This is a genomic window from Propionigenium maris DSM 9537 (assembly GCF_027925155.1).
Classification (GTDB): domain Bacteria; phylum Fusobacteriota; class Fusobacteriia; order Fusobacteriales; family Fusobacteriaceae; genus Propionigenium; species Propionigenium maris.
In genome coordinates, this window is sequence record NZ_BSDY01000009.1 from 1 (window position 1) to 57,671 (window position 57,671).

General features: G+C 39.6%; 54 protein-coding genes and 3 riboswitches (1 of these 57 running past the window's edge). Of the genes, 19 read left to right on the forward strand and 35 right to left on the reverse strand.

Features of this window, described 5'->3' with window-relative positions; translation table 11 throughout:
* Positions 1-440: 440 nt before the first annotated feature.
* From QMG11_RS10375 to thpR, 11 genes are all read right to left on the reverse strand, one after another.
* Positions 441-1,307: a VIT1/CCC1 transporter family protein gene (locus tag QMG11_RS10375; protein WP_281835762.1), complete on the reverse strand. Its 867-nt coding sequence runs from the start codon at positions 1,305-1,307 to the stop codon at positions 441-443.
* A gap of 237 nt (positions 1,308-1,544) precedes the next feature.
* Positions 1,545-5,435 carry a fimbria/pilus outer membrane usher protein gene (locus tag QMG11_RS10380; RefSeq protein WP_281835764.1) on the reverse strand — a complete coding sequence of 1,297 codons (3,891 nt, stop codon included), beginning with the start codon at positions 5,433-5,435 and terminating at the stop codon, positions 1,545-1,547.
* Between the two features lie 11 nt (positions 5,436-5,446).
* Positions 5,447-5,851 carry a hypothetical protein gene (locus QMG11_RS10385; protein ID WP_281835766.1) on the reverse strand — a complete coding sequence of 135 codons (405 nt, stop codon included), beginning with the start codon at positions 5,849-5,851 and terminating at the stop codon, positions 5,447-5,449.
* Between the two features lie 107 nt (positions 5,852-5,958).
* Entirely contained in the window at positions 5,959-6,609 is a 651-nt protein-coding gene (locus QMG11_RS10390; RefSeq protein ID WP_281835767.1) for a zinc-binding metallopeptidase family protein, read from the reverse strand.
* A 57-nt stretch (positions 6,610-6,666) separates the two neighbouring features.
* Entirely contained in the window at positions 6,667-7,437 is a 771-nt protein-coding gene (locus QMG11_RS10395; RefSeq protein ID WP_281835768.1) for a hypothetical protein, read from the reverse strand.
* 378 nt (positions 7,438-7,815) lie between these two features.
* Positions 7,816-8,808: a BMP family lipoprotein gene (locus QMG11_RS10400; protein ID WP_281835770.1), complete on the reverse strand. Its 993-nt coding sequence runs from the start codon at positions 8,806-8,808 to the stop codon at positions 7,816-7,818.
* Positions 8,809-8,892: 84 nt separating this feature from the next.
* Positions 8,893-8,989: riboswitch (purine riboswitch) on the reverse strand.
* Positions 8,990-9,154: 165 nt separating this feature from the next.
* The gene (locus QMG11_RS10405; protein ID WP_281835772.1) at positions 9,155-10,147 is read right to left on the reverse strand and encodes a BMP family lipoprotein; all 993 of its coding nucleotides are present in this window, start codon (positions 10,145-10,147) and stop codon (positions 9,155-9,157) included.
* Positions 10,148-10,510: 363 nt separating this feature from the next.
* Complete coding sequence (locus QMG11_RS10410) at positions 10,511-10,969, reverse strand: putative periplasmic lipoprotein (protein WP_281835773.1); 459 nt, start codon at positions 10,967-10,969, stop codon at positions 10,511-10,513.
* Positions 10,970-11,126: 157 nt separating this feature from the next.
* The gene (gene glgX / locus QMG11_RS10415) at positions 11,127-13,199 is read right to left on the reverse strand and encodes a glycogen debranching protein GlgX (RefSeq protein ID WP_281835775.1); all 2,073 of its coding nucleotides are present in this window, start codon (positions 13,197-13,199) and stop codon (positions 11,127-11,129) included.
* 117 nt (positions 13,200-13,316) lie between these two features.
* Positions 13,317-13,808 carry a nitroreductase family protein gene (locus tag QMG11_RS10420; RefSeq protein WP_281835777.1) on the reverse strand — a complete coding sequence of 164 codons (492 nt, stop codon included), beginning with the start codon at positions 13,806-13,808 and terminating at the stop codon, positions 13,317-13,319.
* A gap of 60 nt (positions 13,809-13,868) precedes the next feature.
* The gene (gene thpR / locus QMG11_RS10425) at positions 13,869-14,429 is read right to left on the reverse strand and encodes an RNA 2',3'-cyclic phosphodiesterase (protein ID WP_281835779.1); all 561 of its coding nucleotides are present in this window, start codon (positions 14,427-14,429) and stop codon (positions 13,869-13,871) included.
* Between the two features lie 187 nt (positions 14,430-14,616).
* Here thpR and gltB point away from each other — a divergent pair, with 187 nt between their 5' ends.
* A complete protein-coding gene (gene gltB, locus QMG11_RS10430; RefSeq protein ID WP_281835781.1) occupies positions 14,617-18,897 on the forward strand; it encodes a glutamate synthase large subunit in 4,281 nt (1,426 codons plus the stop codon).
* A gap of 46 nt (positions 18,898-18,943) precedes the next feature.
* Here the strand turns inward: gltB and nfo are convergent, their stop codons facing one another.
* The 5 genes from nfo to QMG11_RS10455 form a co-directional block, all read right to left on the reverse strand.
* A complete protein-coding gene (nfo, locus tag QMG11_RS10435) occupies positions 18,944-19,792 on the reverse strand; it encodes a deoxyribonuclease IV (RefSeq protein ID WP_281835784.1) in 849 nt (282 codons plus the stop codon).
* Between the two features lie 155 nt (positions 19,793-19,947).
* The gene (locus QMG11_RS10440) at positions 19,948-20,346 is read right to left on the reverse strand and encodes a GNAT family N-acetyltransferase (protein ID WP_281835785.1); all 399 of its coding nucleotides are present in this window, start codon (positions 20,344-20,346) and stop codon (positions 19,948-19,950) included.
* Between the two features lie 519 nt (positions 20,347-20,865).
* On the reverse strand, positions 20,866-21,165 hold the full coding sequence (locus QMG11_RS10445) for an alpha/beta hydrolase (RefSeq protein WP_281835786.1): 300 nt from the start codon (positions 21,163-21,165) through the stop codon (positions 20,866-20,868).
* Complete coding sequence (locus QMG11_RS10450; protein ID WP_281835788.1) at positions 21,159-21,419, reverse strand: hypothetical protein; 261 nt, start codon at positions 21,417-21,419, stop codon at positions 21,159-21,161. Before QMG11_RS10450 ends, QMG11_RS10445 begins: the two co-directional genes overlap by 7 nt.
* A 248-nt stretch (positions 21,420-21,667) precedes the next feature.
* Positions 21,668-21,844, reverse strand: a complete 177-nt coding sequence (locus QMG11_RS10455; protein ID WP_281835790.1) for a hypothetical protein — start codon at positions 21,842-21,844, stop codon at positions 21,668-21,670.
* 364 nt (positions 21,845-22,208) lie between these two features.
* On the opposite strand from QMG11_RS10455, the gene QMG11_RS10460 reads away from it, so the two are divergent.
* Positions 22,209-22,421, forward strand: coding sequence for a hypothetical protein (locus QMG11_RS10460; protein WP_281835792.1), 213 nt, complete (start codon positions 22,209-22,211; stop codon positions 22,419-22,421).
* Between the two features lie 413 nt (positions 22,422-22,834).
* Here QMG11_RS10460 and QMG11_RS10465 read toward each other — a convergent pair whose 3' ends face one another.
* Positions 22,835-23,506 (reverse strand): Crp/Fnr family transcriptional regulator, encoded by a 672-nt coding sequence (locus QMG11_RS10465; RefSeq protein WP_281835793.1) that lies wholly within the window; start codon positions 23,504-23,506, stop codon positions 22,835-22,837.
* A 262-nt stretch (positions 23,507-23,768) separates the two neighbouring features.
* Between QMG11_RS10465 and QMG11_RS10470 the strand changes: the two genes are divergently transcribed.
* On the forward strand, positions 23,769-23,918 hold the full coding sequence (locus tag QMG11_RS10470; RefSeq protein ID WP_281835795.1) for a hypothetical protein: 150 nt from the start codon (positions 23,769-23,771) through the stop codon (positions 23,916-23,918).
* A 101-nt stretch (positions 23,919-24,019) separates the two neighbouring features.
* On the forward strand, positions 24,020-25,105 hold the full coding sequence (locus QMG11_RS10475) for a hypothetical protein (RefSeq protein ID WP_281835797.1): 1,086 nt from the start codon (positions 24,020-24,022) through the stop codon (positions 25,103-25,105).
* A gap of 210 nt (positions 25,106-25,315) precedes the next feature.
* Here QMG11_RS10475 and QMG11_RS10480 read toward each other — a convergent pair whose 3' ends face one another.
* The 6 genes from QMG11_RS10480 to QMG11_RS10505 form a co-directional block, all read right to left on the reverse strand.
* A complete protein-coding gene (locus tag QMG11_RS10480; RefSeq protein WP_281835799.1) occupies positions 25,316-25,714 on the reverse strand; it encodes a hypothetical protein in 399 nt (132 codons plus the stop codon).
* 308 nt (positions 25,715-26,022) lie between these two features.
* A complete protein-coding gene (locus tag QMG11_RS10485) occupies positions 26,023-26,292 on the reverse strand; it encodes an HU family DNA-binding protein (protein ID WP_281835801.1) in 270 nt (89 codons plus the stop codon).
* Between the two features lies 1 nt (position 26,293).
* Positions 26,294-26,674: a helix-turn-helix domain-containing protein gene (locus QMG11_RS10490; RefSeq protein WP_281835802.1), complete on the reverse strand. Its 381-nt coding sequence runs from the start codon at positions 26,672-26,674 to the stop codon at positions 26,294-26,296.
* 88 nt (positions 26,675-26,762) lie between these two features.
* A complete protein-coding gene (locus QMG11_RS10495) occupies positions 26,763-28,100 on the reverse strand; it encodes a Wzz/FepE/Etk N-terminal domain-containing protein (RefSeq protein WP_281835803.1) in 1,338 nt (445 codons plus the stop codon).
* 107 nt (positions 28,101-28,207) lie between these two features.
* Positions 28,208-28,293: riboswitch (cyclic di-GMP riboswitch) on the reverse strand.
* Positions 28,294-28,344: 51 nt separating this feature from the next.
* A complete protein-coding gene (locus QMG11_RS10500) occupies positions 28,345-28,545 on the reverse strand; it encodes a hypothetical protein (RefSeq protein WP_281835804.1) in 201 nt (66 codons plus the stop codon).
* 78 nt (positions 28,546-28,623) lie between these two features.
* Positions 28,624-28,902: a hypothetical protein gene (locus QMG11_RS10505; protein WP_281835806.1), complete on the reverse strand. Its 279-nt coding sequence runs from the start codon at positions 28,900-28,902 to the stop codon at positions 28,624-28,626.
* A gap of 66 nt (positions 28,903-28,968) precedes the next feature.
* Positions 28,969-29,054, reverse strand: a riboswitch (cyclic di-GMP riboswitch).
* A 539-nt stretch (positions 29,055-29,593) separates the two neighbouring features.
* On the opposite strand from QMG11_RS10505, the gene QMG11_RS10510 reads away from it, so the two are divergent.
* A complete protein-coding gene (locus tag QMG11_RS10510; RefSeq protein WP_281835808.1) occupies positions 29,594-30,049 on the forward strand; it encodes a hypothetical protein in 456 nt (151 codons plus the stop codon).
* Between the two features lie 44 nt (positions 30,050-30,093).
* Here the strand turns inward: QMG11_RS10510 and orr are convergent, their stop codons facing one another.
* On the reverse strand, positions 30,094-31,155 hold the full coding sequence (orr, locus tag QMG11_RS10515; RefSeq protein ID WP_281835821.1) for an ornithine racemase Orr: 1,062 nt from the start codon (positions 31,153-31,155) through the stop codon (positions 30,094-30,096).
* 400 nt (positions 31,156-31,555) lie between these two features.
* Positions 31,556-31,894, reverse strand: a complete 339-nt coding sequence (locus QMG11_RS10520) for an Mth938-like domain-containing protein (protein ID WP_281835822.1) — start codon at positions 31,892-31,894, stop codon at positions 31,556-31,558.
* A 259-nt stretch (positions 31,895-32,153) separates the two neighbouring features.
* Between QMG11_RS10520 and QMG11_RS10525 the strand changes: the two genes are divergently transcribed.
* Complete coding sequence (locus QMG11_RS10525; protein ID WP_281835823.1) at positions 32,154-34,613, forward strand: transglycosylase domain-containing protein; 2,460 nt, start codon at positions 32,154-32,156, stop codon at positions 34,611-34,613.
* Between the two features lie 58 nt (positions 34,614-34,671).
* Here the strand turns inward: QMG11_RS10525 and QMG11_RS10530 are convergent, their stop codons facing one another.
* Together QMG11_RS10530 and QMG11_RS10535 are read right to left on the reverse strand one after the other, a co-directional pair.
* Positions 34,672-35,421 carry a metallophosphoesterase family protein gene (locus QMG11_RS10530; protein ID WP_281835824.1) on the reverse strand — a complete coding sequence of 250 codons (750 nt, stop codon included), beginning with the start codon at positions 35,419-35,421 and terminating at the stop codon, positions 34,672-34,674.
* 322 nt (positions 35,422-35,743) lie between these two features.
* The gene (locus QMG11_RS10535) at positions 35,744-36,388 is read right to left on the reverse strand and encodes a YiaD family glycine zipper/OmpA-like lipoprotein (RefSeq protein ID WP_281835825.1); all 645 of its coding nucleotides are present in this window, start codon (positions 36,386-36,388) and stop codon (positions 35,744-35,746) included.
* A gap of 528 nt (positions 36,389-36,916) precedes the next feature.
* Between QMG11_RS10535 and QMG11_RS10540 the strand changes: the two genes are divergently transcribed.
* The 12 genes from QMG11_RS10540 to QMG11_RS10595 all read left to right on the forward strand — a co-directional run bounded on the left by QMG11_RS10540 (position 36,917) and on the right by QMG11_RS10595 (position 48,923).
* Positions 36,917-37,306, forward strand: coding sequence for a hypothetical protein (locus QMG11_RS10540; protein WP_281835827.1), 390 nt, complete (start codon positions 36,917-36,919; stop codon positions 37,304-37,306).
* 84 nt (positions 37,307-37,390) lie between these two features.
* Entirely contained in the window at positions 37,391-37,747 is a 357-nt protein-coding gene (locus QMG11_RS10545) for a cation efflux transmembrane domain-containing protein (RefSeq protein WP_281835828.1), read from the forward strand.
* 30 nt (positions 37,748-37,777) lie between these two features.
* Positions 37,778-37,999: a hypothetical protein gene (locus tag QMG11_RS10550; protein WP_281835830.1), complete on the forward strand. Its 222-nt coding sequence runs from the start codon at positions 37,778-37,780 to the stop codon at positions 37,997-37,999.
* Positions 38,000-38,240: 241 nt separating this feature from the next.
* Complete coding sequence (locus tag QMG11_RS10555; protein WP_281835832.1) at positions 38,241-38,717, forward strand: hypothetical protein; 477 nt, start codon at positions 38,241-38,243, stop codon at positions 38,715-38,717.
* A gap of 105 nt (positions 38,718-38,822) precedes the next feature.
* On the forward strand, positions 38,823-39,293 hold the full coding sequence (locus tag QMG11_RS10560; RefSeq protein WP_281835834.1) for a hypothetical protein: 471 nt from the start codon (positions 38,823-38,825) through the stop codon (positions 39,291-39,293).
* Between the two features lie 130 nt (positions 39,294-39,423).
* Complete coding sequence (locus tag QMG11_RS10565) at positions 39,424-40,344, forward strand: mechanosensitive ion channel family protein (RefSeq protein WP_281835836.1); 921 nt, start codon at positions 39,424-39,426, stop codon at positions 40,342-40,344.
* 609 nt (positions 40,345-40,953) lie between these two features.
* On the forward strand, positions 40,954-41,217 hold the full coding sequence (locus QMG11_RS10570) for a hypothetical protein (protein ID WP_281835837.1): 264 nt from the start codon (positions 40,954-40,956) through the stop codon (positions 41,215-41,217).
* 211 nt (positions 41,218-41,428) lie between these two features.
* Positions 41,429-42,877: an autotransporter outer membrane beta-barrel domain-containing protein gene (locus QMG11_RS10575; protein ID WP_281835838.1), complete on the forward strand. Its 1,449-nt coding sequence runs from the start codon at positions 41,429-41,431 to the stop codon at positions 42,875-42,877.
* Between the two features lie 334 nt (positions 42,878-43,211).
* The gene (locus tag QMG11_RS10580) at positions 43,212-44,942 is read left to right on the forward strand and encodes a pectate lyase-fold domain-containing protein (RefSeq protein ID WP_281835840.1); all 1,731 of its coding nucleotides are present in this window, start codon (positions 43,212-43,214) and stop codon (positions 44,940-44,942) included.
* A 566-nt stretch (positions 44,943-45,508) separates the two neighbouring features.
* Positions 45,509-46,870 carry a pectate lyase-fold domain-containing protein gene (locus QMG11_RS10585; RefSeq protein ID WP_281835841.1) on the forward strand — a complete coding sequence of 454 codons (1,362 nt, stop codon included), beginning with the start codon at positions 45,509-45,511 and terminating at the stop codon, positions 46,868-46,870.
* Between the two features lie 208 nt (positions 46,871-47,078).
* Complete coding sequence (locus QMG11_RS10590) at positions 47,079-47,648, forward strand: hypothetical protein (RefSeq protein ID WP_281835842.1); 570 nt, start codon at positions 47,079-47,081, stop codon at positions 47,646-47,648.
* A gap of 111 nt (positions 47,649-47,759) precedes the next feature.
* Positions 47,760-48,923, forward strand: coding sequence for an NAD(P)/FAD-dependent oxidoreductase (locus QMG11_RS10595; RefSeq protein ID WP_281835843.1), 1,164 nt, complete (start codon positions 47,760-47,762; stop codon positions 48,921-48,923).
* A 115-nt stretch (positions 48,924-49,038) separates the two neighbouring features.
* Here the strand turns inward: QMG11_RS10595 and QMG11_RS10600 are convergent, their stop codons facing one another.
* Positions 49,039-51,168, reverse strand: a complete 2,130-nt coding sequence (locus QMG11_RS10600; protein WP_281835845.1) for an amino acid permease — start codon at positions 51,166-51,168, stop codon at positions 49,039-49,041.
* A 367-nt stretch (positions 51,169-51,535) separates the two neighbouring features.
* Entirely contained in the window at positions 51,536-51,985 is a 450-nt protein-coding gene (locus QMG11_RS10605; protein WP_281835846.1) for a superoxide dismutase [Ni], read from the reverse strand.
* Positions 51,986-52,151: 166 nt separating this feature from the next.
* Between QMG11_RS10605 and QMG11_RS10610 the strand changes: the two genes are divergently transcribed.
* Positions 52,152-52,775 carry a protein-L-isoaspartate(D-aspartate) O-methyltransferase gene (locus QMG11_RS10610; RefSeq protein ID WP_281835848.1) on the forward strand — a complete coding sequence of 208 codons (624 nt, stop codon included), beginning with the start codon at positions 52,152-52,154 and terminating at the stop codon, positions 52,773-52,775.
* A 38-nt stretch (positions 52,776-52,813) separates the two neighbouring features.
* On the opposite strand, the gene QMG11_RS10615 is transcribed toward QMG11_RS10610, so the two are convergent.
* From QMG11_RS10615 to QMG11_RS10640, 6 genes are all read right to left on the reverse strand, one after another.
* Positions 52,814-54,193: a cryptochrome/photolyase family protein gene (locus QMG11_RS10615; RefSeq protein ID WP_281835849.1), complete on the reverse strand. Its 1,380-nt coding sequence runs from the start codon at positions 54,191-54,193 to the stop codon at positions 52,814-52,816.
* A gap of 10 nt (positions 54,194-54,203) precedes the next feature.
* Positions 54,204-54,815 carry a DUF7847 domain-containing protein gene (locus QMG11_RS10620; protein ID WP_281835851.1) on the reverse strand — a complete coding sequence of 204 codons (612 nt, stop codon included), beginning with the start codon at positions 54,813-54,815 and terminating at the stop codon, positions 54,204-54,206.
* A 57-nt stretch (positions 54,816-54,872) separates the two neighbouring features.
* Complete coding sequence (locus tag QMG11_RS10625; RefSeq protein WP_281835853.1) at positions 54,873-55,460, reverse strand: DNA-3-methyladenine glycosylase; 588 nt, start codon at positions 55,458-55,460, stop codon at positions 54,873-54,875.
* Positions 55,461-55,665: 205 nt separating this feature from the next.
* The gene (gene aqpZ, locus QMG11_RS10630; RefSeq protein WP_281835854.1) at positions 55,666-56,352 is read right to left on the reverse strand and encodes an aquaporin Z; all 687 of its coding nucleotides are present in this window, start codon (positions 56,350-56,352) and stop codon (positions 55,666-55,668) included.
* A 301-nt stretch (positions 56,353-56,653) separates the two neighbouring features.
* Positions 56,654-57,055 carry a hypothetical protein gene (locus QMG11_RS10635; protein ID WP_281835855.1) on the reverse strand — a complete coding sequence of 134 codons (402 nt, stop codon included), beginning with the start codon at positions 57,053-57,055 and terminating at the stop codon, positions 56,654-56,656.
* A gap of 289 nt (positions 57,056-57,344) precedes the next feature.
* Positions 57,345-57,671 carry the 3' portion of an NUDIX hydrolase gene (locus QMG11_RS10640; RefSeq protein ID WP_281835856.1) on the reverse strand. 192 nt of this gene lie beyond the right edge of the window, so the window shows 327 of its 519 coding nt (coding positions 193-519); its start codon lies off the right edge, out of view; it ends in the stop codon at positions 57,345-57,347.

Genomic DNA, 57,671 nt, shown 5'->3' on the forward strand with positions numbered 1-57,671 from the left:
GGAAGACAAAGTTGTTTAAAACAAAGTCTACCTGGGCTGAACGTTTTTTCAAAGCCTTTGGGATTAATCCTTTAATTTGTCGTAAGTGCAGCTCTCACCTGCACTTACTTGAAATCTTTCATGTTAAATATGGTATCATCCAATATAATGAATACTCTCCATGATAATATGCGCATAATAGCCTTACAAGCCGTATCCCTCAATACGGTATTTTGTAATGCTTAAATATATGCAACAGATCTATTTTATACTATGTCTGAAGTTTTTTACAACTCAATATCTAAAAAACTTGGATTTAAATTCTATACTTTCCTTAATAATAAAAAAAGCTAAGCTTAATAGCTTAGCTTTTTCATGTTAAGGAAAGTATAGAATCAAAAAAATCATATGAAGTAATTATTGTTACCACTGATTATAAAGATACAACGTCACTTTGCTTCTTATACATCCACTCCTATAACTCTCTTTAGGGTAACTCCTATGAGGAAGGAGATAAAGGAGATCCCCAGACTGAGCAGTAACATTTCACAAAACCTCTCTTTGAAGGAGTCCCTGTGCACCACAGAGGAGTAGTAGTTAAAGACAAAGATTATTGATACTGCAATGGCAAAAGCTATCCCTAGAGCCAGATACTTGCTTATAGGAAATAGATATGGGGATACCAGGAGTAGTACTGTTACCAGATAAGCTGCCCCTGTAATACCTGCAGAGAGAAGATGATTTTTTTTGCTGTGTATATTTGCCTTGGATGAGAGATACTCAGAGGATGCCATGGACATGGAGGCTGCTATTCCGGTGATGAGACCAACCAGAGCTATCTCCTTTGTACTTCCCAGAGCAAAGGTGTATCCAGCCAGGGCACCAGTTAATTCTATGAGGGCATCGTTGAGCCCCAGTACAATAGAGCTCACATAGATGAGCTTTTCTTCGTGGGCTATACCCGCTATGACCCTTTCATGTCTCTCCTCATCTCTTATTACTGCTGCTATATCTGGGATGAGATGCTGGATCTCACGATACTCCCACTGTACACTGTCCTCCCAGCTCTCCATGGATTTCAGTCCAAAGGTCAGCCCGAAGATTCGTGTAAGGATATAAACTCTCCACACCATGAAAAAGTCAGGGCCTATATCTAATTTACTGTAACCCTTGAAAAATTCATAGTGTTTTCTCTCCTCTTCAGCCAGCTGCAGAAGGATCTCCCTCTCCTCTCCATTGTGGAGCCCGGCTAATTTTTTATAGACCTCATACTCTGTTATCTCTCCTCTTTGAAGCTCCTTTAATTTTTTCACTTTAAGCCTGTCCAAGGAATCACCTCCTTAGGTTATTATTTAGAAAATTTCCCTGAAATCCTCTATTTTCTCCTCCAATTAGCCGGCCCTCTTATTTTGATTTTAAGGTCTCCTTATTCCCAAGATGACTACCTATATCACCAAAGTGCTTAAAACCTATTATTATAAAAACATACATATTATGTTCGAAAAGATAATATTAAAGTCATTTCTAAAAAAGAGAGAAACACTAAGTTCCTCTCTCCTTTATTTTTATTTGAAAGATGCCACTTTTAGATCTATCCCTTCATAAAAGTTACCATATATAGCTGGATTAATCTCCAACAGCCTTTCTTTTAATTCTAAATTTCCTATCCCTGAATAGTGAGCTCTAATAGCATACCTACCAGGCATGAGGCCCTCTGTCATATAAAAGCCTCCTGGTTCTACAGGAACTTCCTTAACAATCCTACCTTCATGTAATATTTCTACCTTCATTCTAGCAAAAATCATTTCCTTTTTTCTCTCGTCCATCATCATATCATCGGAGAGTTTTACCATTCCCATTACTCCGCTTACTATTGCTGGTGGAGTATTATATTTCTCACCTTTACTTGGAGGTGCCTGCAGCTCATTGCTATATTCTGGTGATACTGAGCTGGAATCAAAATAATTATTATCCTCTATATTTGTCGGGGACTGTAATCCAATGCTACCATTTAATAACGGTGGACTAAGATCCGTATGATTAGAAGACGTTACTTTTAAATCAACCCCCTCATAGAAGTTTCCATATATAGATGGATTAATCTCCAGGAACCTTTCTTCAAATTCTATATTTTTCATATCTGGATAATAAGCTCTAACGGTATATCTGCCAGGCCTTAGCCCCTCTGTCATATAAAGACCACCTGGTTCTACAGGGACCTCTTTGATAATCTCTCCTTCACGTAATATTTCTACCTTCATTCTGGCAAAAATCATTTCCTTTTTTCTTTCATCTATCATCAGATCATCAGAGAGTTCAACCCTTCCCATCACTCCACTTACTATTGCTGGTGGAGTATTATATTTTATCTCTTTACTTAGAGGCATCTTTAATTTACTGCTCTCCTCTAATAATGTTAAGCCAGGATCAAAGTGAGCATTCTCTTCTCCATACGTAGATACCTGCATCTCATTGCTATTCCTTACCGGTCCAAAACTAGTAGACTGCTTGTCAGAAGCCACTGCTTTAAGGTCAACCCCTTCGTAAAAGTTTCCATAAATAAATGGATTTATCTCCACTAGCTTTTCTTTAAACTCAAAATTTTCGCTGCCTGAATAAGTGGCTATAATAGTATATTTTCCAGGCCTTAACCCTTCTGTTATATAAAGACCACCTGGTTCTACAGGAACCTCCTTAATAACCTTGCCTTCACTTAATATTTCTATCCTCATTCTAGTAAAGATCATTTCTTTTTTTCTTTCATCTATCATCAGATCATCAGAGAGTTCAACCCTTCCCATCACTCCACTTGTTATTAATGGTAGGAAATCATATTTGTCCCAGGGGTTTGGAGGTGTCTGTAATCTATTTTTATTAAGGCTATCATAGGCCACTATCTTTAGATCTCCTCCTTCATAGAAGTTTCCATATTTAAGTGGATTAATTACCAAGTCTAGTTCTTCCTCTTCAAACTGTATATTTTTAACTCCAAGATAACTTACCCTTACCTTATATTTTCCAGGTCTTAAACCATCTGTTATATAAAATCCTCCACCTTCCACAGGGATTTCTTTAACCACTTCATCGCCTTCTATAATTTGTATCTTTAATTTATTAAAAAGTATTTCCTTCTCTCGATCGGTGAGGTTAGCTTCCCTTGCAACATTTACAAAACCAGATATACCACTTGCTTTCACAAGAGGGATATCATACCTGTTTCCTGTTGTAGGAGGTATAATGAATTTATTGTTTTCATTTAAGGATATCAAGTCCGGTCTTAAGTTTTCATATGAGTACTGAAGCTCATTACTGTGCTTAGGTGTTATTCCACCTATATAGTAATAACCCTTTGTATCACTACTACCCGACCTGCCGCTACTATATACCTCTATATCTTCTACCACTTCCTCCCCTTCATCTCTTTTTCCATTTGCATTCTCATCTATAAATACATACCCCTCTACCCAGGCTCCATCCCCTGCATCGTGGGGAGTTTCTTCAAATGGTCTAGAAAGATTTATAGCCTTCTGATAATTTACCCCTGCTGTAAAATGATCTTCATTGTCATAGTTAGCATTAAATGTTCCACCCTCTCCAAAGTAGTATTTCATACTTGCGTAATAGGTCCATTCAGAATCATCATCATCGTCCTGCCTGTATAATACCCCAGCTCCAAATGATATAGGAGATTCAGCTCTATTCGGGCTTTTATTCATACTAAGTGACAAATACTCACTACCATCGGTATCTCCCCAATATTTTCCTACAGAAGCTCTCCAGTTTATACTGTCATTCATATTGTAGTCTGCACTTAAAATAGTAAGATGCAGATCATTTGTTTTATCGTAATCCTCTTCTAGACTTACTTGCAAATCATTGTTTATCCGATAAGTTATCTCTCCATTGTAATTTTCCTCTGTCTCTTCATCAGTTGCAGACTCCCTTTCATATGTTACGCTGGTATACCATCTTTTCCAACTCCAGCTTAATCTTCCCTTGTATCTATCACTATATCCAGAAAGTTCCTCAGGGATAGCCTCATTTTTAGTGTAATAAAGCTCCAGCTGACTGCCAAAAAAGAACTTTTGTGTATATTCCATCTCATACCTGTTTGACATGCTGTCAATATCAGTATATAAATCGGTCTTTACATAGAATGGATACTTTCTTTTCTTAGATCTGTACAAGAGAGAGTTTTTCATTACTTCTTTTCCTGAATTCTCATTGAGATTATCATCATCACTGTACTCATATCCTGTATCTTCTGTATAATAAAAACCAGGATTATATGTAAGTCGAGAAAAAATACCATAATACAGATCTAAAGCTCCAGCGACCTTGTCACTCTCGTCATCTTCTCCTATAGCCCCCTGATAATCAAACTCCCCTTTCTTCATAAAATCACTGTTTAGTAAACTGCTATAACTTCTTTCCTCTATAAAAAAGCCTCTTTGGTCATATATCTTTACACTATATGAATCTGAAAGAGACTTGGACCTTATGTCTTTAAATCTAAAAAAACCATTATCATCAACAGACTGAAAGGAGATAAGAAAACCATTTTGGTAAAGCTCAACACTACTCCTTACAGGAGCAAAACCTTCTATAACCTCTTCTCCATTGATATTGTTTGTTGTATAGTTAACATTTTTTCTGTTTATGGATACCCCTCTTAAGTTTGAATTTCCTCGAAATATGCTGGGTGCATTAAATATCGTAGTATCTCCTATGGAAATCACCTTGTCTTCAATTATATTGTCATAATCAAGTCTCACAAAATCCAGGGACTGTTCCTCATACACTTCTCCCGAAACATTTAGCTCACCCCTTAAAAAGATCGAGTTGTATTCTAAGAAAACCGTCTGATCACTTTCGCTAAAATCATCCCAGTCAAAGGTAAATGTGAGAATTCCAGGAGTGAATAGAGGTCTTTTAACTTCTAAGCCTCCTTCTATTTCCTGATTACCTCCAGTGTATAAATTCCTTTCTCTCCACCTTTCACTTCTCATCTTAAGTTCTATTGGAGTAAGAAAATCAAAGTTTAAAAAATATGTCTGTTCCCGTTCATCCCAACGGGAATCTTTTACTGGAAATATCCTTTTAATACTTTCCTGCTCTACATACAACATTTCCTCTTTAATTAATGCTTCAGAGCCTAATTTCCATTTTATTGATATCTCTTCCCCACTCTCTGTTAGTTGTTTATCTACATATCCTTTAATTACTTTATTTTCCTTATCAATTTTAATGGTTTCTATCTCAATAATTTCCAGCATATCCTCTATATTGATATAAAGTTTTGATGAATCTTCATTTGTATATACCCTTGAGAAGTCGTATTTAAGGGTATCATTTATATTTACAGATATATAACTCTCATAAATTTCCTCACAATTTACAATTAAACTTATTAACAAAAAAATACCAATTAAATATTTGCCCTTTCTACCACTCATATTCAACACCCCTAATCAATGTCGCTCTTATAGGCCACCCTTGCCCTAATTTCAGATTTATATCTGCCAGGAGCTATAAATCCAGGAATTATTATCTTTGCACCTATCCTAAATTTTCCCTCGCCCTTCTCATCTAATTTTAGCCACTCATCTTCAGGAATGATCTCCACTACTTTAAAACCACCTAAATCTTTTATATAATCCACCTCTAACCTTACTATACTGTTTTTTCTTCCCCTTACCTTCAATATAAACCCGTCCTTAGGTTTTATTACTTTTATCCTATTCTTGCCAGATGGTGTTATCTTTCCCAGTTCAATAGACCTTTCCACTGTAATATCCAGGTCTTTAGAGCAAGTGAGGGAAGCTATCATCATGTAAATCATGGCAACAATAATTATTCTATTCCATTTCATTTTAAGCCCTCCCTTTTTTAGAAGGGGGACAGATTCTATTAACCTGTCCCCTTCTACTTTTAATTCTAATTTAATAACACGCTATTTTATAATTAATTCCTAAGATATTACTTTATTAAAGAAACAGTTATTGTAGCTTCACCTCTGTAGTTTCCAGGAGTAACAGGAACTGTCTTACCTGCAGTTTCAAAACTAAGTTCTACTATATCTCCACCTATAACTTTACGCAGTGCTTTCTTTTCAGCAGGTGTACAACCCCATGCTTTTAATAGTGCATCCACTGCTCTTCTGTCCTCAGGTTTACCACCCGCACTATCGGTATCTAAGTTTATTACAAGCGTACCAACAGGACCCTCAGTTGCGTCTGGCCCTAAAGTCTCAGTCATTCCAACTGGTATCTCTACTTTTTTAGTTGCATCATTTTCATTTTTGAAAACTATTGGTGTAGTTTCAAGTTTTACTTTTACATTATTTTCATCATTAGTGAAAGGACCTACTATATATATGAGTTCCTCTGGTATATCTGGAAATTGAGTTCCTGCCTGCATCTTACCTAGGTTTACAACTCTTTTTTTCTGAGTTATATCTCCATTGGCCTCCCACCATGCTCCAACAAAGTAATCGACCCTACCTTTAACTACAAACTTTAAAACTTCATCCTTAGCATTAATTTGGTATTTATTAGGACCAGTTATCTTTGCCAGTGCCATTGTGCTCATAAGTGCCACACACGATATTAGTAACAGTGTCTTTTTCATAGTGCTCCCTCCTTTAATAAAAAATGATATCCAAAACACCTTGTAGATACTACAACCTTATATTTGAATTTTTTCTTCAAATATCACCTTGTTTGGATCCATTCTGTCTACAATCTGGAGTTTCACATTGGATCCTCTTTTTAAATCACTGACATCAAAAATAAACTCTCTTTCCTTTCCTTGAAATAGATCATCAAAATTCTTTAATTTCTTGAATTTTTTCTGCCCCTCCATTATTAATCGCGTTTGCCCTCTAAATACTAAATCACCTTTGTTTTTAATTTCTAAGGCTACAACCCTTCGCTCTCCCTTTTCACTTATTATATTTTTCATATGTATATTATTCACTTTTACATCGTGTACAATATTCTTTGGCACTGCATAGATATAGTAGTTTATATCTACACTTATACCTGCTGATAACTTAACTTCAGATTCATCTAAAACCGATGTTACAACAGCGCTTTCTCCTTTTAATTCTTCAAAATGAATCATTGCCAAAAACTCTTTTTCCTCCGAGTCTATTGGAGCTTTGAGCCGTATCCTAACCTTTCTACTTTCATTTGGAGGAAGTGAAATAACCCTTGGGTAGATTATAAGGTTATCTCCCATATAATATTCCTCATCTACGTCTTTTGGTTTTTTAAAACTCAGCTTATAACGTACAAAATCTCCTGTTCCATTAGTTACAACTATCTCCTGAGTTGAAGGTTTGGTCACATCAATATCTAAATAATTTGGAGATAAATTAACCTTTAATAAACTAAATGTTGTGAAATTAACTGCAATAAATAAGAAAACAATTACTACCACCCATTTATTTTTCATACCTGTCCTCCTTTTGTCCACCTCTACACTTCCCATAACTATTAATTGTAACCATTAAATTTTACTAGAATAGTGCCATTTTTTCATTTTGATATCTTCCATTCGATCAACTCTATATCCTATTGACCTCCTCTTTTCATAGTTTTTATAAGTGAATATCGAGGTCTCATTATTTATAACTTTATTATTTCTTAAATTGTGTAATTAATTGCAGCAAAAAATTATAGCTATCAACCAACCTTTAAGTCAGCTCTCTTTTTTATTAAGAATAATTTTTGAAACTACAAAAAACCCCTTCTTCAGGTAGTACCTGAAGAAGGGGTTTCATTGATTTTATTAAATTGACAGCTAGAGTTCTTTAAACTCCTGTAAGTTTAATTATTTTACTACTACTTCTCCGCTGATCACTTTTTCTTCTATCTCTTTAAGCTTAGCAAGGTTTTCCTCACCAATAAGCTCCTTAGTGTATTTGAATTCAGAAGTTGATACTCCACCTTCCTCTAGTCCATATACCTTTACTCCGCTCTGAAGGTTTCCAGCTACAAAGTTACCGATAGTCTTGTATAGAGTGTTGTCTACTCTCTTCATCATAGAAGTAAGTACCTTCCCCTCTACTTCTCCGTCCTGGTCTGAATCCATTCCGATAGCATATAGTCCGTCATTTTCATTAACAGCTTCCATAAGTCCTCTTCCAGATCCACCAGATGCTGCGAAGATGATGTCCGCTCCAGAGTTCTTAAGAGAAAGTGATAGTTCCTTTGCTCTTGCTGGGTCGTTAAATGGGTTTACTCCACCTACATAAAGGCTTACTACCTCTACACCTGGATTAGCATACTCTGCTCCCATTGTGTATCCGTCTCTGAACTCATTTAAGAATGCCATGTCCACTCCACCAATATATCCTATTTTATCTGTCTTTGTCATCATTCCAGATAGAGCTCCTACCATGAATGCTCCCTCTTTGTTGTTGAACATAACTGAACTTACATTTGGCTGATCCACAACTGTATCCACAACTACAAACTTTGTATCTGGGTAGTTAGGTGCCACCTCATTAAGAGGTGTCTGCATATCATATCCGATAGCTACAACAAGGTCATACCCTGCCATTGCATAGTCATCTAAGTATTGGCTGAAATCTGCAAGTGATGTAGGCTCAACATAACTAAAATCTATATCGTAATCTGCTTCTGCTCTCTTCATTCCTGCATAGGCTGAATCATTAAATGATTTATCCCCAAGTCCGCCAAGGTTTAATACCATCCCGATCTTAGGTTTCTTTGCCTTACTTCCGCTTTCAGCTTGCTTCTCTCCACACGCAGTAAGCATAAGCATCATTAATAGTCCTAATAATAATACAATTTTCTTCATATCATTCTCCCTTTGATTAAATATAGATAATAAAAAAGACCCTGAGTGCATGTGCAACAGAGTCCATGAGTATAACTACAAAAAAATCTATAGTAAATACCTCATAGCTGCTGATTTACGGTCAGCGTAGAAACTCTTGCCCCTATTGCAAAAATATATGAGTGCCTTTTTTCATTATACCAATGATATTAACATACTTTCTATAAAAAAAGTATGCCATATGGCACATTTTATATATACTATTACACTTCTATACTTCCTCCTCAATTATTTATATAAAAGCAGAGTGATGCTCCACTCCTTCTAAAACAATAAAAAAGAGACCCTGAGGTCTCTTCCCTATCTATTATTTAACAACAACTTCTCCAGAAATAATCTTTTCCTCGATAGCCTTTATCTTAGCTAGCTTCTCCTCACCAATAAGGTCCTTTGTAAATTTAAACTCTGAAGTTGAAATTCCACCCTCCTTGATTCCGAACATTCTAACTCCGTTCTCAAGCTTTCCTTCAACTAGCTCTCCAGTAATTGTGTATAGTGAGTTATCTACTCTCTTCATCATAGAAGTAAGTACCTTACCCTCTACAGCTCCATCCTGGTCCGAGTCCACTCCTATTGCATATAGGTCCTCATTTTCACTTACTGCCTCAAGAAGTCCAAGTCCAGATCCACCAGCTACTCCATAGATGATGTCTGCATCGTTGTTCTTAAGTGCAAGGGAAAGCTCCTTTGCTTTAGCTGGATCGTTGAATGGGTTAGATCCACCTACATAAAGGCTTCTTACCTCTATATTAGGATTAACATACTCAGCACCTGCTACATATCCGTCTCTGAACTCATTCAGGAAGGACATATCTATTCCACCAATATATCCGATAGTATCTGTCTTAGTCATCATTCCAGCTACTGCTCCAACCATGAAAGATCCTTCCTTACTGTTGAATAGGATAGATGTTACATTTGGCTCATCTACAACTGCATCTACAACTGCAAACTTTGTATCTGGATAGTTAGGAGCTACCTCTTTTAACGGGCTCTCCATATTAAATCCAATTGCTACAACCAGGTCATATCCAGCAGCTGCATAGTCATCTAGGAACTGACCAAACTCTGAGATCGACGCTGGCTCTACATAGTTAAACTCAATATTGTAATCTTCCTTTGCTCTTACTAGTCCTGCATAGGCAGAATCATTAAATGATTTATCTCCAAGTCCTCCAGTGGAAAGAACCATTCCAACCTTTAGCTTCTTCTCCCCTGTATCAGCAGCTTCCTTCTTTCCTCCACATCCAGTGAACATTAATATCATTAAAACCCCTAAAAATAAAACTAACTTTTTCATATTCTGCTCCCTCCTAAAATACATATAGATACCTTTACTACAATATAAAGATATCACTCCAGTGCAAGTCCAAATATCCCTTGCAGCCTTTTGGAATCCTCTTAGTATAAGGTAGTATGAGTATCTCTTAACTCCTAAAAAAATACTACCACGATTCGACTAAAAAAATTAGGACACGTGTCCTAAAAAGTGAAAATAATTAACGATATACAGACTAATTGATCTGATAATGATCTTTTATAACTGCATTCATTCATTTTAAATGATGGTTGTCAGATTGAAGAAAGAGTATAATACATACTCTAATATGCAGAGATCTTGAAGGAAGGTAACAAAAAAGGCCCCTATTGGGACCTTCAATTACTATATTTGGCTTTCTTCAAAAATTTGATTTATTACCTCTGTATCCTCCTTGGAAAGTTTCTGAGAGAAGTAGTTGTAACTCTCTATCCTTCCCTTTAGGCTGATCCCCTTATTCTCCTCTATCATTCCCTTAAACTTCTCCAGCTGCTCTCCTGCAAGGACAAACTCCCCCTCTACAGCTCTGATCCTTAAGACATCTTCACCATCAAAAATAAGAAGTCTCTCTATCCTTCCCTCTACCTTTAATGCTATATCTATAAGTAATCTGTCCTCCTCAAGGGATTTAAATACTATCTCACCCTCGGTTTCAGGTATAGTCACCTGACATACCTCGCCGTTACTTATAAAAACTGCATTGCTTCTGACTAATTTTTCCTGTTCCCCACTTCTCTTATCGCTGCTACTGCAGGCTGTGAAAAGAAGCGACATCAATAATAGAATAAAGTATCTCTTTCTCATAAACCATCCCCTCTCTAACCCAGTTTATACTTGGAAACATTATACACTTTTATTCTCTTTTCTTCAAATTAAAAATAACCTTAAAGAAGGAAGCTGTATCGAGCTCCCTTCCTTTAACCATTTAATTAGGTTTTAAATTTAAAACAAAAATACTCTTTTAATATGCAAAATCCGATATAAATATCACTGAACTTCTGTTCTTAACAGGATAAGTTTCACTATCTACCACCTTTGGCCGTTCTAAAAAGTCGTCCTTTCTACCAGTATCGGCTATTCTGTACCACTTCTTTCCCTTGATTCGTGGAAGCTGAAACTCAAGGTCCTTATGGTAGGAGTTCAGGATTACATATATATCGTTATCCTTTTCAGCGCCCTCTATTACATCACTGCCGTCTATTAAAAAAGCTAGTGTTTTTGAGTTCTTGGACCAGTCTGGCTTATTAACCTTCACACCGTGCCAGCTTATATCTGTGAAGCCGTTACCGTCTATGTCCTGATCTGTAAAGAAGTGGCTTCTCTTTAGAGACGGATGGATCTTCCTGAACTTAATCATATTCTTGGTAAAATTATATATGTCGTGGTTTTCCTCCAGCTTCGACCAGTCCAGCCAGTTGAGCTCATTGTCCTGACAGTATGCATTGTTGTTCCCCTGCTGGGTTTTCCCCATCTCATCTCCCATGAGGATCATAGGCACCCCCTGGGAAAGCATGAGTATAACCATAAAGTTTTTTATCTGCCTCTTTCTCAGCTCTACTATACTCTTATCTGTGCTCTTTCCCTCTACACCGTGGTTCCAGGAGTTGTTGTGGGTCTCTCCGTCTCTGTTGTGCTCCCCATTGGCATGGTTATGCTTCTCATTGTAGGAAACAAGGTCCATCATGGTGAAGCCGTCGTGAGCTGTTATAAAGTTTATACTGTGGAATGGTTTACGATCTAACTTTTTAAAGAGATCGGGGCTTCCAACTATCCTTGTTGCCAGATCACTTACCTGTCCCTTATCCCCCTTAACAAACTTTCTCACTGTATCCCTGAACTTTCCATTCCACTCAGCCCATCCACAGGGGAACTCTCCCAGGAAGTATCCTCCCGCTGCATCCCACCCCTCAGCTATGAGTTTAGCTCCAGATAGTACCGAGTCATCTGCAATATCCTTGAGAAGGGACATATCTCCTATCCATCTTCCCTCGGAATCCCTTCCTAAGATAGCAGCCAGGTCAAATCTGAATCCATCTACATTCATCTGACCATACCAGTATCTGAGGCAGTCTATGACCAGCTCTTTCACCACAGCATGGCTGCAGTTAAGGGTATTACCTGTACCAGAGTAGTTGGAGTAATACATCTTCATATCTTCAAGCATATAATAGATACTATTGTCCAGCCCCTTAAAGGAGACTACTGGTCCCGCTTCATTCCCCTCTCCAGTATGGTTGAATACCACATCCAGGATAACCTCGATGTCTGCTTCGTGAAGGGCCCTTACAAGCTCCCTGAACTGTATTACCTGCTGCCCTACTATGGCTCCCACAGTTTTATCTCCTGAGATAAAGTTGGAGGTAGGGGCATAGAATCCTATTGGATTGTATCCCCATACATTCTTTAACTTCTCCCCTGTAAAGGGGTTCATTCCCACAATGTCATTTTCATCAAACTCAAATACCGGAAGAAGCTCAACAGCAGTAACTCCCAGATCCTTTAGGTAGTCTATCTTTTCAATAACTCCCCTGTAGGTACCCTTATTTTCCACTCCAGAGTTTGGATTCATCGTAAAGAGTCTTACGTGCATCTCATATATTATTGTATCCTTAAACTCCCTTCTGGGCCTCAGGACCCCATCCCAGTGAAAGTGACTGGAATCCACTATAAGCCCCTTACGGGTTGATCCAAGGCAGTCCTCCTTGGGAGTGATACTCTTTGCATAGGGGTCCAGAAGAAGCCTTCTGTTGTCAAATCTGTGACCCAGGTTCAGATCGAAGGGCCCGCTTGCTCTCCATCCATAGTAGTATCCTGCTGTAAGACCTTCTATATATATATGCCAGGTATCCCCTGTTTTATTTTTTTTATCATCCAGCTCATAGGTATAGAGGGGCTTGCAATCATTTGCTTCCTTATATATCTCAAGGGTCATCTTCTCTGCATTTCTTGAGAAGATTCCAAAGTTAACCCCGTTACCCAATACAATAGCCCCTTTAAAGTATAAGCCCGGCAGGACTCTTAATTCACCATTCATTTTAATACACCTCCCATTTCCCTATAAAGTCTTACAAAGAAACAAAGGGAAATCCTTCTTTGGGAAAAATAGATTCAGGCGTTCAACTTAAAAGGGCAGCCTCAGCTGCCCCTGTTCTTAATAGTAGTCTTCCTCTTTATATGGAGGTTTTACCTCATTGGGATATCCCAGGGTTATAACACAGAGAACCCTTCTTCCCTCCTCTATGCCCAGGATCTCCCTGACCCTGACTTCAGCATCTCCCCCCTCAGGTGTAAACCTTCCCCTGAACTGTACCCAGCAGGATCCCAGTCCCTGGTTGTGGGCCTCAAGCTGCATGAAGGTAGAGGCGATAGAGCAGTCCTCTACCCAGGTATCCGATTTCTCCTCATCTCCCACAACTACAATTCCCATAGGAGCATCCTTTACAAAGAGGCCCCCCTTGGGTTTAACCTGAGACAATTTAAGCATCGTGTCTCTGTCCTCTGCCACTATGAATTCCCATGGTTTTTTATTCTTTCCGCTGGGAGCCATCCTGCCAGCTGCTAGAATTGTTCTTACCTTCTCCCCCTCTACTGTCTTATCCTGATACTTCCTTATACTTCTTCTCCCCATGAGAGTATCCATCATCTTCCTCCTCCAGTGGTTTTTACTACCTATTTTACTCCATTATCCCTCCTTTGAAAACCCCTATTGTGAAAGAAGAAGTTTAGCCACTAGCCTGTATTCAGATCCGTGGTTGGTGAGGTCGCTCCTTATAAGAAGTATCTCCTTAACCAGGAACTTATACTCCCCTCCCTCTCCGCTTAGCTGATCTATCCGTTCCTTTATAGCCTCTGTGACACTCCTACTGCGCACAGCCCCTCTGGCAAGGGTCAGGTGGGGCTCATAGGGCCTCCTGTCCTTGCTTTCAAGGGCTTCCCCACTTCTCTCAGTGAGGTACTGGTTGATCTCTCTGAGTTCATCTCTGCCCTGACCCACATCCTTATATATAACCTTTACAGCTCCCCTCTTATCATAGAAAGCCCCCATCCCCTTGAGGGTCATATAGAACTTGGGGAAGGTGTTCTTCTCTATAGCATTTGCCAGGAGCTCTACATTCTTAGCCTCTACCTCCCCTAAGAATAAAAGGGTTATATGGTAGTGGTGTATAGATACTAGCTTTACAGGAAGGTCCTCAAACTTCTTAACCTCCCTCCATACATTTCTCTTTATATCCTCTGGTATTTCCACTGCATAAAATAGTCTCATATGACCACCTCTTAATTACATTTTACCCCCTTCCAGAAAAAATCCTTCTCCCAGACCTGCTATGGACAGGTCTTTTTCCATATAGCCCTTGACTTGGGGTATATAACTATTGTAATATATCTACTAATATCTTTTGTACATTTTTTGAGTATTAATGTTTTATTTTTTTAAACTAGGGGGAAGTAATATGAGGGAACATTCTAATTGCGGAATTGGTGTAGTAGCCAATATGAATAACCTGGCTGAACACCAGATTATCCGAGACGGTCTGAAGATGTTGAAGAGGCTGGAACACAGGGGTGGAACCCTGAGAGACGGAAGCGGAGACGGGGCAGGAATGATGCTCCAGATCCCAAGGGAGTTTTTTAAAAAAGTACTGGGAGTGGAGGGGGAATACTACGTAGCTATGACCTTTCTTCCCCAGGAGGAGAAGAGAAGAAGGTTCTGTGAAGAGATCATATCCACCGAATTAGAGGAAGCAGGCCTTACTATCCTGGGATCAAGGGTGGTCCCTGTTAGGAAAGAAGTACTGGGAGAAAGTGCCAGAAGATCACTCCCTGTGATCTGCCAGTACTTCATCGAGGGAGGAAGGGATGAGTTCACTATGTATTCCCTCAGAAGAAGGATGGAGAAAAGAATCTACAGGGAGATGGAAAAAAGGGAGTTTTACTTTACCTCATTTTCCAACAGAACTATTGTATATAAGGGGCTTATAACTCCCCAACAGTTCTATGAGTTCTATGAAGACCTTCTGGATGAGGAGTTCAAGTCAGCCTATGTAATGATCCATCAGAGGTTTAGTACAAATACTCTTCCATCATGGGATCTTGCTCATCCCTTCAGGGTATTGGAGCATAACGGGGAGATAAACACCATTGCAGGGAACAGGGGCTGGATCGAGGCCAGGAAGGGAGAGATCTATTCAGATGAGTATCCTAAGGAGGAAGTAGAGGAGCTCTTTCCCCTTACCTCTGTGAATAACTCAGACAGTGCGAACCTGGACAGCGTGGTAGAGTTCCTCATGCATACAGGAAGAAAACTCCCCGAGATACTTACCACTCTTGTACCCCAGGCATGGGAGGGGAGAAGGACCCTTGAACCTAAACTCAAGAAGTACTATGAGGCCAAATCCCTTGTGATGGAGCCATGGGACGGTCCTGCAGGTCTTATCACTAGTAATGGGGAGGAGATCTTTGCAACCCTCGACAGGAACGGTCTAAGGCCTATGAGGTATACCATTACCACCGACAACAAACTAATCATTTCATCTGAGATGGGAGTTCTCGATACAGAATTTTCAAAGATTAAAACCAGCGGGAAATTAAGTGCCGGGGAGTTTTTATACCTGGATTTGAAGGAAAAACGACTTCTTCCCCGGGAGGAGATAGTGGGGTTAATCACAGAAACCACAGACTTTAAGGAGGAGGTGAAAAACCTCAGGTTACACAGAAGGGATCTGGCCCCAGGAAAAACCTCTATAGGTAGTGTCACAGAAACAATGAAGAGGTTCTCCTATACCAGGGAGGATCTAGAGATCTCCATAGACTACCTCCAGGAAAACAGCATGGAGATGGTCACTTCGGCTACCTATGACATCCCCCTGGCTGTTCTCGATGAGGATCACCCCAGATTATTCTTTGACTACTTCAGGCAGAAGTTTGCCCAGGTGACCAACCCTCCTATAGATTCCATAAGGGAGGCATCTGTATTCTCCCTGACATCCACCTATGGGGCCAAGAAGAACCTGCTGGATCCAAGGGAGTACAGGGGAGTAATCCATATGTTTCCATCACCTGTAGTATCCAATAAAAATATAGATAACCTTCTGAAGGAGGGGGCTGTATCTGTCTCCACAGCTTTTACAGATAATATAGAGAAAGCCATGGATAGAGTTGTAGAAAGGTGTTTAAACCTTGCAAGAATGGGAAGAAATATCATACTGAGCGACAGAAACAGTTCTAGGAGTATTCCCATCCTTCTCATCTCCTCAGCTGTCCACCACGCCCTTGTAGAGAAGGGCCTCAGGAGTAAGGTAGGGATTGGGGTGGAAAGCGGTGAAGTACGTGAGATCGGTCACTATGCTCTTCTAATAGGATATGGAGTGGATATAGTTAACCCATACCTTGTTCTGGATTACCTTGCTGCTGAAAACAAAGACCTCACCCCATATTATATGGGAGTGGACAATGGTATAAAGAAGATCATGTCCAAGATGGGGATCTCTTCAGTGGCTTCATATAGGGGAGCTAAGATATTTGAAGCAGTAGGATTATCCTCTGCCCTGTGTAAAAGATACCTTGGAGATACTCCTACAGAGATAGAGGGGATCGGATTGAAGGAGATAGAGGAGGAGCTCTGTGCAAGGGAGAGGGCAGAATACTCCCCAGATAGGAGCATAGGAGAGTTTAGCAGCATTAGAAAGGGGATACTCCACAGGGATTCCCCTGAAAATGCTAGGATTCTTCACAGTGCATTGAAGGATAAAAATTATAATCTATACAGGAAGTACAGCAGCTCCCTTAACAAAGGGAACTACTCCCTTAGAAACAGGTTCTCTCTAAAGGTTAATCCAATCCCTCTTCATGAGGTGGAGAGCGAGAGAGAGATAATGAAGAGGTTTGTAGCAGGAGCCATGTCCTTTGGAGCTCTCTCAAAAAGGACCCACGAAAATATAGCCACCGTTTTTAATACAATTGGTGCTGCGTCAAACTCAGGGGAGGGCGGTGAGAACCCAGAGAGATTTAATAGCCCTTCTGCTTCAAAGATAAAACAGATAGCCAGCGGAAGATTTGGAGTAACAACCAGCTACCTTATGAGTGCTCATGAGATTCAGATTAAGATGGGACAGGGGTCAAAGCCAGGAGAGGGGGGACACCTTCCAGGAGCAAAGGTAAATAAGGAGATCGCCAGAGTGAGAAATACTGTAGATGGCATCGATCTTATCTCTCCGCCGCCCCACCATGATATCTACTCTATAGAGGACCTGGCACAGCTTATCTATGATATTAAAAATCTCAATACAAAAGCCAGTGTCAGTGTAAAACTCGCCAGTGAATCAGGGGTAGGTATTATAGCCAGCGGTACAGTGAAGGCAGGAGCTGATAAGGTGGTTATCTCTGGAAGTGACGGGGGTACTGGAGCGGCCATGGCCTCCTCCCTAAAGTATGCTGCCACTCCATGGGAGCTAGGGATTTCAGACATTCACAAGACCCTATGCGAAAATAAACTCAGGGACCTGGTGAAACTTCAGGTAGATGGAGGAATAAGAACTGGATACGATGTTGTTGTAGCTGCCCTTCTAGGGGCTGATGAATACGCCATGGGAACAGGTCTTCTCATAGCTCAGGGGTGTATAATGTGTAGGAGGTGTCATACCAACTCTTGTCCTGTGGGGATCACCACCCAGAAGGCAGAGCTTCAACCTAAATACACGGGAGATCCTCAGGAACTACTCCTCTATCTAAGATTTATAGCCCAGGAGGTAAGGGAACTTCTGGCTACCATGGGAGTTAGAAGTATGGATGAGATAATAGGAAGATCCTCCCTTCTTAGGAAAAAAGAGGAGGATGCTCTGGAATCCAAGATTAAAACCTTGGATTTCACCTCTATATTCAGAGAGGTAGTAAGTAAAGAGTTACCTACACCCCATAAAAAAGATATAGGTTCCCTCAACAGGGACCTTCTAAGGAGATATGAAGAGGGAGAAAGTTCATATGTGGGAAGCATCGATAATACCCATAGATCCTTTGGAACCACTCTAGCGGGAGGAATGGCAGGAGACTCCTCCAACACTCACCATAAGAAGATGGATCTGACCTTAAAGGGGTATGCAGGGCAGAGTTTCGGGGCCTTTTCCACTGTGGGACAGACCACCGTCCTGGAAGGGTATGGAAATGACTATGTGGGCAAGGGACTTTCAGGGGGAACTGTTGTCATTAAGATGCCTAGGGAAGCTGAAGATAACAGCGGCTGTATTGCAGGAAACACAGTATTATACGGGGCAACTTCTGGTAGGGTATATCTAAATGGCTATGCAGGGGAAAGGTTTGCTGTGAGAAATTCCGGAGCCACCTGTGTAGTTGAAGGGATCGGCAACCATGGATGTGAGTATATGACCGGGGGAAGTGTAATTATTCTCGGAGGGGTAGGAGAGAACTTCGGAGCAGGAATGAGCGGAGGAACAGCTTACCTCCTTCTGGATCACCTGAATACCGATTCTATCAACCATGACATTGTAGAGTACTTTGACCTCAGCCATAGTGATGTGGAGTATATAGAGGAGGAGCTAAAAAATCACATTAAATATACTGAAAGCTCTATAGCTCAAAGAGTTCTGGACGGAGATATCGCCACTACCTTTGTAAAGGTAGCTTCAAAAAAATATCTTGAAAAAGTAGGAAACCTTTCATCGGACATAAAGTCAATAAGACTGAGGATAGACCAGAGAAGGGAAGAAGCTGTTCAATAGAAAACACCCTCCGCTTTGGAGGGTGTTTTTTTATCTTTATTATAAATTAGTCGATCAGTGAATAAAGGAGTTTAATCTCATCTGCCCATATTGTTTCATCTATAGTTTCTAGGGTAACCGGCATATTATCAAACCTAGGATCATTCATGAACCTCTTAAAGAACTCCATTCCCAGAGTCCCCTTTCCAATACTTTCATGCCTATCCTTCTTACAGGCAAGACCAAACATAGAGTCATTTAGGTGGATTCCCCTGAGGTAGTTAAATCCTACTATTCTATCAAACTCTTCAAATACCTCATCATAGCTGTCCTTGATGTCGTAGCCAGCATCGAAGGTATGGCATGTATCAAGAAGTACCCCTACCCTGCTCTTATCCTCTACCCTGTCTATTATCTCCTTAAGGTGCTCAAACTTTCCTCCCAGAGTATTTCCCTTTCCAACGGTATTCTCCAGAACCACTGTAAGGTTTTTTGTCTCCTTGTGAGCATCATTTATAGCCTTGGCTATAAGATCAAAGGCCCCAGCTTCATCTATCTGTCCCAGGTGGCTTCCTGGATGGATATTCAGATACTTAAGGCCCAGCATCTCACACCTCTGCATCTCATCTAACAGAGCATTATATGATTTCTCCCACTTCTCTGCATCTGGGTTGGCCAGGTTGATTAGGTAACCAGCATGGGGCATAACATAGTCTGCACTATACCCGTTGTCCTCCATAGCCTTTTTAAACTTAGCCACAAGTTTATCATCATAGGCCTTAGCTTCCCATCTTCTCTGATTTTTAACAAACATGGCAAATGCCTTTGCCTCTATATCATGGGCATTCTTCGGGGCCTTAAAAACTCCACCGCTAGTGCTCACATGTGCTCCTAAAAATTTATTTATCTTACTCATATATTAATCCTCCACTTCAACCTTCTTATTACAACTTTGTAATCATTATAACATAGTGGGTGAGAAAAATCTATCCTTATATAAATCTAATGTTGGATTCTTTTCATTTGATATTTAATTTATAGGGAGATCGAAAATGCAACCTTTCATAAAGTTTACTTAATGTATGAAATCATACTTTTATCTTCTAATTTCTGAAAATTTAATTTTTGATAAAAATCATTACTGACCCTATCATCTATGTCTGTTAAGAGAACTTTACTCCTTATGTAGCTGTATTTATTCAATAAATTTTCTATAAGCATTTGGCCTCCGCCATTTCGTCTATAGTTTTTAGCTATAATTAAATCTTGAATATATAGAATATGTTCAAAATCAGTTAAGTATCTTATAAACCCTATTAATTTACCTCTAGAAATTAATCCTAGAATTTGACTATTTTTAATAGCATTACTGAGTTTCATGTCACTATCAAGATATGAAATCCATCCTTCCTCTTCATATAGCTTTTTAATTTCCTTTAAATAATCTTCATTGATCGTTTCTATAGTCATTTTTTCTCCTTTACTACTTTCATCCACTAGTAAAGATAGCTTATAACCTTTAAAATTACAATAGTGTGGTAATTTCTATAAGATTATATAAAGAAACTTCTTCTTGCCTTTTCTTTCAACGATCCATTATCCATAAAACTCTTTAATTCCTCTTTTATAACTTTGTTATAGAAATAGTACATTTTAAGAATAAAAAAAGAGCCCGAAGGCTGAGGCTTGTTACTTTCTCTTGAACCACCACCATACAAGAATGAAAGCCACTATAGTAATGCTTCCATCAAAATTAATAGTAGTGTTATTCAAGTAGATCATAACCCAGCCTCCCATATGAAATTGATCAACTACCTATAAGAAACGCCAATAACTTATAGGTATGAGAAAAGCTCCCTCAAAGAGAGAGCTTAACTCATGGCGTTTAAATCAATTTCATATAGTCCAACGGACTGTTTACACTATAAATATAGCATATCTAAAATTAAAAGTCTAATCTTTATTAGGGATAGGCAATAATTTCAAGTACTACTTTAATTTATCTACTATATAACCAGATATAAGAGGGAGTACAACCGATCTTGGCATACCGTGTCCCACTTCGCTTGCTACTATAACATTTACTCCATTATCACTTGCACTGGTCACTAACTCTGCATCTGATAGAGGAGCCACAGGGTCTGTAGATGTCCCTATAGACATTATATCCACACTAGTCTGCTTAGTTCCTAACATCCTCTGATTTTCCAAGCTATACTCTGGAGCTACCTCTGCAAACTCATTAATACTTAGTCCTGTTCTGTCAGCAAGAACCACCTGATTCAGCAATAGTAGAACCCATCCCCCTCCACTACTTTCTGATAGTTTCTCATGGCATTTACCACATAGCTATTGTAGTTCTCTCTGCTATTTTTAAAGTAGGGGTAAGCAGATACAGTGTAATAACCATAGTCTCCAGCCCTTTCCGCTTTCCTAGCCACCTGATCCCACTCATACTGCCAGTTTCTACCCCTGTATTCCACTGTGGCAGTATCTAAGAACCCCTCCTTGTCCTTGCTCTCCTTAAGGATATCATTTACCACCTCAGTAATAACCTCCTCCTCTGCCCCGATATAGGTCCAGTCATCATACTTGACCTATCTTAGGAAGATACCGTCAAAATCCTGCTCTACTCCCCTTAAATTCTTTAACCCTTCCTCTCCATTAGCTACTAAAGCTGTAGCTGCCATTATCGAACCTATTATTACTTTTCTCACCTTTAACCCCTACCTATATTTTTGAATTTTTCCTCAACAACAGACCTACATAATAGGAAATACCCCTCTATATATTAGCTCCTTAAAGATTCCAGGATCTCATTAATATCATCTGATGTAGTAAATACTTTTATTACCTTCTCAACCCTCTTTAGATCCCCCTCCAGAACTGCAACCTCAAGGAGAGTTTTAAGTACATCTAAACGCTCTTCAGAATTGCTGAGGTTAAATCTTACTGGAATATCTTTCATCCTTAACTCCCTTCCTTGTCAATTTTTATTGAAACTCTCATATAAATTATCCATATAAAGTCTTCCTGTGATCTTTATAACTTTAATTTTCCCCTTTCAGCTTCCTCATCAAACTACTTAAGAGTGAGCCTGCTCAGGAATTAAAATATAGCATTACCTATATCTGAAACAGGTGACAATTGTCACCACACTTAAGGAAAACTTTTTGTAGAATTCAAATGTTTATTTGATAAGAGAGAATAAAAAAGAACTGTTAAAAAATTATTTAGACTATTAAGGTCAATTGGAGGTAGGAATTTGAAGAATTCAATAAAAAGATCTATCTATGAATATTTAATCTTTATTAAAAAAAGAGGTGAAATTAATGAGTCTGGTAGATATAGAAAATATGTATAAAAAGATTAAATGCCAATATAATATTTCAAGAATTGACGCCGTGATACTATATATGGTAAGCGAGGGAGAGAGGGTGGTCTATCACATGGCAAAAGTAGTTCATTATGATAGAACGGGAATAGTTAAAAGGGTCAAAAAATTAGAGGTAAAGAAACTTTTTATCTTCACAAATGGATGGTAAATCTAAAACACTCTTTTTAACTGAACAGGGAAGCTCAGTAGTAAAGAATATAAAGGAATATAGCTAGTACTTGAAGGAGTTTCAAAGGTGATAAGGTATTTATACAGAGAATTAAACACATCAGATAGAGATAAGGATTGGGTTGAAGATCTTGAATTTTTTCAGAGATGATAGAGTCTGAGAATTGGCAGTTTCTTTCAGGAAGTTAAAATCCATAAGGGACTGTTTGAATTATCAAAATGAAGAGACGGATACTACTTCGTTCTACACAAAAATGCTGTAGTGTGGCATATTTAGAAGAAGATAGAATTTAAAACCTCTCCTGGAAGAAAGCTGTAAATAGGAGATAAATTGTATATAAAATATACCTTATAAGTTAAAAGGAGCTTTAGATAGAGCTCCTTTTAACATCATTACTTTTCTATCTTCTCCTTATACTCATAGAACTTATCTAGATCTTTAATGGAGACCCTTCCGCCCTCTCTTGTTATTATATCCATATCTTCTAACTTATTTAACAGCCTCTGAAGATTTCTCAGGTTCATATTAAGTGCCCTGGATAATTCCTTGGTGGTTGAAGCTTCTATGGTTTTAATCTTGTCCAAGGCCTTTAAGATAAACTCCTCATCGGAATATACCAATCTTCCCATGAAGTAGGAACTCTCCCTGAGTTTTTCTTCAGCAGTTATCAGAATGATCTTTTTTAAAACTTCCTCCTTATTTTCTAACTCCATCTCCATTATTTTCCCAAGGGGAAGATAGACAATTACAGAATCCTCCCTAGGATATATATCAGTTCCGTATTCTGAATCTGTGTGAATATTTTTTTTGATTTTATCGGCGAAGCTCTGGGCTACCCTAAATATATCCCCTGTTCCTCTATAAGTATAAACCCCCTTGCCCTCTATAGTATATGTAACTACTTGGACACTTCCCTTGTATATGAAGCATGCCTTTACCTTATCTCCATCACTTTCAACTACCATCTCTCCTGCAGGAACTTCTCTAACCTCCATTAGGTCTTCAAAGGGAGTATTTATTAGTTCCTCTAGGTTAAGTTTAGAAAGCGTTTCTGCCTTAACCATCCTCTTACCTCATAAAATATCATTTTATCTACTTAATATAAGTTTATAATAAATGAGAGTAAAATCATATCTTTTTTTAAGGCTCCTATATCCATTTTAAGCCCACTTTATGTTCTAGGGGATGAGTTTATATCCATGACATAGTTAAAATCATTTTTAACTATTATCTTTTCTACTATAAGACAATAATTAAGAGGAGTTAAAAGGTTTTTTATCAATTCTGGAGTAAACAAAGGTATATTGAAAAATCAGGGAGGATACTATGGATAAACTTCGGTTAAATGACTCAGTGTGCCCTAGAGGAGATAATTCAACTGTTAATAGCGGAGCCTGCTTAGACTGCGATTACTGCTTTGGTTTTGATGAGGAAGGGCTTTTAATCTGTACATACGCTGAATTTGAAGAGGAGTGATTGCTGTCATCAAGGCTCTGAGTTTCTCCTCAGAGCTTTTTATATTGTAGGGTTTAAAGGCGAGAAGAAGTTAATAGGGGACAGCATTTAGGAGGACAGCTATGTTTAAGAAGATATTGTTGGGAGTTTTGGGAGTTGTAGTAACAGGTATTTTTGCTTTTATCTTTATTTTTATTCAGATGCGGTGGGTTGTAAAGGATCACTCCAAGGCAGAGCACCAGTATCTGGGTAACTTCTATAACTTGGGGATAAGGGAGTCTTCAGGGATAGTCCGTGGTAAGAAGTATGACGATATCTACTGGACCCATCCAGATGGGAGTGGTCTATACGGAGAGCAGAGGAACTACCTTTTTGCTTTCTACCTCTATGATTTTGAGGAGGGAAAGAGAAGAACCAGGAAGGTTGAACTAGAGGGGGCCAGCAACCTGGACTGGGGTGATATAACCATGGACTACAGTGGAAATATTATAATCGGGGATACAGGGGGCAACTACCTCTTTAGAAATATCTATGTCCTCTACAGGTTTATGGAGAGGAACCCTATCTTTAAAACCATCCCTAAATCGGAGATTGAGACTATACAGTTTAAGTTTCCCTACGATGAAAAGTATGATATAGAGGCTCTCTTCTATGCTGACAGCAGCATCTACCTCCTCACAAAGAACTTTGGAAAGACAAAGATGTACAGACTTGAGGAGGGTGATATTAAGACCGACAGGATAAATGTATTTGATTACATAGATGAATTCAAGTTCCTGGGGAATGTATGGGTAGCTGAGCTTGCCGATGCAGTGACTGGGGCAGCGGTATCTCTAGATGAAAGAACTCTTGCCATGCTTACCTATAAGGGGATCTGGATATTTGAGAGGGATAAGCCTGGAGAAAATTTCTTTAAGGAAAGGATCTTCTATATTCCCCTTAAGTGGGATGTAAGGGAAACAGGGAAGAAGTATGAAGCGGTAGACTTTGAGGATGATGAACACCTTATTATCACCACAGAACAAGGAGACCTTTACAGGGTAAAACTCTCAGAGAAAAAACTAGTGAGAGAACAGCTTCCTGAGGAGAAGGAGATAATAGAGGGATCCCAGGAGGAGGGAAAGGACAGTAAGGGGATCAGATATAAGGTTTGGAGTGCCTTTATGTGGGTGGCCTTCAAGTTCATGGACATATTGTTTGGAGATTAAAGGTCCGGTTTCCCGGATCTTTTTTATTGTTAAGGAAAGTATAGAATTTATTAAAAATTTTCATGAAGTAATTAGTATTCCAACTGATTATTAGGATGCAACGTCACGTTGCTTTTTATTATATCATTTTTATTTTTCTGTTTATAGGAATAGCATTTCCAAATGAATATTTATATATAAAAAAGAACCCCCTTTTAAGAGGCATCTTTTTTAGTCTATGCTTTCATATCTTGGTTCCCCTATAGTTTCCCTTATTACAAAGTTCTTAAAACCCTTGGAAAGGTAGTTGTGTCCCTCATCACTGTCTATAAATTCGTAGAATGCCCTCTCCATACTTGAGGTGTATATAAGCCCCAGTACTTGGGAGTTATTTGCTCCTTTTGGGTGAGCTATATCCTTCATATTTGGACTCAAGCTGTACCCGTCGCCGGAATATACTATAAACTTCCTCTTATCTATAGTATCGTCTATTGTGGTAAAGTAATAACTACAATCCTCTTGAGATTTCTCCCCAGATAAATTTTGACTATCTATCCTCTCAGCGATCTCTCTCAGTTCCCTGGAGAAATCCTTTGGGTCCTCACAGTTTAATTGAACTATCATTTTCATGGCACACCCCCTAAACTAAGTATTATGATTATATGTTTATTTTTAATAAGAATCAAGGGCCTTTTATAATTTAATTTTGTTATTCTAGCATTCAACAAATCCCTTTTAAAACCTTTTAAATTCAAAAACAGAAAACACTGATAAAGCCTTCAATATATCGTAATTTTAAAAGCAACAAAAACAACAAAATAAGTTATCACTAGAATTTTATTAGAGAAATATATTTATTTTTCATATGAATATCTAATAATTAAAGTTAACAGGAAAAATAAAATGGAGCTCTAAAGCTCCATTACGACAAAATAATTTTATAGATTACTAAGGCTTTTACCTACTTTAAATTTAACAACTTTTTTAGGGGCTACCTCTATAGTCTCTCCTGTCTTAGGGTTTTTAGCCTCTCTTGCTGCTCTTTCCACAACATAAAACTTTCCCCATCCTATAAAGTTAACCTCTCTATCCAAATGCAGGGAGTCCCCAAAGAGGTCTAATATATCATTTAAGACTCTCTCTGCCTCAGATTTATATTTAAACTTCCCCTTTTCAAAGTACCTTTCCATAAATTCCCTCTTAGTCACACTAAACCTCCATATATTTTTTCTCTATACTATGATTCTCTATCTTAGCTACTAGCTGATCGATAGTTATATTTTTTTCAACCATTAAGCTACTATCGATACTTTCCAGAAGCTTCAAGGCTCTCCTGCCTAAGTCATCAACTATATACACTCTAGGTTTATTGCCCATTACTTCCCTTACAGCACCCTTTCTTTTTAAAGTTGAAAGACTTCTTATTATATATGATCTATCCTTTAATAGAGCCTCCTTCAATTCCATAACTGTTGCACACCCCTCATTCATGGCATGTAAAATCATTACTTCGCTAAATGTTATGTGGGGGCTACATTGATTGTAGATCAACCTAAGCTTGGTGAAGGTTTTACTAATTTTAAAGATCACTACTCTTTCCTCCTGCAATATATTTTCTAATAGTTTATAAAATCTAAAAACTCATACCCAAGATAGTACAAAAACTGTGTATCCAGCCTTACTTCTCCTTTAAGTGCTTCCAGAACTCCCTCAAAAAGGCAGCCATACTTCCCAGAATTAATCCCATGACCAGTCCCATAACAACAATAAATTTTGATTTGGATCCTCCTACCGTCTCTGCAGGAGATATAACCCTTATCTGATCTGAATAGTATTGATTGGTGTATTCAAGATTCATTATATTGACATCATCTATTATATTGTTTAGTTTGTTGATTGTTTCCTCTATATTTTTTCTTACAGTATCAAGGGCTGCATCCGATACTGCCCTTATCTCGGAAAGGACTCTCTCCCTCTCCTTTATATCTACATTTATCTCCATAATCTTTGTATTAGCTTCCCTGTATCTATCTAAAAGATCTGTATAGTAGTCCTCTTCGGTGGAAATTTTTAGCCCCTCTCCCAGGGAAGGTAGTAGGACCTGGGTGCCCTCTGGCTTATACTCTTTTAGCATCCTTTCAAGAACTTCAGAGGTTCCCATTAATCTTTTTCTTTCCAGCTCCAATTCCCTTATCTGGTTTTTTAGTACCAGCTCCCTTCCAAAGGGGTCGTTAGTTACATTTTCTATAGCTATTCTAGAAGACACATTTCCCAAGTCAATCTCCTCTACACTCTTTAAAAACCTGGCTATATCCTCATAACTATAGCCGATCTGCTTTGAGATAAACCCCCTTCCACTAAGTCCCTGAGCACTTCTCATTATTTGAATCACACTCTCTCTTACTATAGCTACCCTGTCTACATAGTCATATCCACCAAGTTTGTCCAGCTCCATCTTGGGAAACACGGTGTTGTTGTTATATTTAAAGGCAAAGTAGTCTGTATACTCAGTTAACAGTGTATTTAAGATGTTTCTATCCAGTTCATTGTCGCCAGTCAATTTTAGTGTCACCACATAATCTGAAGGAGTGTACATGAATTTCTCACCCCTCTTGAGGCTTACCTCTGCTACCTTCGAAATATCATTTGGAGTGATCCCAGTTATCTCTACACCTGCTACGATATCTTTGGTTGTAAATCCCTCCCTCTTTAAGATTGGGTATCTTCTATAGACCCTGTTTAAAATTATAGAGTCTACTATCTCTGAACTGGAAAAGGCACTCCCATCGGGACTCTTGCCTGCTGAGATACCATCATAGTTATATCCTATGATAGCCCTTGCACTTTTGCTGCTCCTATCCACTACAACAGCCCCTACACACGATACTATAAACACCAGGACTGCTATCCCCACAATTAACACTTTATTCCTTATTAAGATTTTAAAGAGATCGATAAGGTCTATCTCTTCATTGGTCATTCCTATTATCTCGTTATTCTTAGCAACTTCTACCACTCTACTTCACTTCCTTCAACTGAATATATCTGCTCTTATAAATGTCTAAAAATTTGCATAAAAAAAAAGAGTCAACACTACCTTGATCATCGTTTCCTCTAAAAAAGTTTGGCAACTGGCTGTCATATCCTTTCTGGACTTAGACCCTCTAGCTTTGCGTCACAATGTTTCCATCATTTTGCCTTTTTCAGAATTCTATTTAATTTTATAGATTTCTTCTTGGACACCCTCCCTTCGAGCTCCCCTAGTGATAGGTAGTTCTTATAACTCTTATCTTAAACTCATTTTTCTTATAAGCTTCAATGGCCTTATCTATGTCTTCAGGAGGTACTTCCGAAAAAACTCTATATATCAACTTATATTCATACTCCTCCATCTTTTTGATTGCCTTTGAGTCCAGTTTAAATCTCTTAAAAATTTCTTCAATAATCTCTTCCCTACTCATTCTCTCCCTCCACAGAAAATCATTGGACCTTTTACTAAACTTCATACTCTCTGTAACTCTGGTATAGCTTCTTCTCCCCTAAGGCCGACAAACCTTACATGCTACTAACCTTCTCTTCTTGGCTGTGGCAACGGAGTAAAGATCCCCATCACTCTCAGCATAGCGACAGCCAACTCTATGGTATCTTTTCTTTGATATCGCTACCAGATACTCACCCTTTAGTAACTTATCCTTCAGGAGTCTTTCCTTGGCTATACCCTTACTCCCAATGGTATCTGGTTCCACACTCTTTTTTTTGCACTGTAACTTCACTCCTATAAAAACAATAGGAATACTCAATAGTAACATCAATACCATAATCTCTCCCCTATATAAAAAGACAAACAAAAAAAGAGCTTATAAACGATAATCTCCTCTAAAAAAGCCGGTAACTGGCTGTCATATCCTTTCTGGACTTAGACCCTCTAGCTTTGCGTCACAATGTTTCCATTATTTTGCCTTTTTCAGAATATTTTATTTATTCTACCGCTGAACCACCTTACTATGGAATAGATACTCAAAGTAAAATACGATTTATACCTTCAATTCCCCCTTTAAAACCCATTCCTTCTACCTTTCTTAATCGTAGAAGGAATAGCTAATATTTTCAATATACTAGAAAAAAAAAATTAGTTCAATGGTTTTTTAATAATAAACAAAACTTATGAATACGAAACCCTTACATCCCCTCCTAAAAATATGATACATTCATAATATAAATATTATTTTTTAATCACTGAAGTAAGGATATATTCATTAAAAATAATAAAATTAAATTTTACTTAAAAAGTGTAAAGTGAAGAAAAGATGTTTTTAGTTTATTTTTAAGATATAAATTTATCACATATCTAAATGTTGTTTTATCTCCTATACCGATGTGCCTATTAAGATACTCCAATCTTACTCCAGCACTTCCTTAACTAATTTAATCTACTCTTAAGAAGGGGCTTTCAATAATGTTAGAGGATACTGTATAATATTTATGAGTATGAGGGAAGGCGGTAGAGAGATGAGAGAAGTAGTAGATAAAATTATAGAGGCAGGAAGCGAGATCCCCAGAAGGGACATTTTAAATAAGGTATGGGTTCACACCGCTTTGGAGTTTCAAAGGGTAGCTGAACTCCTCACAGACTATGGGAGGGAGTATGAGGGTACCTACCTTATAGGAGCTGAACACATGAATCAGCTATACAGATATCTGGAGAGAGTGAAAAGAATAAGAGCATACTTCTATGAAATTTCAGAGGAGCAGCTGCCAGATATTTTGAGACCTCCTGTTGTAGAGGAGGGAGAGATCTTAAAGATTAAGAGGGAGATAAAACCTTCCTTCAATAATACCAAGGAAAAAGTTATCATCCATATAACCTTTGAAAATTGCAGAGCAAAACATATAGAGGCCGATGGCCGAATAATCATCGTTATAGCAGATAACTTTAATGAGTTCACTGAAAAGGTAAGTAAATAAAGACAGCCGGCTAATTAAGCCGGCTGAAAATATCTAAAGTTATTTTATAGAAAGACTTTATTTATATACTCTGAAGCCATGGCAGCTAGGCATCCTCCATAGGTTAGGGTAAACTCTATCCTGCCATTAACAAAATATTCCTCAGAGGAATCTGTTATATCCAAAATGAGGTGATCACTGCTTCCACCTAGTATAATAATATCACTGTCCATAGGAGTTAAATGGTCAAGCGAAACATCTTGCTTTCCCAAAGCACATATAGCACGCCTTCTAACCCCTCTGTCTACAAAAACTGGCCTTTCTCCAAAGGAGTCCAGCCCTCTCCTTCCTATAGGAATGGAAGGCTTCATTCTGATCTCCACAATTTCAGCTTCCAGCCTGAATATATCGGTGTCAAGGCCCCTGATGGGTTTATCATCTAAACCTATTCCCATTAGCAGGGAGGCTCCCAGCCTCAGCTGGTTGATCCCTACTGGAAAGGAAGTGTCTTCAAATAAGGTAAGAGATCCTGAATTCCCTCCAGAGACAACCTTTAAGGATAGAGCAAACCTCTCCTCCAGTGCAGATTTAACCTCTATTAATCTGCTTAAATTTTCCCTTGTGGGAAACACACCTCCATAACATGTAAGGTTGCTTCCGATTCCAAGGAGTCTAACCCCACGGAGACTTACTATTTCTTCAACGGTTTCAAATATCTCCTTTCTGTAAAATATTCCTTCCCTCAGATCTCCTAGATCTACCATTAGAATAATATCATAGATCTTATTTTGTCTAAGGGCCTCCTCTGCCAATACTCTTATTGTGGACGGCTCAGAAACCAGGGAGATATCTGAAAATTTAACTATTTTTTCAGCCTGACTGGCCATTGGAATCCTGATAAGCATCTTGGGAACTGGGATCTTGGACATCCTTTCAAGATTTTCAATTCTTGAATCAGCTAAGATTTCAACTCCAGCCTCTACAAGAGTCATTCCTATAGTTTCATTGCCACAAACCATTTTTGTGACGCCGGCTACCTCTACTCCCCTTTCCTGGCACCTTCTCACCATCTCACGGGTATTTCTCTCAATTTTTTTTAAATCTATTACTAACTTCGGGTAGGTCATCCTTTATCCTCCAGAGCAACTATAAAGCAGGTAAAATAGGGCCACTGCTCCTGGATAGATAGTATCTATTTAATATAAAGTTCAATCTCTAAAAATCAACTGCGAAAGTTTCGCCACCAAGGATACCATCCCTCCTGGAGCATATCAGACAAGGTTTCCCTCAAATATATCCTCCAAAAAAATTCCCATTGAGGTGACCGTACTCCAAGACATTGTCTACCTCGATTCTCCTTGAACTTTTAATTAAACCTGCCACCTGTGCTCCCCTCCTGCTTTTAGAAAACCACCCTTAATTATCTCAAATTACCCTTAAGTAGATTGATCATTAAATAAAAAATAACTTAGTTCTAGTTTACCCCATAATAGTAGGAATACGAAAAGTTATATTTTTATTCCCTTATCAACATGTGAGGTGGAAGGCCCCCACCTTTCTCTCTGTATCCAGACTATTGTATATATCCATCCCCTTCCTGCTATCCTGTATATAATAATCTATATTCAGATCCCTCAGTTTTTCTATCACCTCTGGATCCACCCTCATCTGTCCATAGTAGCCAGTTCCAATGACCAGGGCCTCAGGCCTGTACTCCAGTATATCCTCTATATCCTTAAGCTGCAGTAGGTGTCCCTCTTCCCTCCACCATGGAGACCTTATCCTTTCTGGAAATATTACAACATCTGAAGTAAAGGTACTCCCCGACACAGTCATCCTTCCAAAGGCATACTTCTCTATTTTCATCCTATACACCCCTCCCTTTACAGTTACTTTGAGTCCTCTGATATAACTATTCTAAACTCTCCTCCCACCTCCTTCTATTTTTATAGGAAGCCCCATACTCTATCCTATTAGCTACACAGGACAACAAAATTGAACTATATACAACGTATATGATTAAGTTGACTTTTTCTCAATAAAATTATAAAATATTCTATTGGTGTTATTTTTTTGTAACAAATGTTAATTAAAGCAGTATTTTTAGTATGAAGAGGTGCAATTGATGAAAAAGTTATTAAAGTTTTCCCTTATAGGGGGAGCAGGAGCAGCAGTGGCTGTTTCCCTGTTTATTCTAGCCATGGTTGTAGGGGCTTTAAGAAGCCTGCCAGATGTGGAAAAACTGGTGGAATCCTATGCCCCGTCCCTTCCCACAACTATCTATGATTCCGAGGGAAGGGTAGTTGATCTTATCTCAAGGGAGATGCGGGAAGAGGTGGATATGGACGAGATCCCCCAGCATGTTAAGGATGCCTTTGTGGCTATTGAGGATAGAAGGTTCTATAGACATCCCGGCCTGGATCCCATAAGGCTGGGAAAGGCTACCCTGGTGAACCTCTCCAAGGGAAGGTTTGCCCAGGGGGGAAGTACCATTACCCAGCAGCTGGCTAAGAACGCCTTTCTCAGCAATGAAAAGAAGCTTATGAGAAAGGTCAAGGAGGCCCTCATAGCCCTGGAGATCGAAAAAAGGTACAGCAAGGAGGAGATCCTGAAAAAATACATGAATGAGATCTACTTTGGTTCAGGTTTCTACGGAATAGAAACAGCTTCCCAGTCCTTCTTCGGAAAAAAGGTGTCTGAGCTAAGCCTTCCAGAAGCAGCATTGCTGGCTGGAATTCCAAACAGGCCATCCTACTACAATCCCAGAAGAAACCTGGAAAATGCAGTAAGGAGATCCCACCTGGTACTTCTGCAGATGAGGAAGCAGGGACTTATAGGTGAGAAGGATTATGATGAAGCTCTAAAGCATAGCTTCTTTAATCAGGGAGAGACTCCTAAAGATCTTAAAGAGAGTAAGAATTCTTCAGTTATTCTGGCTAGAAACAGCAGAAACCATCTAAAATCACCAGACTTTACAGATATAATTGAGAGAAAGCTCTTTGAACTATTTGATGAGAACCAGATATATGAGGAGGGGCTTCAGGTATATACCTCTTTGGACCTGGATATGCAGAGGGCAGCTCTGGAAACCTTCAATAACTATCAGCCCTTGAAGAATAATCCCAATCTTCAGGGGGCTCTTATAACAATCGATTCCTCCAATGGATATGTAAAGAGTATTGTAGGGGGAAAAAACTTTAAGGGTGGAAACTTCAACAGAGCCACAAGAGCTTTGAGGCAGCCTGGATCAGCATTTAAGCCCTTTGTATACTTTACAGCCCTTGAAGAGGGAATCCCCATGAATGCAGTAAGGGAGGATTCTGAATTAACCTTTGGAAGATGGAGGCCCCAAAACTACGGTAAGAACTTTGTTGGGGATATAACCCTTCTGGAGGCCATGGAAAAATCCATAAATATTATAGCCATCAAGCTCCTCAAGGAGGTTGGTATAAACAGCGTTATTAAAAATGTTGAAAAAACAGGAGCAGAGATGGAGATCCCAAGGGATCTTACTGCAGCCCTTGGAACTATGACTACAACCCCTCAGGAACTTGCAACTGCCTACCTTCCATTTTCCAATGGAGGATTTGAGGTGGAACCTATATTCATAACCAAGATTCTCAACAGAGATGGACAGATCCTCTATGAGAGGCAGGTTAAGAGGAGAAGGGTCTTTGAGAGTACAGATGTCTCCCTCATTGTACATATGATGAAGGATGTAGTTGCCAATGGTTCCGGTAGAAGAGCTAGAGTGGTAGGAAGAGACGGATCCCCTATAGAACAGGGGGGAAAAACAGGAACTACAAATGATTTCAGATCGGCATGGTATGCAGGGATTACTCCTGAATATGTTACCACCCTCTATGTGGGTTATGATGACAACTCCTCTATGTCCCCAGGCTACACTGGTGGTTCCCTGGCAGCTCCTCTTTGGAGAAACTACTATCAGAGACTTATCAATAAAGGGATCTATAAGCCTGGAAGGTTTGAGTTTATGGAGGAACACATAAGAAAGGGAGACCTTGTCCTGGTAGATATAGATTCCAGAACTGGTCTTGCAGGGGAACCCACCACTGGTTCCAGAAGAACTGGTCTCTTTAAAAAGGGACAGGAACCACAGGAGAAAAGACCTAGCCGTTTCCTCAGATTCAAAGGGTTCTTCAGCGGAGAGGAGAAGGAGCCTAGCTTTTCAGGAAGAAGAAGCTGGGAGGATCCCCTCACTCCAGAACCTGTAGACTCTAAAATTAAGGTGGAAAATTCACAAACTACAGAGGGGCTCCCTGTTGGGATGAATAACGATGAAAATGTTGCCAAAGGTCTGGAGGATCTATCAGAGGAAACAGTAAATCATGAAACTGAGACCCAAGTTCAGAAAGAGGTAGAGGAGCAGGCTGACAAGATAATAGACACTTCAGATACCCAGGTAGTGGTGGAGGAAGTCTCTTCAGAGATAAACTCTGAAGCTCAAAGCACAGAAGAGGTCTCTTCCCAGGAAAATTCTGAAGGTGAAGATATAGAAGCAAAAGAGGGAACACCTTCTCTCTCTGAAGAAAAGGATAGCCTTCAGATAAAAAATAAACATTAAAATAAAGATCCACAGTCTGTGCAAACCTTATACAGACTGTGGATCTTTTTGAAATATACTACTTATGGGAGTAGCCCTTCTCCTTCTTTCTCCGTCCCCTATACTTAGCTGTTCTCAGCTCTAGGATATACTCCCTCTTATGGGGCATATCCGTCATCTCAGCATGGCTTACAGCCAGTTCTACATCATAGGGAACCCTTATAAGGGATATTGAAAGGGGATTCTCCTCCATGGAGCCGTAGTTTCCCTCTAGTATTGCATAGGATGCCTGGGGGATCTCCAGGGGATTTCCCACACTTCCCACATTAAAGAGGGTCTTATTGTTAAAGTTGTCTATGTGAGCTCCGTGGATATCTCCATATCCCACTACATCTGCCTCCCTATCCAGAGATTTTGTTCCCCTAAAGAGCTTCATCCTCTCCTCCGTTTCAGTGTGGAGGTATACCCTATGAAAGAGATCGTTGGGGGAAGCATGACAGAGACGAATAAGCTTACCACTCATATAAAACTCGGTATATAGGGGCAGGTTCTTCAAGTACTCCAGTCTTTTAGGTCCCAACTGCTCCTGATACCAGGCAAACTTCTCCTCACCCATTGTCTCAGCAAGGAAGTGATCCCAGTTCCCCTTTATCACCATCTCACACCTCTCCCTGATTGTATCCACTGCCTGGGCTGAGTTGGGTCCCTTTCCAGCAAGATCCCCCAGACAGAATATCCTTGGGATTCCCCTTCTCTCTATATCCTCCAATACGGCCTCCAAAGCCGGAATGTTTCCATGGATGTCTGAAATAATCGCAACTCTCTCCATTCTGACCTCTCCTTTATGAAAATTTGATTCAAGTTAATAAAATCATGGAAGGATTTCCCTCCACTACTAATAATTCTACCCTCATCTCAGGTTTCCTCAAAGAAAAATTCAATAAAAGCAACGTAATGTTACATCCTGATAATCATTTTTAACACTAATTACTTCATGTAAATTTCTTATACTCTAGACTCTCCTTAATAAAAAACGCTATCCCCCTTCTAATTATATGCAATGGCCTTTAGTATTACAATAATCTATCTCTACTTTCCTTAAAAATAAAAAGGGACTGGAGTTATCTCCAGTCCTTAATTACATAAATTGCCTATCTTGCAATTATCTCTATCTCTACTCTTCTGTTGTTCTCTCTTCCCTGGGAAGTTGAGTTAGTAGTTAGTGGATACTTAGATCCAAATCCTTCTGTAGTTAATCTACTCCCCTGTACTCCTCTAGACTTCAGATACTTTGCTACACTGTCAGCTCTATCCTTGGAAAGGGTCATATTGTATGAATCCTTTCCTGTGTTATCTGTGTGCCCTGAGACGAATACACTTGTTTCATCGTATTCCTTCAGAACCTTTGCCACAGAATCCAGTACCTCATAGAAGTTGCTGTTTATATCTGAACTGCTAGACTTAAACGTAAGGTTTCCTGGCATAACCAGTTCCAGCTTATTTCCGTTTCTCTTTAGGGAAACACCAGTTCTTTGTAGCTCAGCTCTTAACGCTGTCTCCTGTCTGTCAAAGTAGTAACCAAGTCCCGCTCCAGCTAAGGCACCTACAGCTACTCCTGTCAGGGTAGACTCTGTGTCCTTTCCAGCCAGCTGACCTGTAGCAGCTCCAGCCAGGGCTCCCCCTAGGGCATACTTACTGCTGTTACTGAACTGCTCCTCTCCTGTATATGGATCTATACTCTTACATCCTCCTACTATTAATACTCCTAATAATAAAAGTGATATCTTCTTCTTCAATTATCTTCACCTCGTCTTTCTTAAATTCCTCTTAAGTTAGATACATTATATTGGATTAGTGTGAGGTTTTTGTGATGTAAAAAATGTACTCTTTTCAAAACTTTTTTATCCTTCTTAAAAAACTCTATTCTCTAACTCTTTCCTCCCATCATGATGCCTTTCAGTACACTTCAAACGCTCTTCAAAACTTTATAGCAACTATAGACAATTTTTTCTAAAATATACAATTCTCTGTGTCAGTAATTAGAGGACCTTCCCTATTGAAGGCACGACATCTGGCGTGGTTCTATTCACTATTTCAGGGTATATTTTTACTTGTTAAAGGTTCAAAAAGAAATACCATGCTATTTTTGATCCTTTTTGATTGAAGGTATATTGAGATTTTAACAGATGGAGAAATCCAGATAAATCTCAATAGAAATCTTAAAAACACCTTATTAAGAAACTTTTAAGGACAAAATTTTAGAGAAATTCAGTCAACAGTTAAAACTATCAATTTAAACAAAGATTTTTTAAGGAGATTTAATTATGAAGAAGATAATAGCAACAGTTTTTTTACTTATGTCCATTTCAGCCCTGGCTGGAGAGAGATGGGAAGCAGCAGACCTGGGAAAGTACAAGGTAAATCCAATATCTATTGAGAGACCCTTTAAAAATGAGTATGTCTTTGAGTTCGACATCAAATATATGGAGGACAGTGCCCCGGGAATGGATCACGATATCAGACTTACCATTGGAGATAAAATTATCGATGTACAGGATCTAAAGGTACTTACTACTACAGACTGCACCAACCAAAGTGCAATTGTGAAGCTTACTGTACCAAAGAACTTTTCTGAAATAGATTTTGACGGTATCAGCTTTATAAATAAGAGAAGCAGGAAGATAGATAAAACATTTGATATGTCAGGGGTTTAAAGAAATCTTATCTGTCAATAGAGGTTTTTAAGGATTCTGGAGTAAAGAGAAGACTAGATATATTACATAAGGTAAAGGCGGGGAATGAAGATGGAGATCCTAAGGATTGAAGAAAACTCATTTAAGCAGGGAGTAATCCTCATCTACACCATTATCAATGTATCCCTCTGCTTTATCTTCTCAAGGATACACAGGAAAAACTACCTGAAAACAAATAGGAGTAGTGAACTGTTAAAGGCTGAGGAGTCTGCTGCAATGGTGGACTGCATGATAAGCCTTGGAGCAGGGGTAGCCCTGGTGGGGGTTATCTTTTTAAAGGGAACCTTTCTGGAGATTATTATACCCATTGCAGATTCCATTGTGGTAATTCCCCTCTCTATTCTTATGATAAAGGAGCCTATAAAACTCTTTAAGGGAAGTCTTGAGGAGCTTCTGGGTTGATCCATTGGAAGAGGGTTTGAGGAGGAAGCAATGGCTCACTTGAAAATTGCTGTTAACCTTGAAAAATATCGCCTTATAGATCTTAAGATAATCAGGGTGGGAAGACCCCACCACGTATATACCCTTTTAAAGCCTCTCATTTCAGTGGGAGTGGAGGAGGATGATATCAGAGACAGGGTCTTCAAGGCATTTCAGAGGATAGTCCTTGTTAGAAGCCATGTTATATTCACTGGAAGTAAGTATTACTCATAAACTTTTAAGCTGAGGTTACCTCAGCTTTTTTTATTGAGAAAAGGGTAAACTAAACTATTATTGTCATAAAATTCCATTGTACAGGATTAGAGGGGGTGGAGCGTTACGCTCCTTTTTATTTTCCCCTTAAATTGAAATTTATTCTGGGAAAACTCCTGATTTTTTAAAGGAAAGCTATGCATTTTTTTTATAATTTGTGTATAATCTTTATAGTAGAAGAAATTTAATAAGGAGAGAAGAAATGATTTATACAAAATTACTTGAAACTCTGTCTACCATAATGAGAGACCCCGATACAAGGGAGGAGCTGGAGAGAAGATTTATTCCTATTCTCAGCAGTACTCCTCTGATTTCTAGTATAACCAGCCTTTCAAAGGAGTCACCGATCTTTCAGAGCTCTCTTTCTACCCTGATAAAGATATTGGATGAGTACCCTGCATGTGAGTTTGCCAAGGAATATAAAAACTTCTATAACAATGTAATGATCATCTCAGATGAGCTGGCTCTCACAATAAAGAAGGAGGCAGATCAGCTGAAGGAGGTTGAGATGCCTGTAAGGGTCAAGGATGAGGTACAGTTTGTAAGCTCGAGGGTTTTTGTAGGGAACTCCATGCTTCTTATGATCACCTCCAATGAAGAGGTGCTTTCCAAATCTCTAAAACCATTTGAAACTACCATCTTAGAGAGCCTTCAGCTGACCGAAGGAGATCCCTCCTAGTTTTCTAGGATGGATCTCCTTCAATTATATTAAAAAAAGGATGTAAATATTGATCAAAAGTTGTATAATAAATGTGAACAATAAATTATTATGAGGAGTGAAGAAATGAGCGAAGCAAATATATTTAAGACTATTTCCACCGTTATAGAGGATCCCTCTATGAATGTACTTATTAAGGAAGCTTTTGATCCCATGGTTAACAACAAACATCTCATATCATCCTTTACCAACCTTTCTCAAGATTCCCCAATCTTTCAGAAATCCCTCTCAAAACTCAATGAAACTTTAGAAACTGGAAACTCTGAAAGACTTATAAAGGACTATGAGGATTTTTATTCCAATGTAATGATCCTTTCAGATGAGCTTTCCCTGGTTATCAAGGAGGGGTTCAACAGAATTAAGGATAAGGATATTTCCCTTGAGAATGAGAAGGAGATTAAGTATATGAGTTCCAAGGCTTTTATCGGTGCTTCTATGCTTCTTCTGATGACCTCCAATGAGGATACCTTTACAAAGTTTGCAGGTAACTTCAAAAATCTTATCTCAACTGCTGAAGGAGCTTCTTCAGTGCAGTAGGTTTAAAATCTATGGCCATATACCTTTACTTTAAAGGGATGTGGCCTTTTTTATTTATCCAAGTGGAGGAAAACTCCCTGAAATCTTGTATTTTATTTCTAGAAGATAATATTGGATGGGGAGGTTATCTATGAAGGAAAGTGTAGAAAGTGTGGCTGCCACTGTGGAAAATGTGGCTGAAAGTGTGGGACAGAAGAGTTTTATCTATCGTTTCATAATGGGGTTTACTGATGAGAAGTTCCTGGAAAACATCTTAAAGATCGCCCTTACAGTTATATTCAGGCTCCTTGTGGCCTATATAATCTTTAAGATAGGCCAGAGGATTATAAAATTTTTCCTTAAGACCTTTGACAGGCTGGATAAACGGGCTGCTATGGAGACAGATATCCATATCTTTCTGAGGTCTGTTATAAACATAGTTCTCTATCTAACTCTGTTTATAGTGGTTCTCCTGACCCTGGGAGCTCAGCAGTCATCCCTTGCTGCAGTATTTGGTGCTGCCGGTGTGGGTATTGGTTTTGCCATGAAGGATACCCTCTCAAACTTTGCTGGAGGACTTATCCTTCTCTTCTTCAAGCCCTATAAAACAGGTGATTTTATAGAGATCATAGGTAAGAGCGGAGAGGTGCAGGGGATTACCGTATTTTCCACTGAGCTAAACACCATCGACAATAAGAGGATTATAGTTCCCAATGGTATCCTAGTTGCCAATGACATCACCAACTACACCAAGAACAAGGTAAGAAGGGTGGAGATCATCTTTGGTATCAGCTACAAGGATGACTTTAGAAAAGCCATAAAGATATTGGAGGATGTGGCTATCTCCCAGGAGAAGGTTATCCAGAATATAGAGAAGACCATAAGGGTGAAGACCCTGGCTGATTCCTCTGTAAATATCCTTTACAGGGTGTGGTGTAAGAAGGATGAATACTGGGATGTTTACTACGACTCCATTGAACTGGCCAAGGAGAGCTTCGACAGGGAGGGGATCTCTATTCCATTCCCACAGAGAGATATACATATAATAAAGGAGGAGGCCAATACTGATTAGAATTGAGTGTTATATCACTTTCAATAGCGAAAATAATAATAAGATAGGATTTGTAAAGGAGTGGCATTAAAAGCCACTCTTTTTTTGTAAAAATAGGGGATTGTTCTCCATTTTTTCAGATTAAAATTATGATTTATTGCAGTAAAACATCAAAATAAATTCTCAATGTCCTTTCCTAATTCTTTATTTAAGTTATATCTTGGAATTTTCACAAAAAATATTCACTGCAACTTTAATAAAGTTTGATTCACCAAAATAATGGTTTTATGAATATTTTGTTGCAGCTAAAAAGATTATAAAAGTGAACTTATTGCATAATATAAATAAGGAAAGTCCGTTTATTTTAGTATTTTTAGATTTTTTCATCATTCAACTTCAAGAAAGGAGGATGATTCCGGTGTTTTAAGTTATAAGGTTATATAAAGTTTTATTGTTCTTTTTATTGTTATAGCTTTAAGAAATGATGGAGATTACGGAATGTTTGCAGCTTATAAAGGTACAGTTTATAACTATGGAACCATAGAAAACATTGGAAATTATAGAATGTCAGCTATATAAGGAAGAGCAATAAACAAAGATACTTTGGATACAGGGTTTGATGAAACCTCTTTGGAGAATAGTTACAGGGTCATAGCAGGGACCGGATCAAATGCTACTATAACTAACGAGGGTGCAATAGATGTAAACCATAAGAATTGTGTAGATATGTGCGTGGATGGAGGAGCTATCGCAGTAAATGAAGTTGCCAGAACGATCAATCTAAACTACAACAGAAGTGTAGGAATGTATACTGAAGGAGATGGTTCCACAATAGAAAATAAAAGAACCATTTATCTTTCCGGAAGGGAAGTAAAAACCGATTATGACACCTAAGGGAAAATTGCAATAAAGAAAGCGATACTTAACGGAAAGGACAACAGGGGCAACATAGGTATGAAGATAAAAAACGGAGCCAGAATGTTCAACAAAGGGCAGATAATATTCGGATCAATTAATGAAACCAAAAATAAATAATTAACATTCGTGGCAGCTGACCAATGAAGGACCAGGCTCCCATTTAGATTTTAAGGGGAGGTGAACCACCATGAGGACTAAAGAGCTATCAGTTTTTCTCATTTTTTTCATGATATTTGGAAAAGTTCTATTAGCTGCTACTTTAGATTTCGACCTCTTCAACGGCAGTGGAAAATTTATAAATGCCAAGGGCGGAACCATCACTTCTCCTGATAATGATCCCTATGACGATGTAACTGGAAGAGTTTATGTATCAGGAGATTTTGGGGAGAACGACTATTCAGATAGTATAGAAACCCATACAATATTTACCGCCTTAAAGTTTAGCGGCATTGTGAGCTCTGAATCTCCTGTATACAATGCCGAGATAGGCAGCGATCTCTCAACCAATGAATATTATTTTGTCCTGACTAGGAATAAATTCAATGAGGGAATCATTAAAAACAGGGAACTGGGAGAAATATTGGAAGCCGGATACTTCGATGACAACAACCCATTAAAGGATAGGTTTTATAACGGTATAAAGAACTTCTACTCAAGGGAGGATTTGAATTCAGCAATAGATGAAACCTTCGGTGTAAACTTCTATCCTCTGGTAACTAAGCAGACCCTGGAAATAATAACCGATGCCAACGCTTCGGTAATGGATACCGTGTCGACGATAGATGAATATCTCCTTGCAGGAAACGTAAAAGCACTGGCCGACTATAAGTATCACCGCGTTAAGGTTGACAGCGCAGATAACTTTAACGGCTATGAAACCAAAAGTAGTGTTATATCCTTTGGAGCGGAAACCAAGGTTAACTCCGATTTGAAGATAGGAACTATGTGCACCTTTATAGATTCTACTACAGATATGGATGACTATGAGGGATCCAGAGATGATTTTTTCTATATAGGTAGGTTACATATGGTTTACGATACCGATTCAGCAATCTTTTCATCCATGCTGTCTGCCGGCGGATCGGATACCGATATCTACAGATACAACTTCAGTTCGCTGGGTGATTTTAGAAGTGACTCTCATCTAACCAACTTTTTTTTAGGATTAAATAACTCCGTCTACAAAAAGTTTGAACTCGGCAGGTCGGAGGTAACTCCCAGGATAGAACTTAATCTCATAGGGTTGCATCAAGGAGAGATCGAGGAGGACGGAGACTACGGTCTGGAAATAGACGAGATAAACACCCTCTCTGTAAAACCTGGAGTTGGTTTCAGTGTGGGAAGGGTCTTCAATATAACCCATAGGACCAAATTAAATATAGAGGCTGACGTCATGAATTACATAGAGGTAGGAGATCCCTATGAGGATTTAGACATTAAATTAAATACAGTGAGCCCCAAGGAGGGAAGCATAGAAAAGTATGATCAAAACTCCTATCACCTTGAACTTTCACTTAAGCAGGGCTTGAAAAGCTTAAATGGTTTAAGTTTTTCCCTGGTTGAAAACTGGAGCCTCTATGAAAATCAAGACCGGTTTACATTTGAGTTTGAGCTGGAGCTCTCCTATATCTTTTGATATAGAAGAGTGTCCCTTGCTTTCAAAGCAGGGAATAATAGAATATGACCTACAAAGGGTGGCTTATTAATGTCGCTCTTTTTATTTGGAAAATATAAGAGCAATTAAGTTTCCTTATAGCAAAACAAATGAAAGAGTCCTAGAAAGATCTCTATACTTTTTGCTATTCCTTAAAATATAGTGATATTGACATGGTAGACAACATTTGAGCCTTATCCCTATTTAATTCGCTCAAATCTTAAGAAGGAGGATGATTCCGATGTTTTAAGTGAAAAGGAGGTCCGAATTTTTGGTGTTCTTTTTATTGTTTTAGATTTAAGAAGGGAGGTTTTTTGTGAAGTTTGATGAATTAAAAAAATATGTTAAACAGGCTTTTAAAGGTAAGATCTCAATCACCCATGGAATGATAATGGCTCTGATACTGGTGGCAGGTATGTATACACAAGTGTATGCCGACACGACAGTATATGATAGCAGTGATTCTCCAATAATTGTAACCGGAACTGGAAATACAGCGATAAACAACGGAACTGTCGATTTTATTGGAGATTATGGAATGAAAGCAGAGGATGGAGCAGAAATAATAAACAATGGTAATGTCATAAATGACGGCATGTATGGAATGTACGCATATTCTTATAGTACGGCTAATAACTACGGGAATGTAGAAAATGATGGAGACTTTGGAATGGATGCAACGAATAATAGTATAGTTGATAACTATGATACTGTCATGAATACTGGAAATACTGGAATGAGAGCAACTTATTATAGTACAGCCAATAACTATGGGACTATCATAAATAACGGCGTGTATGGAATGGACGCATATTCTTATAGTACGGCTAATAACTACGGGACTATCATGAATAACGGATGGTATGGAATACACGCATATTCTCATAGTATGGCTGATAACTACGGGACTGTAAAAAATAATGGAGACTTTGGAATAACTGCAATATATAATAGTACAGCTACTAACTACGGCACCATCATGAATAACGGATGGTATGGAATGTACGCAGATGGTCTTTATGATCCTCCTCTCCCTAGTACAATTAATAACTATGGGATTATCAAAAATGATGGAGATTATGGAATGTACGCATATTCTCATAGTACGGCTGATAACTATGGAACCGTCAAGAATGGTGGAGATTATGGAATGAGAGCAACTTATTATAGTACGGCTAATAACTATGGCACTATCAAAAATAGTGGAGATTATTATGGAATGGGAGCAACTTATTATAGTACGGCTAATAACTATGATACTGTCATAAATACTGGAAATACTGGAATGGGAGCAACTTATTATAGTACAGTTAATAACTATGGAACCGTCAAGAATAACGGATGGTATGGAATGTACGCAGGTCCTTATAGTACGGCTAATAATTATGGCATCATCAAGAATGGTGAAGCTTATGGAATGGACACGTATAATGGTACGGCTAATAACTATGGCACTGTCATGAATACAGGAAATACTGGAATGAAAGCAACTAATTATGGTGTGGCTAATAACTATAGCATTGTCAAGAATGGTGGAGATTACGGAATGCTCGCATATCTTTATGGTACGGCAATAAATGAGACAGAAGGAACAATAGAAAACGGTGGAAACTACAGAATGCATGCCCAAGGAGTTGGAGCGGAAGCTGAAAACTGTGGTACTTTGGATACCGGATTTAAGGGTTATACAGTTATGATGGGAACTTATGATGGTACTATCACCAATAATGGAATAATCGATGTAGACCATGACTACGGTGTAGCCATGTATGTAGAAAGCGGCGCTAAGGCTGTAAATAAAGGTACCATTAATTTAAATGGTAAAAATGGTATCGGAATGCATGCTATTGGACCACTAGCTACAATAGAAAATCACGGTACAATTAATTTATCCGGAACTCAGGTAAATGAAGGTGAACCAGTTGGACATACCGACGGAATAACTGGAGATACCTTCATGGGAAAAGATAGTAGGGGCAACATAGGCATGAAGATAGAAAGTGGAGCCAAGATGATCAATAAGGGTAAGATAGTATTTAGTGATTAACAAGGAGTTAAGCTGGATTTAGCTCTAAGGAGAGGCAGGTGATGATAGTAAATAGACGAACATTATTTTTCTAATTATTGTTCTAATATTTTCGAAAGGTTCCGTTAGCTGATACTTTAGATTTCGATGTTTTTAATGGCAGCGGGAAATTTATAGGTGCCAAGGGCGGAACCATCACCTCTCCTAGTTTTGAGCCCTATAATGATGTAACTGGAAGATTGTATGTATCGGGAGATTTCGGAGAGAACGACCACTCAGACAGTATAGATGCCCATACAATATTTACCGCTTTAAAGTTTAAAGGCCTTGTGATCTCTGAGTCTCCTGTATACAATACCTAGATAGGTACCAATATCCCAACCAACGAATATTTTTTTATCCTTACCAGGAATAAGTTCAACGAGGGAGTTGTTGAAAGCAGAAAGCTAAGGGAAATACTGGAGGCCGGATACTTCGACGATAATATATTTCGCTACCCCTTAAAATATAGTGATATTAACATGGTATACAACATTTGAACCTTATCTCTATTTAATTTATTCAAATTTTAAGAAGGGAGGTTTATTGTGGAGTTTAATAAATTAAAAAAATATTTAAAACTGGTTTTTAAAGATAAATTCTTAATTACCTACGGAATGATAGTAGCTTTGATAGTGAGTGCAGGTATGTATACGGAGGTACATGCTAAAACAACAGTGAATGATGAAACCATCTATGAGCGAATGTTAGCGGAAAATGGAGATAAAGTTATAAATTTAAAATTAGGAGTTATCAGATATTATGGTGATTTTGGAATGGTAGCATATGCAGAAACCACGGCAGCAGAAGAGGACCGCCTTAAGAATATAAGTATGGCTATTAACCATGGGACTATCACAAATAGAGGACAATATGGAATGTACGCAGAAGCGGATGCAGAGGCATATGACCTTGGTCATGCTACCGCTACAACTATAATTACTAATCATGGGACTATCGTGAATAGAGGACACTTTGGAATGGGTGTTGAGACAAACGCAGAGGCATATAATGGTGGACATACTACCGCTACAACTACGGCTACTAACCACGGCACTATAAAGAATAAAGGGGATTTTGGATTGGGTGTTGAAACATACACAGAAGCACGTGACTATGGTCATGCTACTGCTACAACTACATCTGCTAACTACGGCACTATAAAAAATTACGGACGTTATGGAATGTTTGCATGGGCTAGCGCAGAGGCACATGATGATGGTCATGCTACTGCTACAACTACATCTGCTAACTACGGCACTATAAAAAATTACGGAGATTATGGGATGTATGCAGGGGCAGGAACATATGGTGGTGGCAATGCTACTGCTACAACTATAATTACTAATCATGGTACTATCGAGAATAAAGGAAATTATGGAATGGGCGCTTATATAGGCCAATATTCATATGGTGATGCTACTGCTACTGCAATTAACTATGGAGCAATTAAGAATGAAGGATACTATAGAATGGCTGCCATGGGAGAAGGAGCGGAAACAATAAATAGAGGTAGGTTGGATACCAGAGGGGATAATTACATAGTTATGAAGGCATCGTATGGTGGTATTATCATAAATGAAGGAACGATAGATATAAATGAAGGACATAAAGATGGTACAGCTATGTATGCAGTTAGTGGTGCTACTGCCATAAATGAAAAGAATGGCACCATTAATTTAAATGGTCATGATGGTATCGGAATGGTTGCTAAAGGTGCAGGCTCCACAATAGAAAATCGTGGTAAAATTTATTTGTCTGGCTCTATGGTAACTCCTAGTGAGAATAATCAGGAGGATTGGGTAACAACACCAGGATTTAACGGGGAAGACAATAAAGGTAACAGAGGCATGGTTATAGGAGACGGAGCTAAAATGATCAATAAAGGTAAAATAATATTTGGTGATTAAGAAGAAATTCAACTGGAGGTTTCAAAGCTTTAATGATAGTTAAAAGCTTATAAACATTTCTAACAATGAATTCTGTGGTAATGTAGTTGAAAGATTTTATCTAGCAGATTAAAAGCCGGGATATCCCGGCTTTTTTCATGTCATGTGGCACAATAAAAAATTTCCTCCAGTGCTAGAATCTACTTAAATAAAAGAGCAGGAGGAAATCATGAAGAGAAAGATATTTAAGAAAGTTTTATTGGTATTTATGGGCGCTATTTTTTTTACAGGATGCAACAGGATATCACCGGTGGAGGGTAGAGGCAGGGAAGACCTACAAAAAGAGATACCGATTAAAACCTCCTCAGAAGCAAGAACCACCTACTCCTATGGGGAAACATTTGAGCTGGAGGAGGGAGGGGGCTTCTTCTCTACGCCTGAAAGGGCTAATATTATCTATACTCCAGAGGACTCCTCTGGATTTATCACCTTTAAAACTAAGGACAAGGTAAAGTCTATCCTTATAAGGTCGAGGAGGAGAGGGAATTACGTAAAGTTGGAAAAACCTGTGGTTATAACGACTTCTACAGGTGGATCTACAACCTCCTTCTACCTCAACGAGGAGGAGCTGATCTCTCTCCTTAAGATCATCCAGGAGGAGGATCTCTCCATAAAAATAAACACCTACTCCAACTATAGGATAGTTAAGCACAGGGGGAGAGCCAGAAATAGAAATATCGCCTATGCTTCATCCTTTGAAAGGGTAGTAGAGGTGAGCAGAAAGCTTTCAAGGAGTTGACCTCTCAGGGGCCTTGAATATTCCCTTATGCTATCCATTACTTTTTTAGAGAGGAAATCCCTGTCTTCCTTGTATTTTATAGGTGAGAATCTGTAAATAAGGAGGAGTTCTATGAAATATCTTATATTGGGAAATGGAGTGGCGGGAATATCAGCTGCTCTCTCCATAAGAGAGCACGATCCCCAGGGGGAGATAAGGGTTATTACAAAGTCTCCCATGCCCTACTACTATAGAATCAGGCTCATAGAGTATCTGGCTGGAAGTACCCCCATTGAAAAGTTAATTGCCTTTGGGGAAGCCTACTACGACGACAAGGAGATACAGGTTACCCTTGACAGGGAGGCTGTGAGAATAGACCACCAGAGGAGAGAGGTACATTTTATAGATGGAGGTACAGAGAGATATGATAAACTTCTCCTGGCTACTGGAGCCAGACCCCGTTACCCAGAAATCGAGGGAATCGACAAGGAGGGAATTTTAAAGTTCAGGGGAGCTACAGACTCAGATGAGATCACCAACTATGTGGAGGTATCCAGAAAGGTGGCAGTTTTAGGGGGAGGTGTTCTCGGAATAGAGACAGCTAACTCCCTTATAAAGCTAGGAAAGGATGTTACTGTAATTGAAGCATCCACAAGACTCCTCCCAAAGCAGCTGGATGTAGAGGGTTCCAGACTCCTTCAGAGAGCTTTAGAGGCTAAGGGGATGAAGTTTATCCTGGGAGAGGAGGTTAAGAGGATCCTGGGGGAGGAGAAGGTAAGTGGGGTAGAGTTTAAGGACGGCACATCCCTTTCTGCAGAGAGTATCGTGTTGTCTGCAGGGATAATTCCCCGGCTGGAGTTGTGTGAAAGTGCCGGTGTAGCTACCAATATGGGTATCCTAGTTGATGAGCACATGGAAACCAGTGTAAAGGGTATATACGCAGCTGGCGACGTAGCTGAGTTCAGAGGAGGCCTCTACGGTCTCTGGATCCCCTCTAAGGAGCAGGGGGAGATTGCAGGGACAAATATGTCGGGAAGACCTAAGAGATACAATCCTACCCTCTCAGAGGTCCGTCTGAAGGTAACGGGGATCTCATTCTTCTCTGGAGGGAATATAGAGGAGAGGGGAGCCAATATCTACAAGTATAATAAAGACGGAATATACAGGAAGTTCTTTGTGAGGGAGGGAAGGATTGTAGGAGCTATCCTCATAGGGGATGGTAAGACCTCTATGAAGGCATCTGGATTTATAAAGAATGGGGAATCCCCAGAAGTTCTCTACGGTCTCTATGAGTAAAATCCCTACTCGTTAAATAAAAGTTTACAACCATTGAAAAAAGTGTGGTATTTTCCCGGGAAAATACCACACTTTTAAAGTTTACTGTGAATTCAGACTTTATAAAAGTTGATTTTTAACTAACTTTACCCTTAACAAAGAGCACGGACTTAAGTCCTTCGCTTAGTTTTATAAGCTTTCCATAGTAGTCTTCCTCGTGCCCCTTCTCTGGAAGGCCCAGCCCCATTAATACAAGGTCGCTGTTGTGGGATATCCTTCCTATGGTCTCCTCTATACTTCCCTCTACTGGTATCACCACCACCTCTGCATCTATTCTCTGCTTCTCAAGCATCTCCTCTAGGATGGTCTTTCTCTCCTCTACCCTCTCCCCTTCACAAGTTATGCTGAGGATCCTGATCTTTGCTCCCTTCCAGTCATCGTTGAGGGTCATAAGGTGAGCCATATTCAGCATAAGGTTACCATTGTTTCTCAGTCCTCCCCACCAAATATCTATACTCTCCTTTCTTCCAAAGGCTGCTGATGAATTTGAGCTGGAGAAAACCAGAAGGTTCTTATTGAGGTAGCTGATCTTTCTCATAAACTCCATCATGGGCTTTATCTTATGGGCCTTCTTTGTCATTCCCATAAGCACTGTATTGGGCTTTAACAGCCCTATACCACTTACCTGCACCGTCTCTGTAAGGGTTTCTCCCATATCCTCCCCTACTACAACCTCGGAGAAGGCATTGAGCTTCCTCTCCCTCAAGAAGGTATTGAGGTTTTCCCTGGCTTCAGCCACCTCCTTCTTCTTGTTCTCTATCTGGCCAAAGATAAACCTTACCAGAGTTATTATACCCCTTCCTTTGGAGAAGTGCTCAGCAAGGTATACAAGATTTCCTCTGCTTTCAGGGGTTCCTGAGAATACAAGGATATCGGGCTTCCAGTTCTTCTCCTGCTTCTCATTGAATCTCAGCTTCAGAAGACACATCCTGATGATAGATACCAGTATCCCGTCTCTCAGATCTCCCCATGCCCTGCTTATATTCTTCTTACTTATATATAGGTAGATCATGAGGGTAAAGGCCAGACAAATAACTGTAGCTGTGGAGTTGATGAGGAACATAACGCTATAGGATCCCAGAGCACCCACAAGGGAGATAATCCAGTGGGTTTTAAATGTAGGCCTGAAGCTGGGGTTCCCCACAAGTATCTCCAGAGCTGCCACCATATTTATAGCTCCGTAGGTGTTCAGGAAGAACATTGTGATTACAGGAGCCACAAAATCCAGGTTTACCATGATGATGAATACAAAGGCCACTGCAAAGCTTAATAGAGTGGCTATCCTAGGTTCGTCGGATTTACCGCTCCCCCTTCCAAGGAACTTAGGCAGTACAGAGTCCCTTGCAAGGGCCTGCATTGTTCTAGGGGCTGATATCATACTTCCCAGAGCAGATGAAAGGGTAGCTGCCCACACTCCTCCGATTATAAATATAGGAAACCTAGTCCTGCTTATAAGTACCAGCTTATCGTTAATGAGTTCCTCCATAGGTATATTAAAGGCAAACCAGAATATAGCCAGGGTATAGATTAAAAATGTCACCCCAATGGCATAGAAGGTTCCAGTAGGTATATTTCTTCTAGGATCTCTCAAATCCCCAGACATACTTACTCCAGCAAGGATTCCTGTTACCGCTGGGAAGAATACTGCAAAGGTCATCCAGAAGTTTCCGCTGTCTGCATAGCTTCCCAGAGCCACAGGTACCTGACTGTAGTCTCCCGATACCAGGATGGTTCCCAGGGACATAATGATGAGGGCAAATATTCCATATTGCATCTTCACTGCCAGGTCTGCCCCTATGGCAGATACAATACCTATTATAATGGTAATTACCACTGATAGTATCGTTGTATTAACATCTGGGAATATTAACTTTACCGACTCTATAAATCCCAGGATATAGAGGGATACAGATATTACCTGGGACAGGTATAGAGGTATTCCTATACTTCCTCCTATCTCAAGTCCCAGACTACGAGAGATAAGAAAGTAGGCTCCTCCTCCCTCTACCTCCATATTTGTGGTAATACTTGCCATGGAAAGAGCGGTAGACACTGTTATCACGTGAGCCAGTACCACTATACCCAGGGCTCCCATTACTCCGGCATTTCCTACTACCCAACCAAATCTCAGGTAGAAGATTACTCCTATTATTGTAAGGAATGTGGGAAGAAATACCCCACTAAATGTTCCAAATCTTTTTTCCATAAGTTTCTCCTTATTCATACTGTAATATTACTGTGCAACTCTATAGCTTCTACATCTCTTTTATTCTTAAATGCAGATTATTCCTTTAAAAAACTACTTTTTAACAAAAGATCAGCTATAGTAAGACACTATACACCAATTCCCATAATAAATTTACTCTAAAATAAATTAAATTTAAATTAAGAACCTTTAAGTTGACAATTCTCATCCTGCTACCTCTGAAAGCTACACATTTAAAGTAAATAAAAAGAGAAGAGGAGTTCCCTCTTCTCTTTTTATTATTAAGGAAAGCATATAACTAAAGATTACTACCGCAGATAAAAATCCATTGCATAAAATTACAAGGAGTAGAGCGTCACGCTCCTTTTTAATGTTTATGTTCAGGGTAGTATACCCTGAGGGCCTCTATACTCTTTTTGAGAGCCTCTACATCCTTCATATCTGTGCTCTGCTTTACCTTCATTGCCCCTGTTACTACCTTGTGATGTTTTATCAGGCGCTCGCTATAGTCCTTCTGACTTTCCTTTACCCTCTGGGTAAGGAAGTAGCTGGAGATAGTGGATATAATGTTCTCTGCATGCTTCTCCTTGTTTACTATCCACCTTACCATCTGGTTCTGCGACTGAAGGTCCTTCCTTCCTGCTAACTTCTCCATCTCAAGGAGGGCTTTTTCTGTGGTAGCTGCATCCTCAAGCATACTCACTACCCTGGCGTGATCATCGTATATTCCGCAGGGAACCTGACAGTGAGCCTGAACACTTCTTTCTGCTCCAATCCAGATAAGGGTAAGAATAAATAGATACATTATTTTTTTCATATTCTACCTCCTGTTTCTTTATAGTAACGTCATCTACTCTATTCACCTGAAAGGGCTCCTTTCCTACAGAGTCATTGAGATTATTTTTCCGCCTTCAGGAGGTTTTTTGTGGGTAAGGAGATATAATAAGGTAGAGGTTAAAGAGAGGTAGTAGCAGGAGGTTGTCATGTGGGAAGAGCGAAGAGCTGATATGGTAAGGGAACAGATAGAGGCAAGGGGGATAACCGACAGAAGGGTTATAGAGGCTATGAAGAGGGTTCCCAGGCACCTCTTTGTCAGGGAGAGGGATATGGAGAAAGCCTACTGGGATTATCCCATCCCCATAGGATGGGGACAGACCATCTCCCAGCCCTTTATTGTGGCATATATGGTGGAGGCTCTCCGGCTTACTGGAGGAGAGAGGGTCCTTGAGATAGGGGCAGGGTCAGGTTATGAGGCCGCCATCCTCTCCCTCCTTGCCAGTGAGGTAGTCAGTATGGAGATAGTTCCAGACTTAGCCAGAGAGGTGGAGATACGTCTCAGAGATCTGGGATATTATAATGTGGAGATAATAGAGGGGAATGGATACAGGGGATATGAGGAGAGAGCTCCCTACGATGCTATTATCCTCTCGGCAGCCCCTGAGAGTATACCAAAATCCCTTATAAAACAGCTGGCTCCCGGTGGGAGGATGATCCTTCCCCTAGGAGGATACTTTCAGAGGCTTGTACTCCTTGAGAGGGGATCTGGTGATAATGTGTATATGAGGGAACTTCTTCCAGTGAGGTTTGTTCCCATGGTTGGATATTAAATTAAAAGAGCAGAGGGATATCTTCTCCCTCTGCTCTTTTAATCTTTATCTTTTTTTTCGAGCTTCCTTTCCCTTCTTCTCTTAAGCTGCTTCATCATGAGACCCATTCTGGGGTTTTTCCTCAGCTTTTCCTCATGCCTTTCCAGAAATCCCCAGTAGAGCTCATCCCACTCATTACACCAGGGCCCCCTTTCAAAATCACTCATCTTTAAGATATAGTTGGAGGAGCTTATATAGGGTTTGGTGGCAAATATTCCCCCGTCAGCAAATTGGCTCATGCCATATAGATTGGGTACCATCACCCAGTCATAGGCATCTATATACATCTCCATAAACCATCTGTAGATCTCATGGGGGTGGTATCCTTTGAGAAGCATATAGTTTCCCAGTATCATAAGCCTCTCTATGTGGTGGCTATAGGCATTCTTAACTACCTTCCTTATTACATTGTCCACTGGGATATTCCCGGTTGTGCCTGTATAGAAACTCTGAGGAAGCTTCTTTTTGTTTTCAAAGTAGTTAGCACCCCTCTCCCTCTCCCCCTCTATAAGGTATATCTGGCGAATAAACTCCCTCCACCCTATTACCTGTCGTATAAATCCCTCTCGTGAGTTCAGGGGGATCTCATGGGCCTCTAGCACCCTCTCAACTACCTCCATAGGTGTTAGCAGACCTATGTTAAGGAGGGGGGAGAGGAGAGAGTGGTAGAGGAACTCCTCTTCCTCTACAATGGCATCCTCATAGTCACCAAAGAGGGGTAGCCTATCCTCTATAAACTCATTCAGCCACCTCCTGGCATCTCCAAAGGTCACCGGATAGATAAAGTTATCCCCGTCTCCTGGATTACGGGGAAAGTTTTTTTCTACATACTCTCTGGCTTCCTCTATATATTTATTCTCACAGGTGGATATAGAGGGACATATATGTCCCTTAGGCAGCTTCTTCCTGTTTTCCTTGTCAAAGCTCCACTTCCCTCCCAGGGGCTTCCCCTTCTCCATGAGAATATTCAGTCTCCTCCTCTGCTCCTTGTAGTAGTTCCCCATAAGGTATTTTTTTCCCTTCTTCAGCTCTCCTCCTATAAAAGCAGGGGAATCGCAGATAATGGCTGTTTCTGGAAGGCTCTTTAATAACTTAGTGTCGCAGGGATCTACAATGTATATCCTGCGCCCTGCTACCATCTCCCTCCAATCCTTTTTATACTCTATATACCTTACTCTGTATCCCCTTCCCAGGAGGTATTCCTCATAAGTCTTCATAGAGGCCCTGTGGAGGATGAGCTTCTTCTTGTGAAAGTTAAAGTCGGTAAAATACCTGCACTCCTCTACCAGGAATACCTCTACCTCTTTTGGCTCTTTCCCAGTAAGGCATGGGTGCTCCTCAAAGAGCTGGTTGGGAAGGATAACTACTATATCTCTCATCTCTCTCCTCCTAAGCCTCGGCTTTAATACAGAGTTTCTTATACACATATGTCATGGTCATCAGGCTTATGGGAAGGGTCACCAGAATACCCACAAGGAGCAGCAGAGCTCCCAGAATATTTAATCCCCATAATATAAGCCCCAGAAGAAAGATATCCATCTTAGCTCCCCTGGTCATCCTCTTACTCTCATAGAAAGCTTCCTTTATTCCCAGCTTCTTGTCTACAATGAGATACCCATAGAAACAGAATATTACTCCCACAACGATACCTGGGACTATTAAGAATAATCCTCCAATAAACACAACTATTCCATAGACTATAGTTGCCAGGAGGTAGGTGAAGAAGATCTCGTTTTGCGGGAGAAGGTCCCTGTAGTCCCCCTCTCCTCCTTCATAGATCTTCAGAGATATTCTTATCATCCCCATTCCCACAAGGGTATGGATAATGAGAGCCAGTATGGAAACGGTCCATGGGGAAGCTCCCATCTGCTCATCCATATATGTGGGTATATACTGAAGTAAGCTCACAACTACCATGAGTATTACAAAAAAAACAGGTCTCTCCTTCACCCTTTCCCATCCATAGGTAAGGGCCTTCTTCTTTAAAAACTTTTCCTTCATAAATCCTCCTCCAAGATCATTTTATTATCCTGCCCAATTTAAATTATCTTCCCACTCCTACCTCCTAGAAACCCATGGGTTCCCCTCTATATAGTACCTCCACAGCATCTCCCTGTAGTCACCGGCATACTCTATCCCTACGCGCCTGGCACAGACTACCTCTCCTGGAACATAACCATCATCCTCCAGCCATATATCTGGTGAGGTAGCTAGGTCCACTCCATTATCCCTTCTCTCTATTCCCAGGGCCATACACAGCTTTCCGGGGCCATTGGTCAGTTCATATTTCTTTTTACAATTCCGAAGCCCTCTCATGACCTCCTCCCCCTCTAAAGGCTCCACACCTCTTATAAGGACTGCGTGGGGGATCCCCTCCACACTGGCCACTACATTAAGACAGTTATACATCCCATAGATTAAGTAGATATAGAGGTGGCCCCCCTGAAGGTACATGGTCTCTGTTCTCTCTGTACGCTTATTCTTCCATGCGTGGGATGCTCTGTCCTCTGGGCCTAGGTATGCCTCGGTCTCCACTATCCTAGCCCTCAGCACACTTCCCTTATAATTCCTCACTAGGATCTTTCCCAAGAGCTCCCTGGCTACCTGCCTTCCCTCTCTTCTGTAGAACTCCCTTGTAAGCCTCACCTTCCTCCTCCCCTTTCATCCTAATTTCTACCCTTCACTCCTATTCTATGCCCAGAACTTTAACTTCCTTTTTCCACTGAATATAAAGTTATTAAAAAGGAGCATGACGGTCCCCCTTATAACCTTATACAGTGGTAATAATCTGTAATTCTATACTTTCCATAATAATTAAAGAAGAAGCCGGGAGCTTTCCGGCTTCTTAATCTTATTCTCTGCTGCCAATAAACCTGTATATAAGGGCACCTATAATAGCTCCCACTATAGGTGCTACCCAGAACAGCCACAGCTGCTCTATAGCCCATCCTCCTGCAAACACAGCTACTCCGGTACTTCTGGCTGGATTAACGGAGGTATTGGTTACCGGTATACTTATAAGGTGGATGAGGGTAAGGCATAAACCTATGGCTATAGGAGCCATCCCTGCAGGAGATCTTTCATCTGTAGCTCCCATTATTACAAATAGGAACATGGCAGTCATAACAACCTCACACACAAGGGCTGCCATAAGGGTGTATCCTCCCGGTGAGTGGGCTCCATATCCATTGGAAGCAAATCCCCCTGCCAGATCAAAGCCTGCCTGACCACTGGCTATAACAAATAATACTCCCGCTGCTGCCACAGCTCCTATCACCTGAACTACTATATAGGGAATCAGATCCCTTGTTTCAAAACGTCCTCCCGCCCAAAGACCTATAGATACTGCAGGATTTAGATGACATCCCGATATATGTCCTATGGCATAGGCCATGGTAAGTACCGTAAGACCAAAGGCAAGGGATACTCCCAGTAGTCCTATTCCTACTTCTGGAAAGGCTGCAGCAAGCACTGCACTTCCACATCCTCCCAATACCAGCCAGAATGTTCCCAATAGTTCAGCTATATACTTCTTCATATTCCTCCTCCTTTATATCTAGACCTTTCTCTAGGCCTTAATCAGCTCTATACACTAGTTTATTGTGGAAAAATAAAAATTCCTCCTTAAACTTTCTATCGCTTTAATCCTCTTTCATCGAAGGAATTAAATTCTTAAACCTAATAGATCTTTCTTTATCAGTGGAGGGGAGATCTTTTTAAAGAGGGAGATAGAGGCAAAGCATCTTCTATTTTATAATTATTTAAGGTTCCAATTAGATTGCACAAAAAAAAACAGAGCCTCCAAGCTCTGTCTTTCGATTATTCCCTTAGATTTTATTTTATACTCTGTTTTTATACCTATCCCAGTTTTTAGCCAGGTCGATGGCCTCATCCAACATCTTATTGGTATAGGTTCCCTTGTAGGCATAGACATAGATGTACTTTCCATCTACCTCTCCCTTATAGCATCTTCTAAAGAGGTCCCTATGGTAGTAGATCTTAAAGTTATAGCCCTTATACTCTGTATCCCTATAGTAGTCATAGGAGGTTACCTGCTCATCCTCCCTGATAATTGTATAGGCTTCACTCCTATAGTAGTTCTTTTCTATATGCACTACATCTCCAGAGCTGTCTCTCTCTATAAATGCCCCATAATCCTTTGGGTTAAATGAGCCCATAAAGAAAAACATAAGAACTACAACTGTTATAACGGTTATACCTATCTCTCCTCTACTCCTCACTTCATCACCTCCTACTCCACAAAGCATCTACTATACCACACTTACCCAAGGGAACCTTAACCCTCTTTTGGATATAAAATTCATGCCTTCCTATTCCCTTAAATTCACTTCTGTCAACAACTTTGATTGAGATAATTTTACTCAGATTATTTTCAAAAAAATAAAAAGCAACGTGACGTTGCATCCTAATAATCAGTTGAAATACTAATTATTTCATGAAAATTCTTAATAAATTCTATACTTTCTTTAATAATAAAAAAACAGGGAACCTCCCTGCTTTTAATTTCCTTTATTTTCTTCTCATACTCATTAAATAGCTGTAAGCAAGGAGGGTTTTCCCGTCCTTTAGCTCCTCTGGCTTAAGGTCGTTAACAGGGACATGAACAATCTCCAGGTACTCGTCCTCATCCAGCTTCTGCTTTCCGTTGGTGAGATCCGTTGCCAGGTAGATATACATCTTTGAGCTTGATATTCCGGGGCTGGTATAGTATTCATAGAGCTTGGTCAGCTTCCCTGCTCTGTAACCAGTCTCCTCCTCCAGTTCCCTTCTGGCTCCCACTTCTGGATCCTCTCCCTCCTCTACAAGTCCCGCAGGTATCTCAAGGATATGATCCTT

What these genes read in the sequence shown, in the direction of transcription:
- thpR (WP_281835779.1), bottom strand. Translation starts at nt 14,429, where the DNA reads ATGAGACTATTTTATGCAGTGGAAATACCAGAGGATATAAAGAGAAAT.
- QMG11_RS10545 (WP_281835828.1), top strand. Translation starts at nt 37,391, where the DNA reads ATGAAGATGGAGATCCTAAGGATTGAAGAAAACTCATTTAAGCAGGGA.
- QMG11_RS10475 (WP_281835797.1), top strand. Translation starts at nt 24,020, where the DNA reads ATGTTTAAGAAGATATTGTTGGGAGTTTTGGGAGTTGTAGTAACAGGT.
- QMG11_RS10500 (WP_281835804.1), bottom strand. Translation starts at nt 28,545, where the DNA reads ATGAGTAGGGAAGAGATTATTGAAGAAATTTTTAAGAGATTTAAACTG.
- QMG11_RS10505 (WP_281835806.1), bottom strand. Translation starts at nt 28,902, where the DNA reads ATGGTATTGATGTTACTATTGAGTATTCCTATTGTTTTTATAGGAGTG.
- orr (WP_281835821.1), bottom strand. Translation starts at nt 31,155, where the DNA reads ATGACCTACCCGAAGTTAGTAATAGATTTAAAAAAAATTGAGAGAAAT.
- QMG11_RS10385 (WP_281835766.1), bottom strand. Translation starts at nt 5,851, where the DNA reads ATGAAATGGAATAGAATAATTATTGTTGCCATGATTTACATGATGATA.
- QMG11_RS10565 (WP_281835836.1), top strand. Translation starts at nt 39,424, where the DNA reads ATGAAGGAAAGTGTAGAAAGTGTGGCTGCCACTGTGGAAAATGTGGCT.
- QMG11_RS10620 (WP_281835851.1), bottom strand. Translation starts at nt 54,815, where the DNA reads ATGAAGGAAAAGTTTTTAAAGAAGAAGGCCCTTACCTATGGATGGGAA.
- QMG11_RS10525 (WP_281835823.1), top strand. Translation starts at nt 32,154, where the DNA reads ATGAAAAAGTTATTAAAGTTTTCCCTTATAGGGGGAGCAGGAGCAGCA.
- QMG11_RS10540 (WP_281835827.1), top strand. Translation starts at nt 36,917, where the DNA reads ATGAAGAAGATAATAGCAACAGTTTTTTTACTTATGTCCATTTCAGCC.
- QMG11_RS10410 (WP_281835773.1), bottom strand. Translation starts at nt 10,969, where the DNA reads ATGAGAAAGAGATACTTTATTCTATTATTGATGTCGCTTCTTTTCACA.
- QMG11_RS10405 (WP_281835772.1), bottom strand. Translation starts at nt 10,147, where the DNA reads ATGAAAAAGTTAGTTTTATTTTTAGGGGTTTTAATGATATTAATGTTC.
- QMG11_RS10460 (WP_281835792.1), top strand. Translation starts at nt 22,209, where the DNA reads ATGAGTCTGGTAGATATAGAAAATATGTATAAAAAGATTAAATGCCAA.
- QMG11_RS10440 (WP_281835785.1), bottom strand. Translation starts at nt 20,346, where the DNA reads ATGACTATAGAAACGATCAATGAAGATTATTTAAAGGAAATTAAAAAG.
- QMG11_RS10470 (WP_281835795.1), top strand. Translation starts at nt 23,769, where the DNA reads ATGGATAAACTTCGGTTAAATGACTCAGTGTGCCCTAGAGGAGATAAT.
- QMG11_RS10615 (WP_281835849.1), bottom strand. Translation starts at nt 54,193, where the DNA reads ATGAGAGATATAGTAGTTATCCTTCCCAACCAGCTCTTTGAGGAGCAC.
- QMG11_RS10575 (WP_281835838.1), top strand. Translation starts at nt 41,429, where the DNA reads ATGAGGACTAAAGAGCTATCAGTTTTTCTCATTTTTTTCATGATATTT.
- QMG11_RS10590 (WP_281835842.1), top strand. Translation starts at nt 47,079, where the DNA reads ATGAAGAGAAAGATATTTAAGAAAGTTTTATTGGTATTTATGGGCGCT.
- QMG11_RS10520 (WP_281835822.1), bottom strand. Translation starts at nt 31,894, where the DNA reads ATGAAAATAGAGAAGTATGCCTTTGGAAGGATGACTGTGTCGGGGAGT.
- QMG11_RS10555 (WP_281835832.1), top strand. Translation starts at nt 38,241, where the DNA reads ATGATTTATACAAAATTACTTGAAACTCTGTCTACCATAATGAGAGAC.
- gltB (WP_281835781.1), top strand. Translation starts at nt 14,617, where the DNA reads ATGAGGGAACATTCTAATTGCGGAATTGGTGTAGTAGCCAATATGAAT.
- QMG11_RS10530 (WP_281835824.1), bottom strand. Translation starts at nt 35,421, where the DNA reads ATGGAGAGAGTTGCGATTATTTCAGACATCCATGGAAACATTCCGGCT.
- QMG11_RS10420 (WP_281835777.1), bottom strand. Translation starts at nt 13,808, where the DNA reads ATGATGGATACTCTCATGGGGAGAAGAAGTATAAGGAAGTATCAGGAT.
- QMG11_RS10455 (WP_281835790.1), bottom strand. Translation starts at nt 21,844, where the DNA reads ATGAAAGATATTCCAGTAAGATTTAACCTCAGCAATTCTGAAGAGCGT.
- aqpZ (WP_281835854.1), bottom strand. Translation starts at nt 56,352, where the DNA reads ATGAAGAAGTATATAGCTGAACTATTGGGAACATTCTGGCTGGTATTG.
- QMG11_RS10480 (WP_281835799.1), bottom strand. Translation starts at nt 25,714, where the DNA reads ATGAAAATGATAGTTCAATTAAACTGTGAGGACCCAAAGGATTTCTCC.
- QMG11_RS10510 (WP_281835808.1), top strand. Translation starts at nt 29,594, where the DNA reads ATGAGAGAAGTAGTAGATAAAATTATAGAGGCAGGAAGCGAGATCCCC.
- QMG11_RS10465 (WP_281835793.1), bottom strand. Translation starts at nt 23,506, where the DNA reads ATGGTTAAGGCAGAAACGCTTTCTAAACTTAACCTAGAGGAACTAATA.
- QMG11_RS10400 (WP_281835770.1), bottom strand. Translation starts at nt 8,808, where the DNA reads ATGAAGAAAATTGTATTATTATTAGGACTATTAATGATGCTTATGCTT.
- QMG11_RS10600 (WP_281835845.1), bottom strand. Translation starts at nt 51,168, where the DNA reads ATGGAAAAAAGATTTGGAACATTTAGTGGGGTATTTCTTCCCACATTC.
- QMG11_RS10605 (WP_281835846.1), bottom strand. Translation starts at nt 51,985, where the DNA reads ATGAAAAAAATAATGTATCTATTTATTCTTACCCTTATCTGGATTGGA.
- nfo (WP_281835784.1), bottom strand. Translation starts at nt 19,792, where the DNA reads ATGAGTAAGATAAATAAATTTTTAGGAGCACATGTGAGCACTAGCGGT.
- QMG11_RS10610 (WP_281835848.1), top strand. Translation starts at nt 52,152, where the DNA reads ATGTGGGAAGAGCGAAGAGCTGATATGGTAAGGGAACAGATAGAGGCA.
- QMG11_RS10595 (WP_281835843.1), top strand. Translation starts at nt 47,760, where the DNA reads ATGAAATATCTTATATTGGGAAATGGAGTGGCGGGAATATCAGCTGCT.
- QMG11_RS10550 (WP_281835830.1), top strand. Translation starts at nt 37,778, where the DNA reads ATGGCTCACTTGAAAATTGCTGTTAACCTTGAAAAATATCGCCTTATA.
- QMG11_RS10395 (WP_281835768.1), bottom strand. Translation starts at nt 7,437, where the DNA reads ATGAAAAATAAATGGGTGGTAGTAATTGTTTTCTTATTTATTGCAGTT.
- QMG11_RS10380 (WP_281835764.1), bottom strand. Translation starts at nt 5,435, where the DNA reads ATGAGTGGTAGAAAGGGCAAATATTTAATTGGTATTTTTTTGTTAATA.
- QMG11_RS10560 (WP_281835834.1), top strand. Translation starts at nt 38,823, where the DNA reads ATGAGCGAAGCAAATATATTTAAGACTATTTCCACCGTTATAGAGGAT.
- QMG11_RS10390 (WP_281835767.1), bottom strand. Translation starts at nt 6,609, where the DNA reads ATGAAAAAGACACTGTTACTAATATCGTGTGTGGCACTTATGAGCACA.
- glgX (WP_281835775.1), bottom strand. Translation starts at nt 13,199, where the DNA reads ATGAATGGTGAATTAAGAGTCCTGCCGGGCTTATACTTTAAAGGGGCT.